Below are 56077 nucleotides of genomic sequence, written 5' to 3'. Positions count from 1 at the left end.
CATGGTGAAGAAGCAGCTGTTGGAGTGGCGAACGGAGCGCTCGCGGATGTTCTCGGTCACCACCTTGATGCCCACTTCCATGGAGGTATTGCCGGTGTAGTTGACCGAGGCGAGGAAGGTCACCAGTTCGCCGACGTGCACCGGCTCGCGGAAGATCACCTGGTCCACCGACAGGGTCACGACATAAGTACCGGCATAGCGGCTGGCGCAGGCATAGGCCACTTCGTCGAGGTATTTCAGCAGGGTGCCGCCATGTACGTTGCCCGAGAAGTTGGCCATGTCCGGCGTCATCAGGACGGTCATGCTCAGCTGGGCGTTTCCAGGTTCCATAGTGTGCTCACGGTGAGGTTGCGCTGAAACGGGGCGGGTATCTGCAGACACTTCTGTTCCCCTCTGTTGAGGTTTCCCATCCTGGAAACGGACGTCGCTCGACGGTCCGTCGTCACGCCGATCATGCCATTACCTCGCGCGCTTTTGCCGATCTGTTTCTACATATTGCACGGGCGTTTGACGAGCGGACGCGATGTTACCCTGAGTACGCCCATGCAACATGGGTGTTCCACCTTTCAACACAATTTGTACTAGCTGCTCGATCGGGGATGGCCTGGCAGAGGAGCGGTCTGCCCCCGTGCGTAGAGAAAAGGAGTGCCACGCCATGCATGCCATAAGCTTCATCCAGGATCTGGCCGTGATCATGCTGGTCGCAGGGGTGGTAACCATTCTTTTCCACAGGCTGCGCCAACCGGTGGTGCTGGGCTACATCGTCGCCGGTTTCATCATCGGCCCTCACACGCCGCCGTTCGGCCTCATCCACGACGAAGACACGATCAAGACCCTGGCCGAGCTCGGGGTGATCTTCCTGATGTTCTGCCTGGGCCTGGAGTTCAGCCTGCGCAAGCTGTTCAAGGTGGGGGCGACTGCCTTCATCGCTGCCTTCCTCGAAATCGTGCTGATGATCTGGATCGGCTTCGAGATCGGCCGCTGGTTCGGCTGGAGCACCATGGACTCGTTGTTCCTCGGCGCCATCCTGGCGATCTCCTCGACGACGATCATCGTCAAGGCGCTCAACGACCTGAAGATGAAGAACGAGCGGTTCGCGCAGTTGATCTTCGGCGTGCTGATCGTCGAGGACATCCTCGGCATCGGCATCATCGCCCTGCTCTCAGGCATTGCGGTCAGCGGTACGGTCAGTTCCGGCGAGGTGTTCTCCACCGTCGGCAAGCTGTCGCTGTTCATGATCGTGGCGTTGGTCATCGGCATCCTGCTGGTGCCACGGCTGCTGGCCTACGTGGCGAAGTTCGAGAGCAACGAGATGTTGCTGATTACCGTACTGGGGCTGTGCTTCGGCTTCTGCCTGCTGGTGGTCAAGCTGGAGTACAGCATGGTGCTGGGCGCCTTCCTGATCGGTGCGATCATGGCCGAATCACGCCAGTTGCTGAAGATCGAGCGCCTGATCGAGCCGGTACGCGACCTGTTCAGCGCCATCTTCTTCGTCGCCATTGGCCTGATGATCGATCCGCAGGTGTTGATCGACTACGCTTGGCCGATCGTGGTGATCACCCTGGCTGTGGTGTTGGGCAAGATGCTGTCTTGCGGCATGGGCGCCTTCATTGCGGGCAACGATGGACGTACCTCATTGCGTGTGGGGATGGGGCTTTCACAGATTGGCGAATTCTCCTTCATCATCGCTGCCCTGGGCATGACCTTGCAGGTCACCAGCGACTTCCTCTATCCAGTCGCAGTGGCCGTCTCGGCCATCACCACCTTGCTCACGCCTTACCTGATTCGTGCTGCGGATCCCCTGTCGATTCGCCTGGGCAAGGTGGTACCGCAGCGCTTGTCGCGGGTGCTGTCGCTGTATGGCGAGTGGTTGCGCAACATTCAGCCTCAAGGCGAGGGCGCCATGCTGGCGGCGATGATCCGGCGCATCCTGCTGCAAGTGGGGGTGAACCTGGCACTGGTGATCGCCATCTTCTTCAGCGGTGGTTACTTCGCGGTACGCATCGGCACCTGGTTGAGCGAATGGATCGGTGATGTCGGGCAGCAGAAGGCGGTGATCTGGGGTGCGGCATTGTTGTTGTCACTGCCATTCCTGATCGCCGCTTATCGCAAGCTCAAGGCGCTGTCGATGCTGTTGGCGGAGATGGGGGTCAAGCCGGAGATGGCCGGGCGACACACTCAGCGCGTGCGCCGCGTGATTGCCGAAGTGATTCCGCTGTTGTCGCTGCTGGTGATCTTCCTGCTGCTGTCGGCACTGTCGGCGAGCATCCTGCCGACCAACGAGCTTTTGCTGGTCATCGCCGTAGTCGCGGCCGTGGTGGTCGCGCTGCTGTGGCGTTGGTTCGTGCGCGTGCATACGCGCATGCAGATCGCCCTGCTGGAAACGTTGGAGAACAGCCGCGATCACTCGCATTGAGGGGTGATCGCTCCCTGCGCAAGACTTCATGGTAGTCCGAGGGGATCAGGCGGTAACGATGTCGCCAGGCGCAGAAAGCCTGGCGATTCTACGAGTAGTTAATGGCGGTATGCCATTATTTTGCGTGTTCGGGTTCAGCTTTCCAGCCAGACATCCCGCGCCCAGTGCCACACCGACTCCCAGCTTTCCTCGCCAACGATTTCTTCGTCGCCATCCCACAGCACCACCGTGCCGTCTTCCTCGACGCAGTAGTAACTGTCGCCGTCCTGGCAAAGGGGGATCAGGTCGCGTGGTACGCCGGCATCCCAGGCATTGGCGGCAACATCAGGCAAGTAGGTGTGCGACTGCGGGTCGGTGACAGTGACCGGCTCGAGGGAGCCGTAGACCACGTCGCTGACGGTCAGCAGGAATTCCTTGAAGACGAAGGGAATGTTGATGAACAGTTGTTCTTCGATTTCGACCAGTTGGTCTTCGTCGGGAAGCTCCAGGGGCACGGGTACTGGCTCATTGGCTTCACGGAGTTGTTCGATCACTTCTTCCACAGTTCACTTCCTCTTACCTTGATGACAACGCTGCGCGTTATACCCTAGTAGCCCAGTGTGGCAAAAGCAAAAACCCCGGGACAGGCCCGGGGTTTTTCTGTGAAGCGCGTCAGAATCAGCCGTTCTGGCGGATACCGGCGAGCATCCAGGGCTGGTTCTCGCCCTGTGCACGCTCCATGTGCCAGCTTTCGCTGAAGGCCTCGCCCTGATCGAAGCGCGAGTTCTTCGATACGCCACGGAAGGTCAGGGTAGCGATGGTCTTGTCGGCGCGGTCGTCGACGCCTTCCAGTTGCACATCGAGGTCGTCGATGTAGGTGGACTGGAAGCCATCACCTTGCTCGGCACGCTCACGCTTGAGGAACTCGAGCATTTGCGGGGTAACGAACTCGGCGATCTTGTCCATCTCGTTCGCATCCCAGTGCTGCTGAAGCGTCTGGAAGTGGTTGCGGGCAGCGGCCAGGAAGCTCTGCTCGTTGAACCAGGCCGGGGCGTTGATGACCGGCGCGGCGGCGACAGGGGCGGCCGAACCACCGAAGATCGATTGCGCAGGCTGTTGTTGCACTTCACGCTGGTAGGGAGCGTGGCCGGCGGCTGCGGCAGCTTGCGGCTGCTGCTGGCGACGGCGCGCAGCGATGAAGCGGAAGACCAGGAAGGCGATCAGGCCCATGATCAGGAAGTCGAGGATCTGCATGCCCTGGAAGCCGTCTCCCATGAACATGGAGGCGAGCAGGCCACCGGCGGCGAGGCCGGCCAGAGGGCCCAGCCAGCGCGAAGCACCGCTGGCAGCGGCCGGTGCACGGCCTGGAGCGGTCGGCGCGGCGGCAGGCGTGGTTGGGGAGGCCTGGCGGGTCTGGTGCATAGGCGCAGCGCCCGAGCTCTTGCCACCGCCGAAGCGCTTGGCGTTGGCGTCGAGGCTCAGCGTCAGGCCGACGCAGAGCGCCAGTGCGATGCTAAGAAAACGTTGCATAAGATGGGATTTCCCGTTTTGTGGATTGCACGCGCGTCATGGTGCACATGATCTAGGAGACATGGCTAGCGTAAGAATGTTTCGAGCTTTTGCCTGATCCTGTAATCCGCGTCTGAATCTGGCGTCTGAAAGAGCGTTGCAGGACGAGTCAGCGCGACTCGTCCTCAGATCGCTTCCAGCTTGGCATACCCAAGCATCAACCACTTGCTGCCTTCGTCGAAGTTCACTTGCACGCGAGCCTGTGCCCCGGACCCTTCAAAGTTGAGGATGACGCCTTCACCAAACACCGAGTGCTGCACGCGCTGGCCAAGGCTGAACGCCGTCTGCGGGATGTTGGCGTTGGCGAACAGGCTGCTGGCCTGGGTCTGCGCACCGCCGAAAGGACGGCTGACCGAATTGGACAAGCGTACTTCCTGAACCAGACCTGCCGGAATTTCCCGTACGAAACGCGACACCTTGTTGTACGTCTCGCTGCCATACAGGCGCCGGGTCTCGGCGTAGGTCATGATCAGCTGGCGCATCGCGCGGGTGATCCCGACGTAGGCCAGGCGGCGCTCCTCCTCAAGGCGGCCAGGTTCTTCCAGGCTCATCTTGTGCGGGAACAGGCCTTCTTCCAGGCCGACCAGGAACACGTAGGGGAACTCCAGGCCCTTGGCGCTGTGCAGGGTCATCAACTGCACACTGTCTTCGTGCTCGTCTGCCTGGGCGTCGCCGGCCTCCAACGAGGCGTGACCGAGGAATGCCGACAGCGGCGAAAGATCGGCATCTTCCTCAGTGGATTCGAAGTTGCGCGCAGCGCTGACCAGTTCCTCAAGGTTTTCTACCCGAGCCTGGCCCTTTTCACCCTTTTCTTCCTGGTGGTAGATGATCAGCCCGGACTGCTCGATGACGGTCTGGGTCATGGTGTGCAGTGGCATCTCCATGACCTTGTTCGCAAGGTTTTCCATCAACTCGATGAAGCCGCCCAGGGCACTGGCCGCACGGCCTTTGAGTGCTTTGGCAGCGAGCAGCTGGCACATGGCATCCCACATCGACAGCTGGCTGTGGCGGGCATGTTCGCGGATGGCTTCGACCGTCTTCTCGCCGATGCCGCGGGGCGGTACGTTGATCACCCGCTCGAGTGCTGCATCGTTGCCGCGGCCTTCGAGCAGACGAAGGTAGGCCATGGCGTTCTTGATCTCGGCGCGCTCGAAGAAGCGCTGGCCACCATAGATGCGGTAGGGGATGCGCTCACGCAGCAGGGCTTCTTCGAGCACCCGCGACTGGGCGTTGGAGCGATAGAGGATGGCGATGTCGCTGCGCGAATTGCCGTCCTTGATGATGCGCTCGATGCTTTCGACCACGTAGCGTGCTTCGTCGTGCTCGTTGTATGCCGCGTACAGGGTGAGGGGTTCGCCTTCGCCCAGATCGGTCCACAGCTCCTTGCCCAGGCGCCCGCTGTTATTGGCGATCAGGGCGTTGGCGGCCTTGAGGATGCCACTGGTGGAGCGGTAGTTCTGCTCCAGGCGGATCAGTTCGGCGTCGGGGAAGTCGGCGGTGTATTGATGGATGTTCTCGATCTTCGCACCGCGCCAGCCATAGATCGACTGGTCGTCGTCGCCCACAGCCATCAGGCTTTCGCCACCGCCGGCCAGCAGGCGCAGCCAAGCATACTGCACGGCGTTGGTGTCCTGGAATTCGTCCACCAGCAGGTGGCGGAAACGGCGCTGGTAGTGCTCGAGCAGGCCGGGGTTGTCGCGCCACAGGTCGAGGGCGCGCAGCAGCAGCTCGGAGAAGTCGATGACCCCGGCGCGCTCGCAGGCCTGCTCATAGGCTTCGTAGATGCCGCGCATGGTCGCCAGGAACAGGTCGCCGCTGGCCTGGATGTGCTGCGGGCGCAGGCCTTCGTCCTTCTGGCCGTTGATGAACCACTGGGCCTGGCGTGCCGGCCAGCGCTGCTCATCCAGGCCCATCTCGCGGATCACTCGCTTGATCAGCCGCTGCTGATCGTCGCCGTCGAGGATCTGGAAATTCTGCGCCAGGCGCGCTTCCTGCCAGTGGGCACGCAGCAGGCGGTGGGCCAGGCCGTGGAAGGTGCCGACCCACATGCCAGCCGGGTTGATGCCCAGCAACTGCTCGATACGGTGACGCATCTCCGCGGCGGCCTTGTTGGTGAAGGTCACCGACAGAATCGAATGCGGCGAGGCCTGTTCGACCTGGATCAGCCAGGCGATGCGATGCACCAGCACGCGGGTCTTGCCCGAGCCGGCGCCCGCGAGCACCAGTTGACGCCCACGCGGGGCTGCTACGGCCTGGCGTTGGGCATCGTTGAGGGAATTGAGCAGTAGGGAGAGGTCATCAGTGTGCATCCGGCCATTCTAGGTTGGCGCGGGGGCTGCGGGCAAATGGTCGGGCATTTGTGAAATCATGACACACAGCAGTTTGGCCCGGCCTCGCGCTTGTGTATGCTCCGTGCACGTTCGCGGCTGACCATTATAAGAACACTGCCATATGACCCAGAATTGCGTGGTGATCGACGCATCACCCGAATCGACAAGGAGCGTTCGCAGGCAATTCGCAACCCAGCTCTCCATCGAGCGGACCCGCCTGCTTTACCAGGGCTCCTTGCTGCCCACCCTGTTCATGTTGCTCAACGGCCTGCTTTGCGCCTGGCTGCTGTGGAGCCCTGCCCGCTATCTGCTGGTCGGCGTGTGGATGGTCTGGTTGCTGGCGCTGGTGGCCTTGCGGGTGATCCAGGTGGCGGCCTTCGATGCGGCCTCGCCGGAGCGTCAGGCCAAGCCGACCTGGTGGCGGATGTTTCTGGGTGGTTCGGCCTTCAGTGGCCTGACGCTTGGCTGTGCCGCCCTCGCGCTGGTACCGGTGGACAGTTTCGTCCAGCAGGCCTGGGTATTCGGCCTGCTGGGCGCAGCGGCGCTGTCGGCGAGCGTCGCCTACGCGGTCAGCCTGCCGGCCTTTCTCAGCTTCGTGTTACCCGGCCTGTTGCCGCCGATCGGATTTCTGTTCTTTTATCAGGACGGGTTGCAGCGCGGCTGGGGCTGGCTTGGCCTGATCCTGCTCGGCGCCCTGATGGTGGTGGCCTGGCAGGTCAATCGTCTGATCGAGCGCGGTCTGCTTCGGCGCTTCCAGAACCAGGCATTGATCGAGCATCTGCAGGGTGCGCAACGCCATGGCGAGCAATTGAACCAGGCCTTGAGTGCAGAGATCCGCCACCGTCGTCACGCCGAAGAGCAATTGCGCCAGGCGCAGGCCGGCCTCGAGCTGCGGGTGAGCGAGCGAGGCCGTGAGCTGGCGCTTGCCACCCAGGCCCTGGGTGCGAGCGAGCAGCGCCTGAGCCTGGCGCTGGAGGCTAGCGAACTGGGACTGTGGGACTGGGACCTGCAAACCGACGAAGTCCATCACACCCAGTTGCATGCCTTGTTCGGCCTGGAGCCTGGGCAGGTGCGCTCGGTGCGTGCCGACCTCAAGCCGCGCTTGCATCCCGACGATCTGCCGCTGCTGCGTCGCACGCTGGTCGAGCACCTCAAGGGCCGCAGCGACGACTATCGTGTCGAATACCGGGTGCGCCACACGCAAGGTCGCTGGTGCTGGATCGAGGACCGGGGACGGGCGGTCGAGCGTGATGCCGACGGCAAGGTCCTGCGCATGCTGGGTACCCGTCGTGACATCACCGCACAGAAGGAACAGGAAGAACAGCAGCGGCTGGCTGCCACCGTGTTCGAAGCGGCGAGTGAAGGCATCGCCATCCTCGATGCGCACTACCAGTTGCTGGCGGTCAACCAGCGATTCTGCGATCTCACCGGCTATGGGCGCGAAGACCTGATCCTGCGTGACCTGCTGGAGCTGCCCTGCAGCCGCGACGCCCGTCGGCACAGCCAATCGATTCACCAGGCCCTCGAGCAGCAAGGGCGCTGGGAGGGCGAGCTGGTCGAGGCGCGCAGCAATGGCGAGCTCTACCCGCAATGGTTGCAGCTCAATGGCGTGAGCGATGGACGGGGCAACATCAGCAATATCGTGGCGTTCTTCACGGACCTGTCGGCGCGCCGTGAGTCGGAGGAGCGCCTGCGCTATCTCGCCCACTACGATGACCTCACAGGCCTTGCCAACCGAGCGCTGTTCCGTCTGCGCCTGCATGAGGCGGTGCAGCGTGTGCGCTTGAACGGCCGCAGCCTGGCGCTGCTGCATGTCGATCTGGACCGCTTCAAGCTGCTCAATGAAAGCCTTGGGCACGAACTGGCCGACCAGTTGCTGAAGAAAATGGCCCAGCGCCTGGCCAATGCGGTGCCGGAGGCCGACACCGTGGCGCGTATTTCCGGCGACGAGTTCGCCGTGCTGTTCGATGGCTACAGCAATCTTTCCAGCCTGGTGCGGGTCACCACACGCCTGCTCGACAAGCTGCGGGTGCCGCAGCGAGTGGGCGGTCATGAGGTGGTGATCAGTGCATCGGTGGGCATCAGTGTGTTGTCGGAGGCCACTTTCGACCTCAACGCTTTGGTCAGTCAGGCCGACATGGCCAAGCAACACGCCAAGCACCTGGGGGGCGACAGCTTCCAGTTCTATACCGAAAGCCTGCGTGCCAGCACCCTGGAACGCCTGCAACTGGAAAACGATCTGCGCAAGGCTCTCGACGAAAACCAGCTGCGGGTCTACTTCCAGCCCAAGCTGTGCCTGCGTTCCGGCCGTCTGCATGCCGCCGAGGCGCTGGTGCGCTGGCAGCATCCGCAGTGGGGCATGGTGCCGCCGGGCGAGTTCATCGGGCTGGCCGAAGAAACCGGGTTGATTGCGCCGATGGGTGAGTTCGTCCTGCGTCAGGCGTGTTGGCAGGCATGTGAATGGTTGCGCCAGGGCTGTGAGATCCGTGTGTCGGTCAACCTGTCGGTCTACCAGTTGCGCCAGGGCAAGGTGGTCAGCCTGGTGCGTCAGGTACTGCAGGAGACCGGACTGGCGCCGCACCTGCTGGAGCTGGAGCTGACCGAAAGCCAGTTGCTCGACAATGTCGAGCACATCATCGCCACCTTCCAGCAACTGCACGCATTGGGCGTGAAGCTGGCGATCGACGATTTTGGTACCGGCTATTCATCGCTGAGTTACCTCAAGCGCTTTCCGGTGGACTACGTGAAGATCGACCAGGCGTTCATTCGGGGCCTGCAGGAGGGCAGCCAGGATGCCGCGATCATCCGGGCGATCATCGCCATGGCCAAGAGCCTGGGGCTGGAGGTGGTGGCCGAGGGGGTGGAAACCCAGGAGCAGCTGGCATTCCTGCGTGAGCAGGGGTGCGACGAGGCGCAGGGTTACCTGATCAGTCGACCGATCGATGCCGCAGCGTTCAAGGCATTGCTGGAGCGCTCGCGAAGATGACCTGCGCCCCGGCGGCAAGTGCCGGGGCGGGAAATGGTCAGAGGTGCCAGTGTCGGCCCTGATGCGCCAGGAGGCTATTGGCCTGCTCCGGCCCATTGCTGCCTGCCGGATAGGTCCGCGGTGCCTGGAAGTGGTCCTCCCAGCCTTTGAGGATCGGGTCGATCCAGGCCCAGGCTGCCTCCACTTCATCGCGGCGCATGAACAGCGTCGAGTCACCATCCAGTACATCCAGCAGCAGGCGCTCGTAAGCCTCCCAGCGGCGTGTCTGGGCGAAGGCCTGGGCCAGGTTCAGGTCCAGCTCGACCGGCGCCAGGCGCATGCCGCGGCCGGGGCTCTTGGTCATCATGCGCAGGCTGATGTGCTCGTCGGGTTGCAACTGGATCAGCAACTGGTTGACCTGGCCGCCGGCGAACAGCTCATGGGGCACCGGTTTGAACTGGATGACGATCTGCGACGAGCGCCGAGCCATGCGCTTGCCGGTGCGCAGGTAGAACGGCACCCCGGCCCAGCGCCAGTTCTCGATATGAGCCTGCACGGCGACGAAGGTTTCGGTATCGCTGTCGTTGTCGACATCTTTCTCGAAGTAATAGGCCGGGACCTCCTGGCCGCCGATCTTGCCGGCGCTGTACTGGCCGCGTACGGTCTTGTCCTGCACGTCCTGGCCGGTGATGGGGCGCAGCGCACGAAGGATCTTCACCTTCTCGTCGCGCACCGCCTCGGCCTCGAATTGTGCCGGTGGCTCCATCGCCACCAGGCAGAGCAGTTGCAGCAGATGGTTCTGCAGCATGTCGCGGGTAGCGCCGGCGCGATCATAGTAGGCGCCGCGGTTCTCGACCCCGAGGGTTTCGCAGACGCTGATCTGCACATGATCGACCTGGCTGTTGCGCCATACAGGCTCCAGCAGGGCATTGGCGAAGCGCAGGGCCATGAGGTTCTGCACCGTCTCCTTGCCCAGGTAGTGATCGATGCGAAACACCTGAGATTCGTCGAATACCGCGCCGATGGCTTCGTTGATCGCCGTGGCCGATTCCAGTGAATGGCCGATGGGCTTTTCCAGCACGATGCGCGCTTCGCTGTCGGCAAGCCCGGCCAGGCGCAGGTTGTTGGCGATGGGCACGAACAGGTTGGGGGCGGTGGCGAGATAGAAGATCCGGGTCAGGCCACCGGGCTCGCCGAGGTAACGGGCCAGGCGCCCGAAATCGGCGCCTTGGGAGGCGTCCATGGCGAAGTAGTCAAGGCGTGCCGAGAAGCGCTGCCAGACCTCCTCGTCGAAGTCGTTGCGGGCGATCTGTGCCCGGCAATGACGCTCGGTGAGCTTGAGGTAGTCGTTGCGCGGCAGGGGGCGGCGGGCCAGGGCGATGATCCGCACGGCGTTGTGCAGGCGACCCTCGCGGTAGAGCTGATAAAGCGCCGGCAGCAGCTTGTGCAGGGCCAGGTCGCCCGTGCCGCCGAAAACCAGAATGTCGCAAGGGATACTCAAGCCACCACTCTCCCACGTTCGTTTAGCTGGGCGGTCAGCCGGTCATGTAGTATAACTACAAGATAGCTACATCCCGGCCAGCCGATCATAACCGAGTCCAGCCTGTGAATCTGTTGCAACATATCGCTCAATCGCGCCACCTGCTGCGCAAATCGGAACTGAAAGTGGCCGACCACGTGCTGCTGGATCCGGCTGCCGTCATGCACAGCTCGATGGCCGATCTTGCCCACAGTGTTGGTATCAGCGAGCCGACCATCGTGCGTTTCTGCCGCGCCATCGGCTGTTCGGGCTTCCAGGACCTCAAGCTCAAGCTGGCGCAAAGCCTGGCGGCAGGCGCCAGCTTCGGCCAGTTCGCCATCCATGAAGACGATTCGGTCGCCGACTACAGCCTGAAGATTTTCGACACCACCTTGCACACGCTGATGGAAGTGCGCGAGCACCTCGACCCGCAGGCGCTGCAGCAGGCGGTAAGTGCCATGGCCCAGGCGCAGCGCGTGGAGTTCTATGGCTTCGGGGCTTCCGGTGCGGTCGCCGCCGATGCCCAGCACAAATTCTTCCGCCTGCTGCTCAGCGCCGCAGCCTATTCCGACCCGCACATGCAGGCGATGTCGGCGGTGACCCTCAAGCCGGGTGATGTCGCCGTGTGCATCTCGCAGTCGGGGCGTTCGAAGGACTTGCTGATCACCGCCAACCTGGTGCGTGAAAGCGGCGCCAATCTCATCACCCTGTGCCCGAGCCAGACGCCGCTGGCGGAGCTGTCGACCGTCAACCTGGCGATTGATGTGCACGAGGACACCGAGATCTACACCCCGCTGACTTCGCGCATTGCCCACCTGGTGGTGATCGATGTGCTGGCGATGGGCGTGGCCATGGCCCGCGGCCCGAGCCTGGTCAACCACCTCAAGAGCGTCAAGCGCAGCTTGCGCAGCCTGCGCTTGTCGCCCAAGTCGATCAAGGCTACCGACGACTGATCGCGCTGCCACCGCACCGGCCGCTGTGGGAGCGGGTTTACCCGCGAAAGGGCCGGTACGGGCAATTAAAATTCACGATTCTGTCACCATTTCTCAGCCAAACCGTAAACCCTCGGGGCCACCCTGAAACTCCCGCACCCGATCTGGGAGACAGGCAATGGCAAACGATCATTTCGGTTCGTACCAACCCAACGCCAAGGCTCGCAAGCAGGCTGAGAAGGATCAACGTCGCATGGAATATCGACGTGCGATCGAAAGCTACTGCGACCAGCGTCAACTGTTGCGTGATATCGCCGACTACCCTGAGCTGCAAGACATCACGGTATGGCAGGTGGCGTCGGTAGCTTCCCAGAAAATCGCTCCACAAGCCCACTGATTTTCGCGCGTTCGCTACGAATGAATGCAAGAAATGCCAAGGCCACCGGCGATTGCCGCTTGGCCTTGGACTGCACCACGCACCAGCTGCGGTACAGCGGCAGTTCCTCCACAGGCAACTCCCTGAGCATCCCGGTGGCCAGCTCCATGTTCACTGCATGGCGAGTCAGCAGGGCGATGCCCAAACCGGCGATCACGCATTCGCGCTGGGCGTCGGCCGAGGCCACTTCCAGGGTCTGGGTGAAGTGCACGCGCTTGTCCTTGAAGTACTCCTCGCAGGCTTTGCGCGTGCCCGAGCCTTGTTCGCGGATGAGCAGGGTATGAGGCTCCAGGTCCTGCAGGCGCAAGCGGTCGAGCTTGCACAACGGGTGTTCCGGTGGCGCCACCGCGATGATCGGGTTGTTGAGAAACGGCAGGAACTCCAGACCCATGTCCTGCGGCACCATCGACATGATGATCAGGTCGTCGCGGTTGTCGGACAGGCGTCGGATGGCCTGGGCGCGATTGACCACCGTGAGGGTGAGGTTGACCTCCGGGTGTCGTTGCTTGAAGGCGGCGAACAGGTGTGGCACGAAGTACTTCGCACTGGATTCGATCGCCAGTTTCAATTGCCCCTGCAGTGAGCCCTGCATGTCCGACAGCTGCATGTCGAGGTTTTCCAGGCGCCCGAAGATGTCGCGGCTGGCACGTTGCAGTGCCTCGGCGGCTTCGGTCAGGTAGAGCTTTTTGCCGACGTACTCGAACAGCGGCTGGCCGACCAGCTCTTCGAGCTGGCGGATCTGTAGACTTACGGCGGGTTGCGTAAGCGCCATCTCTTCTGCCGCGCGGCTGTACGAGCGCAAATCACACACTTCGTTAAAGATCTGCAGCTGACGCAAAGTCATACGCATCAAGGACTTACGCATTTATCCCCAGGCTCCGGCAAAACCTTGTTACCCCACTATAAGCTTTTGCTAATACAGCCCCTAACAAATATTGATTTTTGTTTATTCACCGGTGGCGCTAGTTTGAAGGTGCGACTGGCCAGCGACGTCTGGTCACGCGCCGACCGGTGTAACCGGATCGTCTGTTCCTACGGCTTTGGGAAGACTCCAGTGATAAAAAAAATCCTGATCGCCAACCGGGGTGAAATCGCAGTTCGGATCGTGCGTGCCTGCGCCGAGATGGGCATTCGCTCTGTCGCGATCTTTTCCGACGCCGACCGTCACGCGTTGCACGTCAAGCGCGCCGACGAGGCCTACAGCATCGGTGCCGAGCCTCTGGCCGGTTACCTGAACCCGCGCAAGCTGGTGAACCTTGCTGTGGAAACCGGCTGTGACGCCTTGCATCCGGGCTACGGTTTTCTATCGGAAAACGCCGAACTTGCGGAAATCTGCGCCGAGCGTGGCATCAAGTTCATCGGCCCTGCCGCCGAGGTCATCCGTCGCATGGGCGACAAGACCGAAGCGCGCCGCACGATGATCCAGGCCGGTGTCCCGGTGACCCCAGGTACCGAAGGCAACGTGGCCGACATCCACGAAGCCCTGAGCGAAGGCGAGCGCATCGGTTATCCGGTGATGCTCAAGGCCACCTCCGGTGGCGGCGGGCGTGGTATTCGCCGCTGCAACAGCCGCGAAGAGCTGGAACAGAACTTCCCGCGGGTGATTTCCGAAGCCACCAAGGCGTTCGGTTCCGCCGAGGTGTTTCTCGAGAAATGCATCGTCAATCCCAAACACATCGAGGCGCAGATTCTCGGTGACAGCTTCGGCAACGTGGTGCATCTGTTCGAGCGCGACTGCTCGATCCAGCGCCGCAATCAGAAGCTCATCGAAATCGCCCCGAGCCCGCAGCTGACGCCGGAACAGCGCGCCTACATCGGCGACCTGGCCGTACGCGCCGCCAAGGCGGTCAACTACGAGAACGCCGGTACCGTGGAGTTCCTGCTCGCCGATGGCGAGGTGTACTTCATGGAGATGAACACCCGAGTGCAGGTGGAACACACCATCACCGAGGAAATCACCGGCATCGATATCGTGCGTGAGCAGATCCGCATCGCCTCGGGCCTGCCGCTGTCGGTCAAACAGGAAGACATCCAGCATCGCGGCTACGCGTTGCAGTTCCGGATCAACGCCGAAGACCCGAAGAACAATTTCCTGCCCAGCTTCGGCAAGATCACCCGTTACTACGCCCCCGGCGGTCCGGGCGTACGTACCGACACGGCAATCTATACCGGCTACACCATTCCACCGTTCTACGACTCCATGTGCCTGAAACTGGTGGTCTGGGCGCTGACCTGGGAAGAAGCCATGGACCGTGGCCTGCGGGCCCTGGATGACATGCGCCTGCAGGGGGTCAAGACCACCGCCGCGTATTACCAGGAAATCCTGCGCAACCCGGAATTCCGTAGCGGCCAGTTCAATACCAGCTTCGTGGAAAGCCATCCGGAACTGACCAACTACTCGATCAAGCGCAAACCCGAAGAGCTGGCCCTGGCCATCGCCGCCGCCATCGCCGCCCACGCAGGCCTGTGAGGAATTCAACAATGTCCAAGAAAATCCATGTAACCGACACAATCCTGCGCGACGCCCACCAGTCCTTGCTGGCCACCCGCATGCGCACCGAAGACATGCTGCCGATCTGCGAAAAGCTCGACAAGGTTGGCTACTGGTCGCTCGAAGTCTGGGGCGGCGCGACCTTCGATGCCTGTGTGCGCTTCCTCAAGGAAGATCCGTGGGAGCGCCTGCGCCAACTGCGCGCCGCGCTGCCCAACACGCGCCTGCAAATGCTGCTGCGCGGTCAGAACCTGCTGGGCTACCGCCATTACAGCGATGATGTGGTCAAGGCGTTCGTGGCCAAGGCTGCAGTCAATGGTATCGACGTATTCCGTATCTTCGACGCCATGAACGATGTGCGTAACCTGCGCGTGGCCATCGAAGCGGTGAAGGCCGCCGGTAAGCACGCCCAGGGCACCATCGCCTACACCACCAGCCCCGTGCACACCATCGAGGCCTTCGTGAACCAGGCCAAGCAGATGGAATCCATGGGTTGCGACTCGGTCGCGATCAAGGACATGGCCGGCCTGTTGACGCCGTACGCCACCGGCGAGCTGGTCAAGGCGCTGAAAGCCGAGCAGTCGCTGCCGGTGTTCATCCACTCCCATGACACCGCCGGCCTGGCCGCCATGTGCCAGCTCAAGGCTGTGGAGAACGGCGCCGACCATATCGACACCGCCATCTCCAGCTTCGCCTGGGGCACCAGCCACCCGGGCACCGAGTCGATGGTCGCCGCGCTCAAGGGCAGCGAGTTCGACACCGGGCTGGACCTGGAGCTGCTGCAGGAAATCGGCCTGTACTTCTACGCCGTGCGCAAGAAGTACCACCAGTTCGAGAGCGAGTTCACCGCCGTGGATACCCGCGTGCAGGTCAACCAGGTACCCGGCGGGATGATTTCCAACCTGGCCAACCAGCTCAAGGAGCAGGGCGCCCTCAACCGTATGAACGAAGTGCTGGCGGAGATCCCGCGCGTGCGCGAAGACCTCGGCTTCCCGCCGCTGGTCACCCCGACCTCGCAGATCGTCGGCACCCAGGCGTTCTTCAACGTGCTGGCCGGTGAGCGCTACAAGACCATCACCAACGAAGTGAAGCTGTACCTGCAAGGTGGCTACGGCAAGGCGCCAGGTGTGGTTGACGAGAAGCTGCGCCGCCAGGCGATCGGCAGCGAAGACGTCATCGATGTGCGCCCGGCCGACCTGCTCAAGCCGGAAATGGCCAAGCTGCGCGCCGAAATCGGCAGCCTGGCGCACAGCGAGGAAGACGTGCTGACCTTCGCCATGTTCCCGGACATCGGGCGCAAGTTCCTCGAAGAGCGTGAAGCCGGAACCCTCAAGCCCGAAGCCCTGCTGCCGATCCCGGAAGCCGGTGCTGCAGCCTCCGTGGGCGGTGAGGGTGTACCGACCGAGTTCGTCATCGACGTGCACGGCGAGACCTACCGCGTCGACATCACCGGCGTGGGCGTCAAGGCCGAAGGCAAGCGTCACTTCTACCTGTCCATCGACGGCATGCCGGAAGAAGTGGTGTTCGAGCCGCTCAACGATTTCGTCGGCGGCGGCAGCAGCAAGCGCAAGCAGGCCAGCGCGCCGGGTCACGTCAGCACCACCATGCCGGGCAACATCGTCGATGTGCTGGTCAAGGAGGGCGATGTGGTCAAGGCCGGGCAGGCAGTGCTGATTACCGAAGCCATGAAGATGGAGACCGAGGTGCAGGCGGCCATCGCCGGCAAGGTCGTTGCCATCCACGTAGCCAAGGGCGACCGGGTGACCCCGGGCGAGATCCTGATCGAGATCGAAGGCTGATCGACAGCCTTCGAATACAAGCGGTTTACCTCATGGGGAGCGGTTGCTCCCCTTTTTTTATGTTGGGTTCAAGGCCCGATCGCGGGGCACCCCGCTGGTTCTGAAACTGGCGGGGTACCGGTGGGAGCGGGCTTGCCCCGCGATTGCGTCAGGCCAGGCGACACGCTTCCAGGGTTTTCACCTGACCTTCAGGCCGCTGGTTCTCCACGCTCAACCAGCGCTCGAACCCCGCCGCCACCGCTGGCCACTCCCCGTCGGTGATCGAATACCAGGCGGTGTCGCGGTTCTGGTCCTTCACCACCATGTGCTGGCGGAACACGCCTTCGAAGACAAAACCGAAGCGCAGCGCCGCGCGCTTGGAGCGGGCGTTGGCATCGTTGCATTTCCACTCCAGGCGTCGATTGCCCAGCTCGAAACCGAGCTTGCTCAACAGGTAGACCGCCTCGGTACCCTTGGGCGTGCGCTGCATGGCCGCGCCAAAGGCGATGTGGCCGATCTCGAAGCGCCCCTGCTCGGGGACGATCGACATGTAGCTGAGGATGCCCTGCACCTGCCCGTTGTGTTTGTCGATGACGCTATAGAACAGCGGATCGCGGCCCGCTGCGTTGCCTTGCAGCCAGCGGTCGAAGTCGGCGCGTTCGGCGAACGGGCCATAGGGCAGGTAGTTCCACAGCACCGGGTCCGATCCCGGGCCTTGCAGGACTTCCCACAGGTCGTCGCCATGGCGCGCCGGGTCGAGTTTCTCCAGGCGGATGAAGCGGCCATCGAGGGGGGAGGCGTCCGGTGTCGCAGAGGGTTTCCAGTTCAGGGTCATGGTCGGCCTACAGTGCTTTGCGAAATTGAATGAAGCCCGGGCGCTCGGCGACCCGCTCGTACAGACTGATGGCCGTGGCGTTGGTCTCGTGGGTCAGCCAGTGCACCTTGATGCAGCCAGCGGTCTTGGCGGTGGCGTAGACGTGTTCGATCAGCTGGCGGCCGATACCCAGGCCGCGCTGCTCGCCGTCGACGTAGAGGTCTTGCAGGTAGCAGGAGTTCTCGATGCTCCAGTTGGAACGATGATAGATGTAGTTGACCATCCCCACCGCCTTGCCATCGACCCAGGCAAGGGCCGAGTGGGTGGGTTCGCTGGGGTCGAGCAGGCGCTGCCAGGTATTGGCCGTGACCTCGTCGGCGAGGGTGGTCTGGTAGAAGCGCAAGTAGGCCTGCCACAGGGGCAGCCAGGCGGCGTGGTCTTCGAGAGTGACCGGGCGCAAGGTGACGTTGGACATGGTGGTTTCCTTCAGAGCGAACGCATCTGCGCCGCGAGTTGGTTGTCGAGTGGGTCGGGGCTGTTGGCCAGGCCTTCGCGCACGCCTTGGACATCTTCGGCGCTGCGGTTCTGGCTGAGCTTGCGGGCGCCCTGGATGCGGGTGATGGGCAGGCGGATGCCGACGATGGCGCGGAGCATGCCGTCGATGTAGTCGGCGGGGGCGTCGGCGACCTTCCAGGGGGTGGCGCGGCCTTGTTCATGCAGGTCGGTCAGGCGGCTGACGATCTCCAGCAGGGGCGCCGGGTCATGGATGACCTCGACCGGCCCGTGGGCATGCACCGCCACATAGTTCCACGTGGGCACCACCTTTGGATTCTCCAGCTTGCTCGGGTAGTAGCCGGGGCTCACGTAGGCATCGGCGCCCTGGAAAACCAGCAGGGCTTCACCGCCTCGCTCCAGGTCCTGCCACTGGCGGTTGGCGCGGGCCAGGTGGCCGTATACCGTACCGAACTCGCCTTCGCGGGTGTCCACCAGCACTGGCAGGTGGGTCGCCAGCAGGCCTTGCTCTGCGTGGCTGATCAGCGTGGCCAGGCGCGTCTGCAACATCTGCTGGTGCAGGCGTTGAAGATCGTGTTCCTGATGAGGCTTGGCGTTGTACATGGCGAAGTCCTTGTTTGATGACATCATCCTAGGCAGGCTATTGGTTCTGTGTAAGAGCCATTTACCGCTGATTTGACAGGTCCAATGTCATGAGTGAGCGTCCTCTCGTTTTGCCTTTCGACCCCTCCGGCATCGTGCTGGACCGCCGCCGCGGCCTCAGCCAGCAGCTTTACCAGGCACTGCGCGCGCGGGTTTTGGACGGCCGGCTGAGCAGTGGCACGCGGCTGCCGGCCACTCGTGACCTGGCTTCGGTGCTGAAGCTGTCGCGCAACAGCGTGGTGCGTGCCTATGACCAGTTGTACGCCGAAGGCTTCATCGAAAGCCGAGTCGGGGATGGCACCTACGTGAGTCGGCTGGCAAAACTGTCCACAGAGTTATCAACAAGGTTATCCCAGGGGTTATCAACAGAGTTATCCACATTTCTACCCGGTTACACTGAGGATTTATCCAGTTCAACGCGCTCCAGCGCACCCTTGGAGCGCTTGAAATCACACCATCTTTCACCGCCCAGAGCCGGGGCTCCGAGGGCTTTTCGGGTCGGTATTCCGGCGTTCGATCTGTTCCCGTTCGACGTCTGGGCCAAGCTGCAAGCGGGTTTCTGGCGTGATCCCGATCCTGCGCTGCTCGGTTACGGCGACCCGGCCGGGGAGCCTGTGCTGCGCGAACTGATTGCGGCCTACATGCGTCGCTCGCGAGGGCTTTCGTGCACCGCTGAACAAATTGTGATCACCAGTGGTGCACAGCAGGCCATCAGCCTTTGTGCACAGCTGCTGCTGCAACCGGGCGAGGAGGTGGCTGTGGAAAACCCGGGCTATCGCGCCGCGGGGCATGCCTTTGCCCTGGCCGGAGCGAAGGTGCGCGGTGTGGCGATAGACGAGGAAGGGCTGGTGTGCGAGCAGCTCGCCCAGTTGCGCGACTGTCGCCTGGCCTACGTGACGCCTGCGCACCAATACCCGACCGGCGTCACCATGAGCTTGGCGCGACGCTTGTCGTTGCTGGCCTGGGCCGAACGCCAGGATGGCTGGATCATCGAGGACGATTACGACGGCGAATACCGCTACAGCGGCGCACCGCTGGCGCCCCTTGCAGCGCTGGATCGCCAGCAGCGGGTGATCTACGTCGGCACCTTCGGCAAGATCGCCTTCCCCGCGTTGCGCCTGGGTTACCTGGTACTGCCGCCGCGACTGGTGCAGGCCTTCAGCCAGGCGCGTGCACTGGCGGTGCGGCATTCCGAAGTCGGGACGCAGTGCGTGATGGCGCAATTCATGGCTCAGGGGCACTTCCAGCGGCATATACGCCGCATGCGTCGGGCGGCGCTGGCGCGGCGCAATGTGCTCAAGGCAGGCTGGCCGCTGGATGTGCCGGGGCTGGGCGCAATGCCGGAAGTGGCGGCGGGGCTGCATGTGAAAGTGGATGTGGATAACTTTGCGCGGGAGCAAGCGCTGGTGGCCAAGGCAGAGGCGGTGGGAGTGGAAGTGCACCCGCTGAGTGCTTACTGGCTGGAAGACAGCGAGGTGCCTGTGGATAAGCGGGCAGGGCTGGTGCTGGGGTTTGCGGCGGTGCCCGAGGAGGAGATTGCCGAGGCGTTGATGCGATTGCGCAGGGCTTGGCGGTAAGGCGTTAGACCGCGCTGTCTGCTTCGCGGGCAAGCCCGCTCCTACAAAGAATCTGTAGGAGCGGGCTTGCCCGCGAAGCAGGCGGCTCAGGTGCCGGACTTGATCCGCGTCCAGGCCCGGGTCCTTGCCCGTTCGGCTTCTTTGCTCAGCGGCTTGAGGGTATACAGCGTGGTCATCGCCTCAGCCGTCGGGTACAGGTTCGGGTTGTTGCGAATCTGTGGGCTGACCTTTTCGGTCGCGTCCTTGTTCGGGTTGGGGTAGCCGACGAAGTCGCTGATCGGCGCGATCACCTCGGGGCGCAGCAGGTAGTTGATGAAGGTGTGGGCGTCGTCCGGGTTCGCTGCATTTTTCGGAATGGCCAGCATGTCGAACCAGATCGGCGCGCCTTCCTTGGGCAGGCGCATGTCCACCACTACACCATTCTTGGCTTCGCGCGCACGGTTGGCAGCCTGCGAGAAGCTACCCGAGTAGCCCACTGCCACGCAGATGTCGCCGTTGGCGATATCGGCCATGTATTTCGAGGAATGGAAGTAGGTGACGTGCGGGCGGATCTTCATCAGCAGCGCCTCGGCCTTCTTGTAGTCCTCGGGCTTGTCGCTGTTGGGTGACAGGCCCAGGTACTGCAGGGCCAGCGGCAGGATTTCCGACGGCGAATCAAGCAGCGCCACGCCGCACTGCTTGAGTTTGGCGATGTTCTCTTCCTTGAAGATCAGGTCCCAGCTGTCCACTGGGGCGTTGTCACCCAGCACGGCCTTCACCTTGGCTGGGTTGAAGCCGATCAGGATGGTGCCGTACATGTAGGGCACGGCGAACTTGTTGCCTGGGTCGTTGGCCTCGATCAGCTTCATCAGCGTTGGGTCCAGGTGCTGCCAGTTCGGCAGCTTGCTGCGGTCCAGGGGTTGGAAGACCCCAGCCTCGATCTGCTTGGCGAGGAACACGTTGGAGGGCACTACCACGTCATAGCCGGAGTTGCCGGTCAGCAGCTTGGCTTCCAGTGCTTCGTTGGTGTCGAAGATGTCGTAGATCAGTTTGACCTGGGCATCCTTCTGGAAGTCGACCAGGGTCTGCGGAGTGATGTAGTCGAACCAGTTGTACACCCGCAGGGTGCGTTGTTCGGCATGGACCTGAAGGCCACCAGCCAGCAGGCCGGCAGCAACGAGCGGGGCTAACAGACGCTTGAATGGACGCATGATCAGGCTCCTGGCTGGGCGCGCTGGAACCCTTCCAGCACATTGACCGCATTGATGCCGATTTCCTCGACGGCATAGCCACCTTCCATCACGAACAGGGTCGGCTTGCCGAGTTGGGCGATGCGCTTGCCCATCTCCAGATAGTCCGGACTGTCGAGCTTGAACTGGGAGATCGGATCGTCCTTGAAGGTGTCCACGCCGAGCGAGACCACCAGCACATCGGCGTCGAAGGCGGCAATGCGTTGGCAGGCATCTTCGAGGGCGGCACTCCAGGTGGCCCAGTCGCTACCTGCCGGCAGAGGATAGTTGACGTTGCAGCCCTCGCCCGCGCCTTCGCCGGTTTCGTCGGCATAGCCGAGGAAGAACGGGAACTCGTCGGTCGGGTCGCCGTGAATCGAGGCGAAGAACACGTCGTTACGGTCGTAGAAGATGTCCTGGGTGCCGTTGCCGTGGTGGTAGTCGACATCGAGGATCGCAACCTTGCGCCGGCCCTGGTCGAGGAAGGCCTGGGCAGCGATGGCGGCGTTGTTCAGGTAGCAGTAGCCGCCCATCACTTCGGCGGCAGCGTGGTGCCCTGGCGGACGGCACAGGGCAAAGGCGGCATGGGCGCCGTTCTGGATCGCGGCCTGCCCGGTCAGTGCGACTTGCGCTGCGCTGTAGGCGGCCTGCCAGGTGCCGGCGGTGATCGGCGCGCCGCCGTCGAAGCTGTAGTAGCCCAGTTCGCCGTGCAGGCCGGTGGGTTTGATCTGGCGCAGGGTGCGTGCTGGCCAGGTGAAGGGCAGCAGGTCGCCCTCCTGGTTCATGGCCGCCCAGCGCGCCCAGGCGCCTTCGAAGAAGTCCAGGTAGGCGGCGCTGTGGATGCGCAGCAGCGGCGCGCGGCCGAAGTCGGTCGGGCCCTGGATCGGGCCGATGTCGCGGTGCTGGACGCGGGCGAGCACATGGTCAGCGCGCGAGGGCATCTCGAAACACGGCATCAGCTTGCCGTCGATCAGCTCGCAGCGGCCGTGGTGCAGGCGATGGTCATCGGAATAGATCGTCAGCATTTGTTGTTCTCCGAAGGTGACTGGCGTGGGTCCATTGTGGTGGGCGGGCCAGGTGGAGAGAACGTTGCAAACGGCCAAAAGGGGATCGATATGGCCACTGGCGATGGCCGGATCGGGTGGTTTGGGGATATTTCCGGCCTATTGCCCCGCGGCTGGACGGGTGCCGACTACCCCCGAAAATGGCTAGGCGCCACGCCACTCCAGCGCTGGAACGCGTGTCGGAAGCTTGCCGTCTCGCTGAATCCCAGGGTTTCGGCGATCCGGTAGATCGGCATCTGGTCTTCGGCGAGCAACTGTTTGGCCCGTTCGAAGCGCAGCTCATCGAGCAGCTGTTGATAACTGCTGCCCAACGCCTGCAAGTGTCGCCGCAAGGTGCGCGACGAGCAGTTCATCTGCCGCGCCAGGCCCTCGAGCCCAGGTGCCGCATCGAGCTGCTGCATCAGCAACTGGCGAATGCGCCCCAGCCAGGCTTGGCGGCCAGTGAACTCCAGGTTCAGGCGCCTGCAGCGTTCGGCCATGGCTTTGTGGGTGATGGGGTCGGCCAGGGGCAGTGGCATATCGAGCCAGCGCCGTTCGAAGGCAAAGGCGTTATCTCGCGATTCGAAGCCTGTCGGGCAGGGGAATGCACCGGCGTAGAGCAGATGGTAGGCAGGGCGTGCGTGTTCGAAGCGTGCCGCCAGCAAGGGTAGCGGCCGGCCGAGCAGGTCATCGCAGATGACTTTCAGCGAGACCAGGCAGAATTCGGCATTGAACGCTGCCAGTGCTGGCCCCTCGCGATAATCGCTGGCGCTCAGCCAGACACGCTGGCCATCGTCGACCAGGCGCAACTGGAAGATTGTTCCCAGCAGTGCCGGATAACGCAGCGCCAGACGCAGGGCGTCACCCAAAGTGGCACTCGAGAGCAAGGCGTAACCGAGCATGCCGTAGCACGACACATGCATCCGCCGCCCCAGCTCCAGGCCGATCTCCTCGCGTCGGGCGACCGCATTGGCACACACCTGCAGCTCCTGCTGGGTAGTGATGCGCGCATCGGGGTGGCCCAGGTCGGCCGGGCCTATGCCGCTGCCGGCGAGCAGTTGCGAGGCGGTACAGCCCTCTTCCTGGAAGACGTTGAGAATCAACGAAACTGCGTTGAGGGTGGTGAGGTGGCTGTGCAGCATGCTCGGCATCCCGTGGGGGTGAGGGGCATTATCGAGCAAGGAGTGTGCCGGGAACCGTTTGCCGGTGCTGGGTATAAAAAAAGGGCCCGGAGCGTGCGCTCGGGCCCTTGAAAGGTTGAGAGGTGTCTAGTCCCTCGACCTGGTGAGACAGGTTGCAGCGTTCGGGTTACGCCTTCAGCGGAACCAGACGTGGAGCGATCATGTTTTCCGGACGCAGGATGTCGTTGAGCATCGCTTCGTCCAGCAGCTTCTCTTCGCGCACCAGTTCCAGCACGCCGCGGCCGGTTTCCAGGGCGACGCGGGCGATACGGGTGGCGTTTTCGTAGCCGATGTACGGGTTCAGGGCGGTGACCAGGCCGATCGAGTGCTCGACCAGTTCACGGCAGCGCTGTTCGTTGGCAGTGATACCGACGATGCAGTGTTCGCGCAGCATGTCCATGGCGCGTTGCAGCAGGCGGATCGAGTCGAAGATCTTGTAGGCGATCAGCGGTTCCATCACGTTCAGCTGCAGCTGGCCACCTTCGGCGGCGACGGTCAGGGCCAGGTCGTTGCCCATGATGGCGAAGGCGACTTGGTTGACCGCTTCCGGGATCACCGGGTTGACCTTGCCTGGCATGATCGAGCTGCCTGGCTGGCGCGCCTGGCAGGTTGATCTCGTTGATGCCGGTACGCGGGCCGCTGGACAGCAGGCGCAGGTCGTTGCAGATCTTCGACAGCTTGACCGCGGTGCGCTTGAGCATGCCGGAGAACAGCACGAAGGCGCCCATGTCGGAGGTGGCTTCGATCAGGTCGGCCGCCGGAACCAGCGGCTGGCCGCTGATGGCTGCCAGGCGTTGTACCGCCAGGGCCTGGTAGCCCGGGTCGGCGTTGATGCCGGTGCCGATGGCGGTGCCGCCCAGGTTGATTTCGGTGAGCAGTTCCGGCGCCAGCGAACGCAGACGGTTGAGGTCTTCGGTCATGGTGGTGGCGAAGGCACGGAATTCCTGGCCCAGGGTCATCGGCACGGCGTCCTGCAGCTGGGTACGGCCCATCTTCAGTACGTGGCTGAACTCTTCACCTTTGGCAGCGAAAGCCTGGATCAGACTATCGAGGCTGGCCAGCAGGGCGTCGTGGCCCAGCAGCAGGCCGAGGCGGATGGCGGTCGGGTAGGCGTCGTTGGTCGACTGCGCCATGTTCACATCGTTGTTCGGGTGCAGGTACTGGTACTCACCCTTCTGGTGACCCATGGCCTCCAGTGCGATGTTGGCGATGACCTCGTTGGCGTTCATGTTGGTAGAAGTACCAGCACCGCCCTGGATCATGTCCACCACGAACTGCTCGTGGAAGTCGCCACGGATCAGGCGGGCACAGGCCTCGCTGATGGCGGCGTGCTTGGCATCGCTCAGGTGCCCCAGCTCACGGTTGGCGTCAGCAGCGGCCTGCTTGACCATCGCCAGGCCGACTACCAGTTTCGGGTAGTGCGACAGCGGAACGCCGGAGAGGTGGAAGTTGTTGGCAGCGCGCAGAGTCTGGATGCCGTAGTAGGCATCGGCAGGGACTTCAAGGGTACCAAGCAGGTCTTTTTCGACGCGGAACGATGCAGCGGAGGACATGACGGATATCATCTCGATTTAAACCCGGCACCTGCCGGAATGCCGCCAATCCTAGGCCTCGGCAGATTTTGCGGCCAATGCTGTTAGACGCTAACCTATGCACAAACGGCATACGGTTTGATGTGACGCCGATTGACAATCGAGCGTGTTCCATTTTGGTGCACGCCTGCGGAGCTTCTCGATGAACCTTGAAAGCAAGTGGCTGGAAGACTTCAGTGCTCTGGCCTCCACACGCAGTTTTTCCCAGGCGGCGGAGCGCCGCTTCGTGACGCAGCCGGCCTTCAGTCGACGCATCCGCAGCCTGGAAGCGGCATTGGGGCTGACCTTGGTGAATCGTTCCCGCACGCCGATAGAGCTGACTGAGGCGGGTCAGCTGTTTCTCGTTACCGCGCGTACCGTTGTCGACCAGTTGAGCGAAGTTCTCCGCCATTTACATCATCTGGAAGGTGGTCAGGGCGAGGTGGTCCAGGTCGCGGCGGCGCACTCGCTGGCGTCCGGCTTCTTCCCGCGCTGGGTGGCCCAGTTGCGCAACGACGGCATGAACATCGCCACCCGCCTGGTGGCCACCAACGTGGGCGATGCAGTGCATGCCTTGAGGGAAGGTGGCTGTGACCTGATGCTGGCCTTTTACGACCCTGACGCCGCCTTGCAGATGGATGCCGAGATCTTCCCATCGTTGCACATGGGCACCACCGAAATGCTGCCAGTCTGTGCCGTCGGGGCCGATGGCAAGCCGCTGTTCGACCTGGAAGGCGAGGGCAGCGTGCCGCTCCTGGCCTACAGCGCCGGGGCATTCCTCGGGCGATCCGTCAGCCTGCTGCTGCGCCAGCGCAACCTGCGCTACACCACGGTGTACGAAACGGCGATGGCCGACAGTCTCAAGAGCATGGCGCTCGAAGGCATGGGTATCGCCTGGGTGCCGCGCCTGTCGATGCGCGGCGAGCTGGAGCGTGGCGAACTGGCGATCTGCGGCTCCAGCCAGTGGCACGTGCCGCTGGAGATTCGCCTCTACCGCTGCGCCCTGGTGCGCAAGGCGAACGTGCGCCTGCTGTGGCGCAAGCTCGAAGGTGGAGCGCTGGCGGGCGCAGTTGACTCGAAAGTCAGTCAAAGCCCCGAAAAATAAGGCCGACAGTTGGTCGCCAGGGGTGCCTCGAATGCCTAACGTTACGGTATACTGCGCGGCCCCTCGACTGGATCGATCCGGTCATGATCAGCAAACAAGCCACGCCGGTCGTCCCGCGTGGCTTGTTGTTTTTTGACGGCGCCCAAGGGCGCACAAGCGAAGAGGCTCGACGATGAGTGCACTGGTTGGCGTGATCATGGGCTCCAAGTCCGATTGGTCCACCCTTAGCCACACCGCCGATATGCTGGAAAAACTCGGCATTCCCTACGAGGTGAAGGTGGTGTCCGCCCACCGGACCCCGGACCTGCTGTTCCAGTACGCCGAAGAGGCCGAAGGCCGCGGCATCGAGGTGATCATCGCCGGCGCCGGTGGTGCAGCGCACCTGCCGGGCATGTGCGCCGCCAAGACGCACCTGCCGGTGCTGGGCGTACCTGTGCAGTCCTCGATGCTGTCGGGTGTCGATTCACTGCTGTCGATCGTGCAGATGCCAGCCGGCATCCCGGTTGCCACCCTGGCCATCGGCAAGGCTGGCGCGATCAACGCCGCGCTGCTGTCGGCAAGCATCCTGGGTGCCAAGCACCCGCAGTACCACGCGGCGCTCAAGCAGTTCCGCGCGGAGCAGACCGAAACCGTCCTGGACAACCCGGACCCCCGCCAGGCTTGAGGCTGACGACATGAAGATCGGTGTAATCGGTGGCGGCCAACTGGGTCGCATGCTGGCCCTGGCGGGCACTCCGCTGGGCATGAACTTCGCCTTCCTCGACCCGGCACCGGACGCCTGCGCCGCCCCCCTGGGCGAGCACCTGCGTGCCGACTACGGCGACCAGGACCACCTGCGCCAACTGGCCGACGAAGTCGACCTGGTGACCTTCGAGTTCGAGAGCGTCCCCGCGGAAACCGTGGCCTTCCTGTCGCAGTTCGTGCCGGTCTACCCAAGCGCCGAAGCCCTGCGCATCGCGCGCGATCGCCTGTTCGAGAAGAGCATGTTCCGCGACCTGGGCATTCCGACCCCGGCCTTCGCCGACATCCTTTCGCAGGATGACCTCGACGCGGCAGTGGCCAGCATCGGCCTGCCGGCCGTGCTCAAGACCCGCACCCTGGGTTATGACGGCAAGGGCCAGAAGGTCCTGCGCAAGCCAGAAGACGTGGTCGGCACCTTCGCGGAGCTGGGCAGCGTCCCTTGCCTGCTGGAAGGCTTCGTGCCGTTCACCGGCGAAGTCTCGCTGGTTGCCGTGCGAGCCCGCGATGGCGAGACGCGCTTCTATCCGCTGGTGCACAACACTCATGACAGCGGCATCCTGCGCCTGTCGGTGGCAAGCGATGCGCATCCACTGCAGGCGCTGGCTGAGGATTACGTCGGCCGTGTGCTGCACAAGCTCGACTATGTTGGCGTAATGGCGTTCGAGTTCTTCGAGGTCGACGGTGGCCTCAAGGCCAACGAGATCGCCCCGCGCGTGCACAACTCCGGGCACTGGACCATCGAAGGCGCCGAGTGCAGCCAGTTCGAGAACCACCTGCGGGCCGTCGCCGGCCTGCCGCTGGGCTCGACGGCCAAGGTCGGCGAGAGCGCCATGCTCAACTTCATCGGCGAAGTGCCTGCGGTCGACCAGGTCGTGGCCATCGACGACTGCCACCTGCATCACTATGGCAAGGCGTTCAAGGCGGGGCGCAAGGTCGGTCACGCCACCCTGCGCTGCAAGGACATGGTCACGCTCAAGGCCAAGATCGCCGAAGTAGAGGCGTTGATCGTCGGCTGATCGAACTTCTGCCTGCAGCAGGCCCTCTGAGATGGCAACACGCCAAAGCGCTGTCTAGGCTTTGGCGTGTTCCATCTTCACTGTAGAGGGATTGCCATGGGCATCATCGGAACCATCTTCATCGGCCTGATCGTCGGCTTGCTGGCGCGTTTCCTGAAACCCGGGGACGACAGCATGGGCTGGATCATGACCATTCTGCTCGGCATCGCCGGCTCCCTGGTGGCCACCTATGGCGGGCAGGCCCTGGGTATCTACCAGGCCGGACAGGCGGCGGGCTTCTTCGGTGCCCTGGTTGGCGCCATCGTGCTGCTGGTGATCTACGGATTCATCAAGAAGCGCTGAACACAGGCTAGAATGCGCGGCAATTCACTAGAGTTGCCGAGCATTGCCATGCGTGCGTTATTCCTTCTTCCCTTGTTGCTGGCCAGCACCCTGGCCCATGCCGAGCTGCCCGAAACCGACTGGCTGGAGTTGATGCCCAAGTCGGACCAGAAGGCTCTCGAACAGATGCCCGAGATCGATCACAACTCCCCCGAAGCCATGGGCACCTTCACCGCCAAGGGCGGCCTGAAGCAAAGCCAGGGCCTGCCGGCGGTGATGTATTCGACCAAGACCGTGGCGGCCATGAACGGCAAGCAGATCCGCCTGGGTGGCTATCCTGTGCCGCTGGAGAGCGATGCCAAGGGCAACAGCACCTTGTTCTTCCTCGTGCCTTATCCGGGGGCCTGCATCCACGTGCCGCCGCCTCCGCCGAACCAGCTGGTGCTGGTGCGCTACCCGAAAGGGCTGAAGATCGCCGATATCTACACGCCGCTGTGGGTGACCGGTACGCTGAAGATCGAGAAGGTCAGCAATGACCTGGCCGATGCGGCCTATGCGCTGGACGCGGGGAAGGTGAGGGTGGTCGAGGACGCCGATCTTTGAGCCCGACCCGCTCCTACGGACAGCGCGGTGTCCTGTCGAATCAGAGCGCTTCGCGGCCAATCACCACCCCCAGCACATGGCTGGCTCCAGGCTTGAGCTCCACCACGTCATCCCACACATTCGCCGTCTCCACGCACAGCATCCGCTGCCAGCCGTCGTCGGCCATGTCGGGCAGCTCGCGGGCGCGGTCGGTCCAGGGGTTCCAGATCACTGCACCGCGTGAGCCGGTGGCGTGCAAGGTGATGCGCCGCTTCCATTGTGGGTCGACGATCGCCAGGCGCTCGGGAGCGTTCAGGTAGATGCGGTCGGTCTCGCCGGCAAAGCACAGCTTGCCTTGCTGGGTGCGCTGCTCCCAGCCCTCCAGGGTCTCGATATAGGGCAGCCCCTCGACGCCTTCCACGTGCACCTGGCGTACATCGCTGACGGCAAAGTAGCTGTGCAGTGCCTGGCTGAGCGTGACGCTGGCATCGCCCAGGTTGCGGCTGCAAAGCGAAACGTGCAGTTGTTCGCCGAGCTCGATCAGCAGGCGCAGCTCGACTTTGTGTGGCCAGTCTGGCAGTTGGCCTTGAGCCTCGGGCAGGTCGAACTCGATACGCAGGTTTTCACCGACTTCCTCGACGCCAAGCAACTCCCAGTCGCGTCCGCGCGCCAGGCCGTGGGCCGGTGCCTCGCTGCCGTGGTACATGGCCTTGACCGAATCGGGATTGCGCTGGAAGTTGCTGAACCATGGCCAGCATACCGGCACACCGGCGCGTACCGACTTGCCCTGGCGGAAGATCGCCTGGTCACTGAGCCACAGCAGGGGCTCGTCACCGATGGGCTGGTAGCTGAGAATCTGCGCGCCCTGCTGGGCGATGAGGAGTTCGGCATGCCGGCTGGTGATGCGCCAGCAGTTGAGTTCGCCGTGTTGCTCGGTGTCGACCTTGAAGGTTGCCATGCGCTCGTCTCGTTGATTGCAGGTGAGGCCGTTGGACCTCGAAGCCTGCAACGAGTTTACCGCGCGCCGGGCTCAGCGACGAGGTACGGAGCGGGTGCGGCCACTGCCGTCGATGGCCACGAAAACGAACACCGCTTCGGTGACTTTGCGCCATTCGCTGGACAGCGGGTCGTCGCTCCAGACCTCGACCATCATCTGGATCGAGCTGCGGCCGATCTCCAGGGTCTGCGTATAGAAGGACAGTTGCGCGCCCACGGCCACCGGCACCAGGAATGCCATGCGATCGATCGCCACGGTGGCCACACGGCCGCCAGCCACGCGGCTGGCCATGGCAGTACCGGCCAGGTCCATCTGGGCGACCAGCCAGCCGCCGAAGATATCGCCGAAGCCATTGGTTTCGCGCGGTAGCGCGGTGATCTGAAGGGCCAGGTCGCCCTGCGGGATAGGATCTTCTTGTTCGAGCTCAATCATGCCGTGGGGCCTCTGACCCGTGACGCTTCGTTGGTTGGCGCGGTGACGGACGCCCTGAAAAACGATTCAGCCAGAAACATACTACGCTGATTTCGCTCCGGTTGGCGGCCAAAGGGAAACTCTGCGAAACCGCCTGAACATAATGACCGGCGTTTTCGCACAACATCCCACATCGTAAACAACCTTTTCCTACGAAGAGCGCAGTATATAGACGGTATCGGCCAGCGACGACCGCACATTGGTGAATATCTGTAGAGTTTTTGTACCTCTATGAGCCATGCGCGGCAATTTGTTATCTTGCCCACTCCCGCGCCACAAGCCGCAGCACAAGCGGCCTGCCTTATAAGAGAACATCCATGACCTCCGTGCCGAGCAGTATCGAGCAGCCCTCGCGGCCGCTGACCCGCAGTGACTACAAGACCCTCTCACTGTCCGCCTTGGGCGGGCTTCTGGAGTTCTACGACTTCATCATCTTCGTGTTCTTCGCCACCGTGGTGGGCAAGCTGTTCTTCCCCGCCGACATGCCCGAATGGCTGCGCCTGATGCAGACCTTCGGCATCTTTGCCGCAGGTTATCTGGCGCGCCCGCTGGGTGGCATCATCATGGCGCACTTCGGTGACCTGCTCGGGCGCAAGAAGATGTTCACCCTGAGCATCTTCATGATGGCCTTGCCCACCCTGATCATGGGCCTGCTGCCGACTTATGCACAGGTCGGCCTGTGGGCGCCGATCCTGCTGCTGTTGATGCGGGTGGTGCAGGGCGCCGCCATCGGTGGCGAGGTGCCGGGCGCCTGGGTGTTCGTCTCCGAGCACGTACCGGAGCGCAATACCGGCTATGCCTGCGGCACCCTGACTGCCGGCCTGACTGCCGGCATCCTGCTGGGGTCGCTGGTGGCAACCCTGATCAACACCGTCTACAGCCCTGAAGAGGTGGCCGACTACGCCTGGCGGATCCCCTTCCTGCTCGGCGGTGTGTTCGGCCTGTTCGCCGTGTATCTGCGTCGTTGGCTGCACGAGACCCCGGTGTTCGCCGAGATGCAGCAGCGCAAGGCGCTGGCCGAAGAGCTGCCGCTGCGTGCGGTACTGCGCGACCACCGTGGCGCGATCATCCTGTCGATGCTGCTGACCTGGTTGCTGTCGGCGGGCATCGTGGTGGTGATCCTGATGACCCCGGCGCTGCTGCAGAGCCTCTATCACGTCAGCCCCACCGATTCGCTCAAGGCCAACAGCCTGGCCATCGTCCTGCTCAGCCTGGGCTGCATCGGCGCCGGCAGCCTGGCCGACCGCTTCGGCGCAGGGCGGGTGTTCGTGATCGGCAGCCTGGCGCTGCTGGCTTCGTCGTGGGCGTTCTACCACAGCTTGCCGACCCGGCCTGATCTGCTGTTCCCGCTGTATGCCCTTACCGGACTGTTCGTCGGTCTGGTCGGCGCGGTGCCTTATGTGATGGTCAAGGCCTTCCCGGCGGTGGTGCGCTTCAGCGGGCTGTCGTTCTCCTACAACGTCGCCTACGCCATTTTCGGCGGCCTGACCCCGATGGTGGTGACCGCCCTGCTCAAGTTCAGCCCGATGGCACCGGCCTACTATGTGGCTGGCCTGTGCGCTGTAGGGCTGCTGGTCGGGGTGTACCTGCTGATCAACAAGCGCTGAGTCGGTTTCCTGCGGCACCCGAAAGGCCATCCTCGGCAGCGATGATGGCCTTTCATCCATTTGTCACAATTAGGTCATATCGTGTTCATGCGGCCTGCCGATACTGGGCCCCGTTCCATCCAACACACCCAATATTCCTGCTAGGAGCAAGGCATGAAACTGAAGCGTTTGATGGCGGCCCTGACCTTTGCCGCCGCTGGCGTCGCTGCCGCCAACGCGGTCGCCGCTGTCGACCCTGCTATCCCGACCTACACCAAGACCACTGGCGTATCGGGCAACCTCTCCAGCGTCGGTTCCGACACCCTCGCGAACCTGATGACTCTGTGGGCCGAGGCCTACAAGAAGGAATATCCGAACGTAAACATCCAGATCCAGGCTGCCGGCTCGTCCACCGCGCCACCCGCGCTGACCGAAGGCACCGCCAACCTGGGCCCGATGAGCCGCAAGATGAAGGACGTGGAGCTGCAGGCCTTCGAGCAGAAGTACGGCTACAAGCCGACCGCCATCCCGGTCGCTGTCGACGCCCTGGCCGTGTTCGTGCACAAGGACAACCCGATCAAGGGCCTGACCATGGCTCAGGTCGACGCGATCTTCTCCTCCACCCGCCTGTGCGGTGGCAAGGCCGAGATCAAGACCTGGGGTGACGTCGGTGTGACCGGCGACCTGGCCAACAAGCCAATCCAGCTGTTCGGCCGCAACTCGGTATCGGGCACCTACGGCTACTTCAAGGAAGAAGCCCTGTGCAAAGGCGACTTCAAGCCTAACGTCAACGAACAACCTGGCTCGGCTTCGGTCGTGCAGTCGATCAGCTCCTCGCTGAACGGCATCGGCTACTCGGGTATCGGTTACAAGACCGCCAGCGTCAAGACCGTAGCCCTGGCCAAGAAGGAAGGCGGCGAGTTCATCGAAGATAACGAAGCCAACGCCCTGAACGGTACCTACCCGCTGTCGCGCTTCCTGTACGTGTACGTCAACAAGGCACCGAACAAGCCTCTGGCACCGCTGGAAGCCGAGTTCGTGAAGCTGGTCCTGTCGCAGGCAGGCCAGCAGGTCGTGGTGAAGGATGGCTACATCCCGCTGCCAGCCAAAGTGGTCGAGAAGACCCTGGGTGACCTGGGTCTGTCCCACAAGTAAGACGTGTTGCCCGGAAGGGGTGGGCCAGTGGGTCGGCCCCTTCCATGACTTTCCCCAGTCCGAAGCCAGGTCTCCTGAGCGGCGGGCTTTTTTGCGTCACTACACTGTCATGTTTCTGTCATACGGGACCGCTAGGGTGTGCGCATGAATGATCTGGCCAATTCCACAATGACCCCAAATTCCCCTCCCGTGCGCATTGATTTCAATACGCCCGAGCTGCAACGCAAGCGCCGCATGCGCGCGTTGAAGGACCGCCTGACCCGCTGGTATGTCCTGGTGGGCGGGCTTGCCGTATTGGCAGCCATTACCTTGATCTTCTTCTATCTGGCCTACGTGGTGCTGCCGCTGTTCCAGGGCGCGGAGCTGACCAGCAAGAAAGCCCTTGAACCGACCTGGTTGCAGCAGGATGCCGGCAAGCCGCTGATGATCGCCCTCGAGGAGCAGAACCTCGTGGGCATGCGTGTTTCCGACAAGGGTCAGGCGCTGTTCTTCGATACCAAGACCGGTGCCGAGATCAAGCGCGTCGACCTGCCTCTGCCGGCGGGCACCACGGTCAGTTCGATCGGTACCGACCAGCCGGGCAGTCCGCTGGTGGTACTGGGGTTGTCCAATGGCCAGGCGCTGGTGTTCCACCACACCTACAAGATCACCTATCCGGACAACAAGAAGACCATCAATGCGGGTATCGACTACCCCTATGGTCAGGATCCTTTCGCCCTCGACGAACAGGGTCGTGCGCTGGAGCACGTGAGCGTCAACCTCAATGGCGATACCCTGCTGCTGGCCGGCTCCACCGGCGCGCAACTGCAGGTGATCGAGCTGTCGCGCACCGAAAACATGATGACCGGCGAGACCACCACCGAACAGAACCGCATCGCGCTGCCGCAGATGACCCAGACGGTGAAGAACATCTTCATCGACCCGCGCCAGCAGTGGTTGTACGTGGTCAACGGTCGCGCCACCGCCGATGTCTTCAGCCTGCGGGACAAGAGCCTCAACGGTCGCTACAAGCTGCTCGAAGATGGCAACGCCGAAATCACCGCCAGTGGCCAGTTGGTCGGTGGTATCTCGCTGATCTTCGGCGACTCCAAGGGTGGCCTGAGCCAGTGGTTCATGGCCCGCGACCCGGATGGCGAGTCGCGCTTCAAGCTGATCCGCAGCTTCCAGTTGGGCAAGGCACCGATCGCCCAGATCGACGCCGAGGAGCGTCGCAAGGGCTTCATCGCCCTGGACAACGACGGCAAGCTCGGTGTGTTCCACAGCACCGCGCACCGTACCCTGCTGGTCGAGCCGGTCGCCGATGGCGCCGGTGTGCTGGCGCTGTCGCCACGCGCCAACCGCATCATGATCGAAGAAGGCGGCAAGCTGCTGCCACTGAGTCTGCGCAACCCGCACCCTGAAGTGTCCTTCAGCGCGCTGTGGGGCAAGGTCTGGTACGAGAACTACGACGAGCCGAAGTACGTCTGGCAGTCGACCGCCTCCAACACCGATTTCGAACCCAAGCTGAGCCTGTCGCCGCTGACCTTCGGTACGCTCAAGGCCGCATTCTACGCGATGATCCTGGCGGCACCCCTGGCCATTGCCGCGGCCATCTACACCGCCTACTTCATGGCTCCGGGCATGCGCCGCAAGGTCAAGCCGGTGATCGAGCTGATGGAAGCGATGCCGACGGTGATCCTCGGCTTCTTCGCCGGCCTGTTCCTGGCGCCTTATCTCGAAGGCCACCTGCCGGGCGTGTTCAGCCTGTTGCTGATCTTGCCGATCGGCATCCTGGTGGCGGGCTTCTCCTGGAGCCGCTTGCCAGAGTCGATCCGTCAGCGCGTCCCGGATGGCTGGGAGGCGGCGATCCTGATCCCGGTGATCCTGGCGATCGGCTGGTTCGCGCTGTCCATGAGCCCGTTCCTGGAGAGCTGGTTCTTCGGCGGCGACATGCGCCTGTGGATCAGCCACGACATGGGCATTACCTACGACCAGCGCAACGCCCTGGTGGTCGGTATCGCCATGGGCTTCGCAGTGATTCCGAATATCTACTCGATCGCCGAAGACGCCGTGTTCAGTGTGCCGCGCAGCCTCACCCTCGGCTCGCTGGCGCTGGGCGCGACGCCTTGGCAGACCCTGACCCGCGTGGTCATCCTCACCGCAAGCCCGGGCATCTTCTCGGCGCTGATGATCGGCATGGGCCGGGCGGTGGGCGAGACCATGATCGTGCTCATGGCCACCGGCAACACCCCGGTGATGGAGCTGAACCTGTTCGAGGGCATGCGCACCCTGGCCGCCAACGTGGCCGTGGAAATGCCCGAGTCGGAAGTCGGCGGCAGCCACTATCGTGTGCTGTTCCTCGCCGCCCTCGTGCTGCTGATGTTCACCTTCATCATGAACACCTTGGCCGAGCTGATTCGCCAGCGTCTGCGCAAGAAATACTCGTCGCTTTGATAGAAAGGTAGAGATCCGTGAAAAAGGATTCCCTCAAAGGCTGGTTCAAGAGCGGTGCGCCGGGCGTGTGGATCAGCGGTGGCGCGGTCGCCATGGCGGTGATCATGACCGTCGGCCTGCTCGCCGTGATCGCTGTTCGCGGCCTGGGCCACTTCTGGCCGGCCGACCTGGTCCAGGCCACCTACAAGGTGCCCGGCCAGGCCGATCATGTGATCGTCGGCGAAGTGGTGCAGAAGGAAGAAGTCCCGCGCGAGCGCCTCAAGAGCGCTGGCCTGCCGGTACCTGACCAGGGGCCGGAGTTCATGACCCGCGAGCTGGTCAAGGTCGGAAACCGCGACCTCAACGGCAGCGACTTCACCTGGCTGGTCGGCGAATGGCTGGTGGACCAGAGCAAGCCTGCCGACCTGATTGCCTTGGAGCGCCGCGAGTGGGGCAACTTCTATGGTTACCTGGTCAGCGTCAAGGAAGAAGGCCGTGTGGTCGCCGAAGGCCCGAGCGCCTGGAACGAACTGCAGAGCCGCCTCAAGCGCGCCAGCGACCTGAACGACCAACTGGTGTCGCTCGAGAAGAAAGACATCGGCTCTATCAACCACGGCCTCGAACGCCTGCGCCTGCACAGCCGCAAGCTGGAACTGCAGGGCAAGCTGGATGCGGCCGCCCAGGCCGATATCGAGTCTGAACGCGCAGAGCTGAACAGCCGCTACAAGACCATCGAGGAGCGTCTGACCGGCCTGCACCAGGCCTTCGCCCGCGACAGCCTGGTGGCCCGCGACGCCAACGGCCGCCAGGTGGAGATCAACCTGAGCAAGGTGGTGCATGCCATCCAGCCGAACGGCATGTCGGCGATGACCAAGATGGGCGCCTACTTCAGCAAGGTCTGGGAGTTCCTCAGCGACGACCCGCGTGAAGCCAACACTGAAGGCGGGATCTTCCCGGCCATCTTCGGCACGGTGATGATGACCCTGATCATGGCCGTGATCGTCACCCCCTTTGGCGTGCTGGCGGCGGTCTACCTGCGCGAATACGCCAGGCAAGGCCCGGTTACGCGTCTGATCCGCATCGCGGTGAACAACCTGGCCGGCGTGCCGGCGATCGTCTACGGCGTATTCGGCCTGGGCTTCTTCGTGTACGTGCTGGGTGGCTCGATCGACCGGCTGTTCTTCCCCGAATCGCTACCGGCACCTACGCTGGGCACGCCAGGCTTGTTGTGGGCCTCGCTGACCCTGGCGCTGCTGGCGGTTCCTGTGGTGATCGTCGCCACTGAAGAAGGCCTGGCGCGGATTCCGCGTACCGTGCGCGAGGGCTCGTTGGCCCTGGGTGCGACCAAGGCCGAGACGCTGTGGAAAATCGTACTGCCGATGGCCAGCCCGGCGATGATGACCGGCATGATTCTCGCCGTGGCGCGCGCCGCAGGCGAGGTGGCGCCGCTGATGCTGGTGGGTGTAGTGAAACTGGCGCCATCGCTGCCGGTGGACGGCAACTACCCTTACCTGCACCTCGACCAGAAGATCATGCACCTGGGCTTCCACATCTACGACGTCGGCTTCCAGAGCCCCAACGTCGAGGCCGCGCGACCGCTGGTCTACGCCACGGCGCTGCTGCTGGTACTGGTGATCGCGACCCTCAACCTCTCGGCGGTGTGGATCCGTAACCACCTGCGCGAGAAGTACAAGGCGCTCGACAGCTGATCCTGATTGCAAGTGAGCCGCCCACGGTATGGGCGGCCCTTTGAAACGAATTGATAGCGTATGGAGTTGACCATGCAGCAAGAATCCCACTCCCACGGCATCGACATGTCGGCCCTGGGCCGCGACAAGCAGAGCCTGCGCCTGGCCGAAGAGACCGTGGCCATCGAAGTCCCGGGCCTGTCGCTGTTCTACGGCGACAAGCAGGCGCTGTTCGATGTACAGATGAACATCCCCAAACAGCGCGTGACCGCCTTCATTGGCCCGTCCGGCTGCGGCAAGTCCACGCTGCTGCGCACCTTCAACCGCATGAACGACCTGGTCGATGGTTGCCGCGTGGAAGGCGCCATCAACCTGTACGGCAACAACATCTACCGCAAGGGCGAAGATGTGGCCGAGTTGCGTCGCCGGGTGGGCATGGTGTTCCAGAAGCCCAACCCGTTCCCCAAGACCATCTACGAGAACGTGGTCTACGGCCTGCGTATCCAGGGTATCAACAAGAAGCGCGTGCTCGACGAAGCGGTCGAGTGGGCGCTCAAGGGCGCAGCGCTGTGGGATGAGGTCAAGGACCGCCTGCACGACTCGGCGCTGGGGCTGTCCGGTGGTCAGCAGCAGCGTCTGGTGATCGCCCGTACCATCGCCGTGGAGCCCGAGGTCCTGCTGCTCGACGAGCCTTGCTCGGCACTGGACCCGATTTCCACGCTGAAGGTCGAAGAGCTGATCTACGAGCTGAAGTCCAAGTACACCATCGTCATCGTGACCCACAACATGCAGCAGGCGGCGCGCGTCTCCGACTACACCGCCTTCATGTACATGGGCAAGCTGATCGAATTCGGTGATACCGACACGCTCTTCACCAATCCGGCGAAGAAGCAGACCGAAGACTACATTACCGGGCGTTACGGCTAGCAGCGCGGCGATTCGGCGCCCCGACAAGCCCGCTCCTACAGGATTCAGGGACTAGAGAACGATGATCAACAAAGAAAGCCTTACCCATCACATCTCCCAGCAGTTCAACGCCGAGCTCGAGGAAGTGCGCAGCCACCTGCTGGCGATGGGGGGCCTGGTCGAGAAGCAGGTTAACGACGCCGTGACTGCGCTGATCGAAGCCGATTCGGGCCTGGCCCAGCAGGTGCGTGAGGTCGATGAACAGATCAACCAGATGGAGCGCAACATCGACGAGGAATGCGTACGCATCCTCGCCCGTCGCCAGCCTGCGGCGTCCGACCTGCGTCTGATCATCAGCATCTCCAAGTCGGTGATCGACCTGGAGCGCATCGGTGACGAGTCGACCAAGATCGCCCGCCGCGCCATTCAACTGTGCGAGGAAGGCGAGTCGCCCCGTGGCTACGTCGAAGTGCGTCATATCGGCGACCAGGTGCGCAACATGGTTCGCGATGCACTGGACGCCTTCGCCCGTTTCGACGCCGAGCTGGCACTGTCGGTGGCCCAGTACGACAAGACCATCGACCGCGAATACAAGACCGCGCTGCGCGAGCTGGTCACCTACATGATGGAAGACCCCCGTTCGATCTCGCGGGTGTTGAGCGTCATCTGGGCCCTGCGCTCGCTGGAGCGTATCGGCGACCACGCCCGCAATATCTCGGAGCTGGTGATCTACCTGGTGCGTGGCACCGATGTACGCCACATGGGCCTCAAGCGCATGAAGGCCGAGGTCGAGGGCGACAGTTCCGGCGCTGCCGAAAAGGCTAATGTTCCGGGCGAATCGGACGATAAGTAATATTGCTCCCGAGCATCAACGCCCGGCCTCGTCCGGGCGTTTTCGTTTGTGGCAGATACAGCAGGCACCCGCGAACAGTCTTGAAACGTCCCGGCGTGACCAGTGGTTTGGCAAATTGCCATCAGTCGGCGGTATGCTAGTCGGGATTCAAGAGGAGTATCGATGAGTAAAGTCAATGTGCTGGTCGTGGACGATGCGCCGTTCATCCGCGACCTGGTGAGGAAGTGCCTGCGAAATGCCTTCCCGGGCATGGTCATCGAAGACGCGGTCAATGGCCGCAAGGCCATGGCCATGCTGAGCAAGGAACGTTTCGACCTGGTCCTGTGCGACTGGGAGATGCCGGAGATGTCCGGCCTCGAACTGCTGACCTGGTGTCGCCAGCAGGAGGAAATGAAAGCCCTGCAGTTCATCATGGTGACCAGCCGTGGTGACAAGGAAAACGTGATTCAGGCCATTCAGGCTGGCGTCTCCGACTTCGTTGGCAAGCCGTTCACCAACGAACAGTTGCTGACCAAGGTGAAGAAGTCCCTGGCCAAGATCGGCAAGCTCGAGGCCCTCGTGGCGGGAGCGCCGGCGCGAGTCAATTCGGCCTTTGCCAACGATTCGCTGAGTGCCCTGACCGGCGGCAAGCCCGAAGCCGTGAAGGTCGCGCCAACGCCTGCGCCGGCTGCCGCTAGCAAACCGCTGATCAGCGCACCGCCACCGCAGAGCGCTGCCGCCGCAGCCCAGTCCGGGCGAGGTCAGGGGCAGCTGCGCCTTTCCAGCGGTACTCAGCCCTGCGTGATCAAGGCCCTCAGCCTCAAGGAAGCGCTGTTGGTGGTGCGCCGCAGTGCTGCCCTGCCGCAGGTGCTCGAAGGTGCGGTGCTCGATCTGGAGCAGGGTGAGAACGCCGAGGTCGCACGGTTGAACGGTTACCTGCATGCCATCGCCGCGCTCGAGCCCAAGCCTGAGAGCGACTGGCTGCAACTGACGTTCAAGTTCGTCGATCAGGATGCACAGAAGCTCGATTACCTGTCGCGATTGATCGCCCGCGGTACTGCGCAGAAGCACTTCACGCCGGGCGGTTGATCCGCTGTTCCACCCTCCGGTAAGAGCGGCACAAGGCCGCTCTTACCGCGTCAGATTCGAAGCAGTCACCCGACCAACTGTCATACCCCCGGGATAACTCGCTGCTAGGCTCAAGACATAACAACTGTCAAAAAGCCACTATCATGCGCGCCTGCCTGTTGCTGTCCCTGCTCTTGGCTTCGGCACCGGGCATGGCCATGACCCTCTACAGCACCACCGACACCTTCGGCGTGGCGTCCTATTCCTACCAGCCCAGCCCCGGGGCACGGGCAATGGCCTTGCGCGAGCCGATGGTCGAGCGTCTCGACGATCAGGTCCGTCTGCAGCCCGAAACCTTTGCCGGGGGCGTGCGTTTCCTGGCGCGCAATGATCTGTTCGCCCCAGTGGAAGTCGAACTGCGTCTGGAAGGCCTTGGCAACGCCCGCGACGGTAACGCGCCGCGTATCGTGCGACGGGTGCTGGCGCCGCGCTCCACACAGGTGCTGAGCGTGTTGCTAGCGCGTTCCGGCGGCCAACTGAAATACCGCGCCAAGCTGCGTCACGCCCTCGGCGATCCCGCGCAGCGCCCGCAGGCCTACCGCTATCCCTTTCCGTGGCGCGGCGGTCCGTTCCGGCTGAGCCAAGGGCCCAACGGCCGCTTCAGCCATTTTGGCGCGAAGGGCCGCTATGCCATGGACATCGCCATGCCAGAGGGCACGCCGATCATTGCCGCTCGGGGCGGCGTGGTGGTCAAAGTGGAGAACCGCCAGAGCGGTCGTGGCAACAACCCTTCGGGCAACTTCGTGCGGATCCTGCACGCAGACGGCACCATGGGGGTGTACCTGCACTTGATGCGGGGTTCCGTGGTGGTGAGCGAGGGTCAGCGGGTGGGGCAGGGTGAGATGCTGGGCAAGTCTGGCAACACCGGCAACAGCAGCGGGCCACACCTGCATTTCGTGGTGCAGCGCAACGTGGGGCTGGCGCTGGAGTCGATTCCCTACCGTTTCGACCGTCCGATTGGCGGACTACCGGACTTCACGGCAGGGAATCCATGAACAGCGTCGTCAGTCGAGCTTCAGCACCTTGGCCAGGACAATCTTCGGCCCTTTCATCTTCTTGATGATGATGCGCAGGCCTTCGACTTCCAGCACTTCCTCTTCCTCGGGCACGCGCTTGAGCGACTCGTAGACCAGGCCTGCGAGGGTCTCGGCCTCGATGTGGTCAAGGTCGACGCCCAGCAGGCGTTCGACCTTGAACAGCGGCGTGTCGCCCCGCACCAGCAGCTTGCCCGGCTGGTAGGCAAGGATGCCGCGTTCGGCTTTGCGGTGTTCGTCCTGGATATCGCCGACCAGCACTTCCAGCACGTCTTCCATGGTCAGGTAACCGATCACCTTGCCATCGGCTTCCTCGACCAGCACGAAATGCGCACCGCCCTTGCGGAACTGCTCGAGCAGCTGCGACAGCGGCATGTGTCGCGATACGCGTTCCAACGGCCGCGCCAGGTCTTCCAGGTCGATGCTTTCAGGAAGGTGGTCCAGCTCGGCCAGCTCCAGCAGCAGGTCCTTGATGTGCAGCAGGCCGGTGAACTCTTCGCGCTCGGCGTCGTACACCGGGTAGCGGCTGAACTTGTGGCGACGGAACATCGCCAGGATGTTTTTCAGCGGCGCCTTGGCGTCGAGCACCACCATGTCTTCACGGGAGTTGGCCCAGTCGACCACCTCCAGCTCACCCATTTCCACCGCCGAGGCCAGCACGCGCATGCCCTGGTCGCTCGGGTCCTGGCCGCGGCTGGAGTGCAGGATCAGCTTGAGCTCTTCACGGCTGTAGTGGTGTTCATGGTGCGGCCCGGGCTCGCCCTGGCCGGCGATGCGCAGGATGGTGTTGGCGCTGGCGTTGAGCAGGTAGATCGCCGGGTACATCAGCCAGTAGAACAGGTACAGCGGCACTGCCGTCCACAGCGACAGCAGCTCGGGCTTGCGGATCGCCCAGGATTTGGGCGCCAGTTCGCCGACCACGATGTGCAGGTACGAGATCACGAAGAAGGCGACGAAGAACGACACGGCCTTGATCAGTTCCGGGCTGTCGACGCCTAGATAGGCCAGCAGCGGTTCGAGCAGGTGGGCGAAGGCCGGCTCTCCGACCCAGCCCAGGCCCAGCGAGGCCAGGGTGATGCCCAATTGGCAGGCCGACAGGTAGGCGTCGAGCTGGTTGTGTACCTTGCGCAGGATGCTGCCGCGCCAGCCGTGCAGCTCGGCGATGGATTCGACGCGGGTTGAGCGCAGCTTGACCATGGCGAACTCGGCGGCAACGAAGAAGCCATTGAGCACTACCAGGAACAGGGCAAAGAGAATCATGCCGAAATCGGCGAATAGAGAAGCGAGGCTGATACCAGGGGAAGGGTCCATGATGGAGTTTTTACGGGGTCCGTCTTTGAAAGAAAGAGAAAAAAAGTGCCAGCTCTCGCTGGCACAGGGGATCCAATGTAGCGGCTGAAGCTGCAAAAGCAAAGGGGATGGTTTTTGCTCGCCGATTCTCAGCTGCGATTTGCCGCCAATTGTGCCGGCGCAAAATGACAGGTGAACGTGCTGCCATGACCCGGCACGCTACTGATTTCCAGCTTGCCGCGATGGCGCATCAGCACATGCTTGACGATCGCCAGGCCCAGCCCGGTGCCGCCTGTGTTGGAGGCACGGCTGGAGTCGACGCGGTAGAAGCGTTCGGTCAGGCGCGGCAGGTGCTTGGCGTCGATGCCCACCCCCGAGTCCTGCACGCTCAGGTGTGCCCCCTGCTCGTCGGCCCACCAGCGGATGCGAATGGTGCCTTCCTCCTGGGTGTACTTGACCGCATTGAACACCAGGTTGGAGAAGGCGCTGCGCAGTTCCGATTCGCTGCCTTTCAGGCGCAGGCCCGGCGCGGCCTCCAGGGAGATGTTCTGGCGCTTGGGCCCGGACAGCGCCTGGGCGTCTCCCTTGATTGACTGCAGCAAGGTATCCACCGCCACCGGCTGGTTGTCCGAGGGATAGTCGGTCGCTTCCAGCTTGGCCAGCAACAACAGGTCGTTGAGCAGGGTCTGCATGCGCGAGCCTTGCTGGCTCATCTGCTGCAGCGCGCGAGCCCAGCGCGGGTTCACGTCCTCGACGTTGTCCAGCAGCGTCTCGAGGTAGCCGGCGATCACCGTCAGCGGCGTGCGCAGTTCGTGGGAGACGTTGGCGACGAAGTCCTTGCGCATCTGTTCGAGCTGGTGGATGCGGGTTACATCGCGCACCAGCATCAGGTGCTCGTTGTTGCCGTAGCGGGTGATGTGCAGTTGCACGCGCAGGCGGTCGTTGATCGGTGAGGGGATTTCCAGCGGTTCGACGTAGTTTTCCGCTTCGAAGTATTCCTTGAAGCGCGGATGACGGACCAGGTTGGTGACCGGTTGTCCGCCATCCTGGGGCGTCTTGAAGCCCAGCAGGGTCTCGGCGGCGCGGTTCCACCACTCCAGGTTGCCATCGCTGTCGAGCATGATCACCGCATCGCGCAGGGCCGCGGTGGACTCCTGGACTCGGTCGATCACCGCTTGCAGGCGCCCGCGGACACGCTGGTCGCGGCGCTGCAGGTGGTAGATGCTGTCGAATACTTCGCCCCACAGCCCGTAGCCGTCCGGCGGCGCCTCGTCGGGCTGGTGGTTGCGCAGCCATTCGTGCAGGCGCAGCAACTGCTTCAGGGTCCAGCCCAGGTAGAGCGCCAGGCCAACCGCCAGGCTCCAGCCGTATTGCCCGCTGATCAGCCCGCCGAGCAGGCAGACGCTGATCAGCAGGAGCAGGTGGCGAATCAGGGTCGCGTGCCAGTTCGGGTTCAATTCACAGTCCTTGTACAGCGGCTTGCAGTGAAGCGTGCGGGCGCGTCAGCTCTTGGTCGAGAAACGGTAGCCGGTGCCGCGGACGGTTTGTACCAGATTTTCGTAGGCTTCACCCAGTGCCTTGCGCAGGCGGCGGATGTGCACGTCGACGGTGCGCTCCTCGACATAGACGTTGCCGCCCCAGACCTGGTCGAGCAGCTGGCCACGGGTGTAGGCGCGCTCCTGGTGGGTCATGAAGAACTGCAGCAGGCGGTATTCGGTCGGGCCCATCTCGGCGGGTTTGCCGTCGATGGTGACGCGGTGGCTGATCGGGTCGAGCAGCAGGCCGCCGACTTCGATCGGTGCCTCGCTGTCGCTCGGGCCGGTGCGGCGCAGCACGGCCTTGAGGCGGGCCACCAGCTCGCGGGGCGAGAACGGCTTGGTGATGTAGTCGTCGGCACCGACTTCCAGGCCCTGGATCTTGTTGTCCTCTTCGCCCTTGGCGGTGAGCATGATGATCGGGATGTCCCCGGTCAGCTCGTCGCGCTTGAGACGGCGTGCCAGTTCGATGCCGGAGGTGCCGGGCAGCATCCAGTCCAGCAGGATCAGGTCCGGCTTGCGGTCGACGATGATGGCGTGGGCCTGCTGGGAGTTCTCTGCCTCGAGGCAGTCGTAGCCGGCCATTTCCAATGCAACGGCGATCATCTCGCGAATAGGCGCTTCGTCGTCGACGATCAGAATGTTCCTGCCAACCATGCTCAAAACTCTCCCATCTATGATGTCTTGGCCCGCATTAGATAACGGAATTATTGCAGCTGTGTGACAGGGCGTTGGCCGTTCTGGCGACATTGCATGACTGCGCTAGGCTTCACAGGGCCGCTGCGGCGGTGTTTCTCCTTCTTCCCCCGACACGATGGTGATTCCAATGACACGACATACGCTGAGCTGGATGGCCCTTTTCGCTGCGCTGGCATTGCCGGGGGTGGCGTCGGCGCACCACGCGATGGAGAAGGACGGCATGTGGGTCGACCATGCCGGCATGACCCTGTACACCTTCGACAAGGATGCCGGAGGCAAGTCGATGTGCAACGGTGATTGCGCAACCAACTGGCCGCCGCTGCTGGTCAAGGCCGAGGATGAAGCGGCCAAGGACAAGTGGACGGTGATCGAGCGCGATGATGGCAAGAAGCAGTGGGCCTATGATGGCAAGCCGCTGTACACCTTCATCAAGGACAAGAAAGCCGGGGACAAGACCGGTGATGGCGTGAAGGATGTCTGGCATATCGCCAAACCCTGACGCGTGTTCGGTCTTTGTGGGAGCGGGCTTGCCCCGCGATTGCGTCAGTGAATTCACCAGTGTAATCGCGCGGCAAGTCGCAGCGGCGAACCGCTGCGCTCCCTTCAGCGCAGCGCGTAGTCCAGCACCACGCCGATGAAGATCAGCAGGCCCGCCCAGTGGTTGTGCAGGAACGCTTTGAAGCAGGCATCGCGATCCAGCGTGCGGGTCGACCAGAACTCCCAGGCGAAGCATGCCAGGGCGCCCAACAGGCCCAGGTGGAACCAACCACCCAGTTCGAAGTGGTTGCCGGCCAGCAACAGGCAGCCAAGCGACAGCACCTGCAAGGTCAGGATGATCACCCGATCGGCCTCGCCGAAGAGGATCGCCGTGGATTTCACGCCGATCTTCAGGTCGTCGTCGCGATCGACCATCGCATAGTAGGTATCGAAGGCTACCGTCCACAGCAGGTTGGCGATGTACAGCAGCCAGGCCGCCGCTGGCAATTCACCCCCGGCAGCGGTGAAGGCCATCGGGATGCCCCACGAATAAGCGGCGCCCAGCACCACCTGCGGGTAGTAGGTGTAGCGCTTCATGAACGGGTAGCAGAATGCCAGGGCAACGCCGCCAAACGACAGCCACACAGTGCTGGCGTTGGTGCACAGCACCAGCAGGAAACTGATCCCTGTCAGCACCACGAACAGCATCACCGCTTCGCGCGGCTTTATCCGGCCGCTGGCCAGGGGGCGATCGGCGGTGCGCTTGACGTGGCCGTCGACCTTGCGGTCGGCGAAGTCATTGATCGCGCACCCCGCCGCGCGCATCAGCGCAACTCCGAGGCCGAAGATCAGCACGTTGGCCAGGGTTGGTGCACCCTTGGCGGCGATCCACACGGCCGCGAGCGTAGGCCACAGCAACAGGTAGATGCCGATGGGACGGTCCAGGCGGCTGAGCTGGACGAAGTCCCAGGCTCTGGGGTGCAGGCGGTTGAGCGACTTGAGCAGCTGCAGGTACATCAGGGCGATACCTCCTTGTCCGCCTGCCACATCGCTGGCAGGAATACCTCGGCGACCAGCAGGTCCAGGCCATCGCGTTCGAAGCGCGAACGGCGGCCCCAGAGGTTGGCGCTGGCAACCTCCGTCGGCATCCACGCCTGTGGGTACGTGCACACCTCGATGGGGTGGCGAATGAACGCCTGGTCGCAGAACAGCAATTCGCCGAGCGAGCGGCTGCCCAGGGTCTCCAGATCAAGACCGCCGCGCTCCAAGGCTTCGCGGCTGGCGACGCTGCGGGCGAATACCCAAGGCTGGTCATGGCCGCGCAGATAGACTTCACGCACCCAGCCCTGCGCGCCTGGCGCAAGATTCAGGGCGAGGCATTCGTCGTCACGCAGTGGTTGCCAGCCTTCGAACAGCGGCGTCACGCAGAAGTGGTCGTGGGAGAGGCGGGTCAGGCGACGGGTCAGGGAGCCTTCGTCGAACAGCCAGTCGAGGGTGCGCTGGTCGAGGTCGCTCGCCAGCTGTGAATACGCCAGCCACGCGACAGCGGCTGCTTGCGGGGATTCGTACGACACGTCGGTATGCTTGTTACATCCAGAGAGGCGGCGAGCTTAGCATGATTGCCGGGTTTGCTTGCATACTGCCGGCCGGGCCAGTACAAAGCCCGTCATGAATTGCGCGGTGAGTGCTTCGCGGGGCAGCCCGCTCCTAAGCAGGGGCGGGTTCAACCGTGAGAGGGCCATCAGCGGCAACACAACGCCTGACCGAGGAACCCTGATGAAGAAGTGGCAATGCATTGTCTGTGGCCTGATCTACGACGAGGCCGAGGGCTGGCCGGACGACGGGATCGCTCCAGGCACCCGCTGGGAAGACGTGCCGGAAGATTGGCTGTGCCCCGATTGTGGTGTAGGCAAGAGCGACTTCGAAATGATCGCCATCGGCTGATCGACGACCCCCTGCAAGAGGAAGCACGACATGACGTCCCCTGTGGTGATCATCGGCACTGGCCTTGCGGGCTATAACCTGGCCCGGGAATTTCGCAAGCTCGACGCTGACACGCCGCTGTTGCTGATCACCGCCGACGACGGTCGCTCCTATTCCAAGCCGATGCTCTCCACCGGCTTTGCCAAGCACAAGGACGCCGACGGCCTGTGCATGGCCGAGCCGGGCGCCATGGCCGAGCAGCTCAAGGCCGAGATTCGTACCCATACCCGTATCAGCGGCATCGACCCTGGTCACAAGCGCTTGTGGATCGGCGAGGAGGCGGTGCAATACCGCGACCTGGTGTTGGCCTTGGGTGCGCAGACGGTACAGGTGCCGATCGAGGGCGACGGCACCGAGCTGGTCTTTCCGATCAACGACCTGGAAGACTACGCGCGCTTTCGTGCCGCCGCCGCGGGCAAGCAGCGCGTGTTGCTGCTGGGTGCCGGGCTGATCGGCTGCGAGTTCGCCAACGATCTGACCTTCGGCGGCTACCAGTGCGACGTGGTGGCGCCCTGTGAGCAGGTGATGCCGACCTTGTTGCATCCTGCTGCCGCCAGTGCGGTGCAGGCTGGCCTGGAAGGGCTGGGCGTGCGCTTCCATCTGGGCCCGGTGCTGACCCGCCTGCAACGCACCGGCGGCGGACTCGAGGCTCACTTGTCCGACGGCAGCGTGATTGCCTGTGATCTGGTGGTCTCGGCCATCGGCCTGCGACCGCGTACAGACCTTGCCGCCGCTGCCGGGCTGCAGGTGAACCGGGGGGTGGTGGTGGATCGCCAACTGCGGACCTCCCACGCGAACATCTTCGCCCTGGGCGATTGCGCCGAAGTCGATGGCATCAACCTGCTCTACGTCATGCCGCTGATGGCTTGCGCCCGCGCGCTGGCGCAGACGCTCGCCGGCAACCCCACGGGTGTGAACTATGGCCCGATGCCTGTCACGGTAAAGACGCCCGCGTGCCCGCTGGTTGTTTCGCCAGCACCGATGGGCCGAGAGGGAACCTGGCAGGTTGAAGGGCAGGGCAGCGACCTGAAAGTGCTGTGCTATAGCGCCGATGGCCAGTTGCTGGGCTATGCCCTCACGGGGTCGGCGGTGTTGGAAAAGCTGGCGCTGAATCGGCAGCTTCCGCCTCTAATGGCCTGAATGCCGTTCGAACTGTCGTATTTGGCCTGTTCTTGGCGCGACAATGACCGCTCAGACACTGGCGCGGCCACGGTGAGCGTGCCATTCTCACTTCCGTCTGCCGCAGATTAGAGCCTGCGGCGCCTTGGGCGCTGCTTTCGCAGGTAGCACGGCATAACAACAAAAATCCCGTCAAAGAGGCTTCACTATGCGTAAACCAGAACTCGCCGCCGTCATCGCCGAAAAGGCCGATCTGACCAAGGAAAAGGCCAATCAGGTGCTGAACGCGATTCTCGACAGCATCACTGGCGCGCTCGACAAGGATACCGTCACCCTGGTCGGTTTCGGCACCTTCGAGAAGCGTCACCGCGGCGCGCGCACCGGCAAGAACCCACAGACTGGTCAACCGGTGAAGATCAAGGCCAGCAACACTGTTGCCTTCAAACCTGGCAAGAACCTGCGTGACAGCGTCAACGTTCCCGCCAAGCCAGCCAAGAAAGGCAAGTGATCGATTCCTGACACTCCAGTGTGATCCGAACGGGCGCCCCAGGGCGCCCGTTGTGCTTTCTGGCATGCAGAAACAATGCGGCGAGCTGGCGTAAAAAGTTTAAGAAAGGGATAAACTGCGCGCTTCAGTCATATTTCAATCGAGGCGCGCTGATGAAGTTTCGCTTTCTTCTCTGGGCCATGGGGCTGCTGATGGCCAGGGCCAGCCGTAACAACCCGGCGTTCCAGCAGCAACTGCGCGACAAGGACCTGGTGTTCCAGATGCAGACCTTGGATGGCAAAGTGGCCCGGCATTTCACGGTGAGTGGTGAGCGCATCAGCAGCAAGGGTGGCCTGCACCCTCAACCGGCCTTTGCCATCGCCTTCAAGGATGCCGCGTTCGGCTTTGCCACCTTGCAGGCTGGCAACAAGCAGTTGGCGTTCATGCAGGGGATTCAGGACAAGAACATCCAGATCAAGGGCAACCCGGCATTGGTGATCTGGTTTCAGGGGCTGATGAAATACCTCAAGCCTCGCAAGAAAAAGGCCTGAATCCGCCTGTGTACGAGCGGGCAAACCCGCTCGTGCCAGTCAGTGTGGGGCCTGGAACTGCGAGGCCAGTTCGCGCAGCAGCGCTTCGGCTTCCAGCACCTTGCTCACTACGTCCTCCGCCTTGTCGCGGGTCAGCCCAAGGCGTTCGAGCAGCGCCTCCGGAATCTCTTCCTGCGGTCCTGAGCCAATGCCCCGCGAACGCAACAGCGACGTGGCCAGGCACACGAGGTTCGGGTAGGCCGAATACTCGCCTTCATAGCTTGGGTCGTGCTGGAAGCGCAGCGCCGCGGACAGCTCATCCGGCATGTCCCACAGCTTCATCAGCCAGGCGCCGATCTGCTCGCGGCTGATGCCCAGCAGGTGCTGCTCGACATAGCTGTGGTACAGGTGCGGGTTGACCTCAAGATGACGACAGATCAACGAGAAATGCGGCGGGAACACGTGGGCCAGCAGCAGATAGCCGAAGTTGTGCAGCAGCCCCGCCAGGTAGGTGAGACCGGCTTCGGGGCGTTCGGCGCGCGGCATGGCGCGGGTCAGGCCTTCGATCACTGCGGCTGTGTAGATCGACTGCTGCCAGTAAGGCGTGGCCTGCTGCGGATGGTCTTTCGGCAGGCTCAGGGTCTTGCCCAGGGCCAGGCCCAGCGCAAGATTGATCACCAGGTCGAAGCCCAGCACGCGAACGATGGCATCTTCCACCGAGCGGATCTTGCCGGGTGACGCGTAGTAGGGCGATGCGGCCCAGCTCACCACCTGTGCGGCCAGTGCCGGGTCGGTTTCGACCACGCCGGTGATGTCGTCAACGCTGGCGTTGGGGTCGACGCGCAGTTTGATGATCTTCTGCGCGGTGTCGGCCAGTGGCGGGATCTCGATGGTCTGCTCCAGGCGCTGCTGGATGCGGCGGGCAGTGAAGGCCTGGACCGCGTTGGAGATTTCCTTGGTGTCGTCGTGGGGGCGGTCGAGGTTGCGCTGGATGCTTTCGACTTCAAGACCAAAGCTGCCGGCGCTGGCCTTGCTCAGCATGCGCTTGAAGTTGTCGCGGGCCACTTCCAATAGCAGCCCAGCCTCACCGGACTGGATCAACAGGCTATCGGCGTTGAGCAGCCGCTCGTCGTACAGGCACGGTGAGCTGGTCAGGGCCGGGATTGCCGGCAAGGCCTTGAGCTGATGCTTGTCGAGCATCTTCTTCAGACGCTCCAGCGGCACGGCCTTGAGTTTGCGACCGGTCAGCTCTTCCAGGCGCTGCAGGTCCAGCAGATGGCTTTGAGGAAACAGCACCATGAGCGCGCCGACTTCATCGTCCAGCAGAACGGCCTGGACGCGCGATTTCGCGGGCAGCCGCGGGTGTTCGGACACCTCGCGATAGGCTACGCCGAGCTTTTCCAGCAGCAGTCGGATGACCGACGGAGCGTGCGGGGTTGCGGTGTCCAAGGCCACTTCAGTCATGGGCTGTTTCCAAAGGTGTCTTTTTAAACGCGAAGTATAACCATCCTGAGCCCCGAGCTGGGGCACGAATGGGACCGGTGTCACACTTGGCCGTATTGTTGGCCGTGACGCAGCCACCGATCCAGTAGCGGGCTGACATGATCGGGCCAGCGTGCCAGCAATGCCTGTGCGGCGTCGCGTACTGCGGGCAGCAGGTCGGCGTCACGCATCAGGTCGGCGACCTTGAATTGCAGCAGGCCGGTCTGGCGGGTGCCGAGCATTTCGCCGGGGCCGCGCAGCTCAAGATCCTTCTCGGCGATGACGAAGCCATCGTTGGTCTCGCGCATGATCCCTAAGCGTTCGCGGCCGATCTGTGACAGTGGCGGGTGATAGAGCAGCACGCAATGGCTGACGGCGCTACCCCGACCGACCCGGCCACGCAGCTGGTGAAGCTGGGCCAGGCCCAGGCGTTCAGGGTTTTCGATGATCATCAGGCTGGCGTTGGGCACGTCCACCCCCACCTCGATCACCGTGGTGGCCACCAGCAATTGCAGATGGCCGGCCTTGAACTCGGCCATCACCGCGGCTTTTTCCGCAGGCTTCATGCGCCCGTGGATCAGGCCCACACGCAGCTCGCCGAGCGCGCTGCCCAGCTCTTCGAACGTACTTTCGGCGGCCTGGCAGGTCAGCTCCTCGGATTCCTCGATCAGGGTGCACACCCAGTAGGCCTGGCGCCCTTCGGCGCAGGCAGCGCGGACCCGCTCTACCACCTCGAAGCGGCGACTGTCGGCCACCAGCACGGTATTGACTGGCGTTCGGCCGGGCGGCAGCTCATCAAGAATGGAGGTGTCGAGGTCGGCGTAGGCGCTCATGGCGAGCGTACGCGGGATGGGGGTGGCGGTCATGATCAACTGGTGCGGACACAGCGTGCCGTTCACGCCCTTCTTGCGCAGGGCCAGCCGTTGCTGCACGCCGAAACGGTGCTGCTCGTCGATGATCGCCAGGGCGAGGTGGCGAAACTTCACTTCTTCCTGGAACAGCGCATGGGTGCCGACCACCATGGGGGCGCCGCCGGCGATTTGCTCCAGCGCACTGGCGCGGGCCTTGCCTTTGAGCTTGCCAGCCAGCCAGGCGACTTCTATCCCCAAGGGTTCGAGCCAGCGCTTGAAGGTGATGTAGTGCTGTTCGGCGAGGATCTCGGTGGGCGCCATCAGCGCGACCTGGTAACCGGCCTCCAGCGCCTGCAGCGCTGCCAGCGCAGCAACCACGGTCTTGCCGGCACCCACGTCACCTTGTACCAGGCGCATCATCGGCTCTGGCTGGCTGAGGTCATAGGCGATCTCGTTGCCTACCCGCTGCTGGGCACCGGTGGGAGTGAATCCGAGGTTGGCCAGGTACTGCCCGGGCAGGCGGCTGGCCTTGGGCAGCACCGGGGCTCGCAGGGCCCGCAGGCTCTCACGCAGACGCTGCTGGGAGAGCTGGTGCGTGAGCAGTTCCTCGAATGCGAGGCGGTGCTGGGCCCAGTGCTGGCCTTCGGCAAGCTCGTCGAGGTCGGCGTCGGCGGGTGGGTTGTGCAGGTAGCGGATAGCGTCGTCCAGTGGCGCCAGGTGATAGTCGCGGGCCAGCTCATCCGGCAGCCAGTCGGGCAGGCTGCGCGGGCCGAGCTTGCTCAGGCTGAGCTGGCAGAGCAGGCGCAGACGCTGCTGGGTGAGGCCTTCGGTGGTCGGGTAGATCGGGGTCAGGGTCTGCTCGACGGGGGGTGGCGGTTCGTCGCCGTTGAGCGCGCGGTATTCCGGATGATAGATCTCAAGGCCAGAGGCTCCGGGGCGTGCCTCACCGTAGCAGCGCAGGTGGGTGCCACGCTTGAGGCCTTCTTTCTGCGCATTGCTGAAGTGATAGAAGCGCAGGCTCAGTACGCCCGTGCCGTCACCCAGGCGTACCACCAGGCTGCGGCGTTTGCCCATGGTCACGTCAGCACCGCTGACCACGCCCTCGATCACGGCGTCCTGACCCGGACGCAGGGCGCCGATCGGTACGACGCGGGTGCGGTCCTGATAGCGCAGTGGCAGGTGGAACAGCAAGTCCTGCAGGCTTTCCAGGCCGACCTTGGCGAGTTTTTCCGCCATCGCCTCGCCGACGCCCTTGAGCTCGGTGACCGGGACTTTCGACAACTCCGTCATGGCATCAGGCCGGCTGTGGCGCAGGCGTCTTGGCGACCGAACAGAGGCGGATCGAATCGGCGAGGATCTCGATTGCCTTTGGCCGCGGGAAGCTGGCGCGCCAGGCGATGGCAACGGTTCGGAACGGCGCAGGCGCTGTCAGTGGGCGTACTTCGATGACGCCAGGGGCGTAGTGATGACTGTGCACCGCCGACAACGGCAGGATCGAAACACCCAGGCCCGAGGCGACCATATGACGGATGGTCTCCAGCGAGCTGGATTCGACCGTGGTGTGCTTCGAGGCATCGTTACCCTTGTTCAGGGTCGGGCAGGCTTCGAGCACCTGGTCGCGGAAGCAGTGACCTTCGCCGAGCAGCAGCAGGCTCTTGTCGTTGAGCAGGGCGGTGTCGATAGTCTTCTTGGCGGTCCAGGGGTGATCGGCCGGCATCAGCGCGCAGAATGGCTCATCGTACAGCGGTAGCGTCAGCACGTCGGCCTCGTTGAACGGCAGCGCGATGATCACCGCGTCCAGTTCGCCGTTGCGCAGTTTCTCGCGCAGCACGTGGGTGAAGTTCTCTTCGATGTACAGCGGCATCTGCGGGGCAACCCGGTGCAGCTGTGGAATCAGGTGCGGGAACAGGTAGGGGCCGACGGTATAGATGGCGCCGACTTTCAGTGGAGCAGTGAGCTGGTTCTTGCCAGGCCTGGGCCAGTTCGCGGATGCCTTGGGCCTGCTCGAGCACCTTCTGCGCCTGGGCGACGATGCTTTCGCCGACCGGTGTCAGGCGTACGGCGCTCTTGCTGCGTTCGAAGATCAGCACGCCCAGCTCGTCCTCAAGCTTCTTCACCCCGACCGACAGGGTCGGCTGGCTGACGTGGCAACGCTCGGCGGCATGGCCGAAGTGCTGCTCCTGAGCGAGTGTGACGATGTAGCGGAGTTCAGTGAGGGTCATAACGTGCGTCCATGAAGTTGCGGCCCCAGCATAGCGGGTGCAATCGATAGACGCACGTTATCAGACTTGCGGTTTTGTGACAGATGCAATGTATCAGCGCTTGTCCAACGAGTAGACGAAGGGCGCCACTACCTCGATCGTGCCATTGTTCAACAACTCCGCAGGCGGTTTGGGTACCGTGCCGGCGCGGCGGATCATGTCCATCGTCGCGCGGTCCAGTGCAGCACTGCCTGAGCCTCCTGCCAGTGAATACGACAGCACCTTGCCCTCGGCATCGACCACGAAGCGCAGCCGGTTGATCCCTTGCAGGCCACGGCGACGTGCGTCTTCCGGGTACTTCTTGTACTTCGCCAGGTGACGCAGCAGGTCGCTTTGCCATGTCGGCAGGGCGTTGCTGTTGGAGGCGATACTCGGCTGCGGCGCTGCCGACTTCTGCGGTGGAGCGTTGCTTGGCGCGGTATCGGCCACTTGTTCCTTGGCCGGTGGTTCGTCCTTCGGCGGCTCAGGCTTTTTCTCGGGCTTGGGCGGCTGGGGCTTGGCCTTCGGCTTGGGCGGCTTCGGGATCGCGATCTTCGGTTTCGGAGCCTCCACCAGCTTGGGCAGCGGTGGCTCTTCGACCGGCGCAGGCGGCTGTGGAGCAGCTTTCGGTGGCGGCGGTGGCGCAGGCTCGGGGACCGGTGCCAGCTCGACCATCATCGCTGCCGGCGGCAGCTCGATGGCCTGGGGCACCGACCAGTTGAGCGTCAGCACTACGGCGATCACGTGCACACCGAGCACGGCTGCCAGGCTGGCACCGTAGCGCACCAGGTTGGAGCGCTTGTTCGTCATTTCTTGGCTGCCGTCTCGAGTCCGACCAGACCGACCTTGAGGTAGCCGGCCGCGCGCATGGTGTTCATCACTTCCATCAGGTCGCCGTAGTCAACACCCTTGTCGGCCTGGAAGAAGATGGTGGTTTCCTTGTCGCCCTTGGTCTTGGCGTCGAGCATCGCGCCAAGCTGTTCGGGCAGGGCCACCGCGTCATCGCCGACGTACAGCTTCTTGTCGGCCTTGACGCTGACGAACACCGGTTTCTCGGGCCTCGGTGCAGGTTTTGCGGTCGAGGCTGGCAGGTCGACCTTGATGTCGACCGTCGCCAGTGGTGCGGCAACCATGAAGATGATCAGCAGTACCAGCATCACGTCGATGAACGGCGTGACGTTGATTTCGTGGTTTTCGGCGAGGTCGTCGCCACCTTCGTTGAGATGCAGGCCCATGGCTTACCCCACTTTCACCATGTGCGGGGCGGCGCGCTCGCCAGCCTGATGGTCCAGGTCACGGCTGACCAGCAGCAGGACCTGCGCCGAGGCGTCGGAGACCTGCGCCTTGTAGCCGGCGATGGAACGGGCGAAGACGTTATAGATGACGACGGCCGGGATCGCGGCGACCAGGCCCAGGGCGGTGGCCAGCAGGGCTTCGGCGATGCCTGGGGCAACGACGGCGAGGTTGGTGGTCTGGGTCTTGGCGATGCCGATGAAGCTGTTCATGATGCCCCACACGGTGCCGAACAGGCCGACGAATGGCGCGGTGGAGCCGATGGTGGCCAGCACGCCGGTGCCGCTGCTCATATTGCGACCGCTGGCGGCGACCAGGCGCTCCAGACGGAAACTGACGCGTTCCTTGATGCCTTCCTTCTCGCGGGTGTTGGCCGACAGGCGCATTTCCTCGAGGGCGTCGTGGATCAGGGTATGGGCCAGGGTGCCCTCCTTGTCGGCGACGCTGCTGGCTTCTTTCAGGCTGGCAGATTTCTTCAGCAGGGCGATTTCACCGCGCAGGCGGCGCTTGGCGCCCATCAGCTCGAAGCCCTTGGCGATCCAGATGGTCCAGGTGATGATGGAGGCGATGGCCAGGCCGATCATTACCGCCTTCACGACGATATCGGCGTTCTTGTACATGCCCCATGGGGACAGGTCGTGGGCCATGCCCAGCGAGGTGTCTTCGACCGGTGCTTCGACGTTCTCGTTTGCTGGCGCCTGGGCCTCGGCGGGCTCAGCGGCGTTCGCGGATGCCTGGCCATTGGCGGCCGGGTCAGCCGGTGCGACTGCAGCAGGAGGGGTGGCGCCGTTGGCGGCAGGCTCTTCAGCCATGGCGGCCGGGGCCAGCACCAGGCTGAACAGCAGCGCGGCGATGGCGCGCCAGGCGCGCGACGTGGTTGGCGAAGCGGAAGGTTGAGTACGAGTCATGCTGGCCGGACCTGATGAAGAAAAATGAGGTGGTGTTCTCCATGGCCTCGAGGCGGGCCGAGAACTGATCAGGGCGCCATTATTGCAAGTAATTCTTGTTAACAAAAGTAATAGAGTATCTTTTTTTACGCTTTGGATAGCCGCTGATCGTCTAATACGGCTAGCCTGGGCCTTTCGTTCTGGAGTGAAGTGATGTCGGATCTGTCCGCGATGATCGTAGGTTGTGGCGATGTAGGCAGCCGCCT

The 56077-nt window shown here is 63.2% G+C and carries 50 protein-coding genes and 2 pseudogenes (2 of these 52 cut by a window edge); 26 read left to right on the top strand and 26 right to left on the bottom strand.

The genetic code is table 11. The features are described 5' to 3' along the window. A protein-coding gene (locus tag ACMGGG_RS23635; protein ID WP_054892983.1) for an acyl-CoA thioesterase crosses the window boundary here: on the bottom strand, window positions 1–330 show its 5' portion. Its footprint begins 150 nt before the window's first position; the window shows 330 of its 480 coding nt (coding positions 1–330); it begins with the start codon at window positions 328–330; its stop codon lies off the left edge, out of view. Between the two features lie 325 nt (window positions 331–655). Here ACMGGG_RS23635 and ACMGGG_RS23630 point away from each other — a divergent pair, with 325 nt between their 5' ends. Further along, complete coding sequence (locus ACMGGG_RS23630; RefSeq protein WP_063541866.1) at window positions 656–2416, top strand: cation:proton antiporter; 1761 nt, start codon at window positions 656–658, stop codon at window positions 2414–2416. Window positions 2417–2550: 134 nt separating this feature from the next. Here ACMGGG_RS23630 and ACMGGG_RS23625 read toward each other — a convergent pair whose 3' ends face one another. The 3 genes from ACMGGG_RS23625 to uvrD form a co-directional block, all read right to left on the bottom strand. Beyond that, entirely contained in the window at window positions 2551–2958 is a 408-nt protein-coding gene (locus ACMGGG_RS23625) for an SMI1/KNR4 family protein (protein ID WP_063541864.1), read from the bottom strand. 115 nt (window positions 2959–3073) lie between these two features. Next, window positions 3074–3925, bottom strand: a complete 852-nt coding sequence (locus tag ACMGGG_RS23620; RefSeq protein WP_054892980.1) for a Tim44 domain-containing protein — start codon at window positions 3923–3925, stop codon at window positions 3074–3076. A 164-nt stretch (window positions 3926–4089) separates the two neighbouring features. After that, window positions 4090–6273, bottom strand: coding sequence for a DNA helicase II (gene uvrD / locus ACMGGG_RS23615; RefSeq protein WP_063541860.1), 2184 nt, complete (start codon window positions 6271–6273; stop codon window positions 4090–4092). Between the two features lie 142 nt (window positions 6274–6415). Here uvrD and ACMGGG_RS23610 point away from each other — a divergent pair, with 142 nt between their 5' ends. Further along, window positions 6416–9280 carry an EAL domain-containing protein gene (locus ACMGGG_RS23610; RefSeq protein WP_414154528.1) on the top strand — a complete coding sequence of 955 codons (2865 nt, stop codon included), beginning with the start codon at window positions 6416–6418 and terminating at the stop codon, window positions 9278–9280. Between the two features lie 37 nt (window positions 9281–9317). Here ACMGGG_RS23610 and zwf read toward each other — a convergent pair whose 3' ends face one another. After that, the gene (gene zwf / locus ACMGGG_RS23605) at window positions 9318–10760 is read right to left on the bottom strand and encodes a glucose-6-phosphate dehydrogenase (protein ID WP_323453444.1); all 1443 of its coding nucleotides are present in this window, start codon (window positions 10758–10760) and stop codon (window positions 9318–9320) included. Window positions 10761–10864: 104 nt separating this feature from the next. Here zwf and hexR point away from each other — a divergent pair, with 104 nt between their 5' ends. Together hexR and ACMGGG_RS23595 are read left to right on the top strand one after the other, a co-directional pair. Beyond that, window positions 10865–11731, top strand: a complete 867-nt coding sequence (gene hexR, locus ACMGGG_RS23600) for a transcriptional regulator HexR (protein WP_003253273.1) — start codon at window positions 10865–10867, stop codon at window positions 11729–11731. Between the two features lie 157 nt (window positions 11732–11888). Next, a complete protein-coding gene (locus tag ACMGGG_RS23595; RefSeq protein ID WP_414154527.1) occupies window positions 11889–12107 on the top strand; it encodes a PA3496 family putative envelope integrity protein in 219 nt (72 codons plus the stop codon). On the opposite strand, the gene ACMGGG_RS23590 is transcribed toward ACMGGG_RS23595, so the two are convergent. Next, window positions 12049–13011 carry a LysR family transcriptional regulator gene (locus ACMGGG_RS23590; protein ID WP_054892976.1) on the bottom strand — a complete coding sequence of 321 codons (963 nt, stop codon included), beginning with the start codon at window positions 13009–13011 and terminating at the stop codon, window positions 12049–12051. The two genes, ACMGGG_RS23595 and ACMGGG_RS23590, sit on opposite strands and share 59 nt — an antisense overlap. A gap of 189 nt (window positions 13012–13200) precedes the next feature. Here ACMGGG_RS23590 and ACMGGG_RS23585 point away from each other — a divergent pair, with 189 nt between their 5' ends. After that, on the top strand, window positions 13201–14616 hold the full coding sequence (locus tag ACMGGG_RS23585; RefSeq protein ID WP_054892975.1) for an acetyl-CoA carboxylase biotin carboxylase subunit: 1416 nt from the start codon (window positions 13201–13203) through the stop codon (window positions 14614–14616). An 11-nt stretch (window positions 14617–14627) separates the two neighbouring features. Continuing rightward, window positions 14628–16436 carry a sodium-extruding oxaloacetate decarboxylase subunit alpha gene (gene oadA / locus ACMGGG_RS23580; protein WP_323453445.1) on the top strand — a complete coding sequence of 603 codons (1809 nt, stop codon included), beginning with the start codon at window positions 14628–14630 and terminating at the stop codon, window positions 16434–16436. Window positions 16437–16584: 148 nt separating this feature from the next. Here oadA and ACMGGG_RS23575 read toward each other — a convergent pair whose 3' ends face one another. From ACMGGG_RS23575 to ACMGGG_RS23565, 3 genes are read right to left on the bottom strand one after another with little or no spacing between them, the layout of a single operon-like run. Further along, the gene (locus ACMGGG_RS23575) at window positions 16585–17250 is read right to left on the bottom strand and encodes a GNAT family N-acetyltransferase (RefSeq protein ID WP_414154526.1); all 666 of its coding nucleotides are present in this window, start codon (window positions 17248–17250) and stop codon (window positions 16585–16587) included. Between the two features lie 7 nt (window positions 17251–17257). Then, a complete protein-coding gene (locus ACMGGG_RS23570) occupies window positions 17258–17704 on the bottom strand; it encodes an N-acetyltransferase family protein (RefSeq protein ID WP_414154525.1) in 447 nt (148 codons plus the stop codon). An 11-nt stretch (window positions 17705–17715) separates the two neighbouring features. Next, window positions 17716–18345: an FMN-binding negative transcriptional regulator gene (locus ACMGGG_RS23565; protein ID WP_414154524.1), complete on the bottom strand. Its 630-nt coding sequence runs from the start codon at window positions 18343–18345 to the stop codon at window positions 17716–17718. 89 nt (window positions 18346–18434) lie between these two features. Here ACMGGG_RS23565 and ACMGGG_RS23560 point away from each other — a divergent pair, with 89 nt between their 5' ends. Beyond that, the gene (locus ACMGGG_RS23560) at window positions 18435–19961 is read left to right on the top strand and encodes a PLP-dependent aminotransferase family protein (protein WP_414154523.1); all 1527 of its coding nucleotides are present in this window, start codon (window positions 18435–18437) and stop codon (window positions 19959–19961) included. A gap of 86 nt (window positions 19962–20047) precedes the next feature. Here the strand turns inward: ACMGGG_RS23560 and ACMGGG_RS23555 are convergent, their stop codons facing one another. The 4 genes and pseudogenes from ACMGGG_RS23555 to aspA form a co-directional block, all read right to left on the bottom strand. Next, window positions 20048–21151: a polyamine ABC transporter substrate-binding protein gene (locus ACMGGG_RS23555; protein ID WP_197891706.1), complete on the bottom strand. Its 1104-nt coding sequence runs from the start codon at window positions 21149–21151 to the stop codon at window positions 20048–20050. 2 nt (window positions 21152–21153) lie between these two features. Then, window positions 21154–22194 (bottom strand): histone deacetylase family protein, encoded by a 1041-nt coding sequence (locus ACMGGG_RS23550; protein ID WP_414154522.1) that lies wholly within the window; start codon window positions 22192–22194, stop codon window positions 21154–21156. A 167-nt stretch (window positions 22195–22361) separates the two neighbouring features. Beyond that, window positions 22362–23354: an AraC family transcriptional regulator gene (locus ACMGGG_RS23545; protein ID WP_054892967.1), complete on the bottom strand. Its 993-nt coding sequence runs from the start codon at window positions 23352–23354 to the stop codon at window positions 22362–22364. Between the two features lie 166 nt (window positions 23355–23520). Further along, window positions 23521–24946: pseudogene (gene aspA / locus ACMGGG_RS23540) on the bottom strand (aspartate ammonia-lyase). A 181-nt stretch (window positions 24947–25127) separates the two neighbouring features. On the opposite strand from aspA, the gene ACMGGG_RS23535 reads away from it, so the two are divergent. The 5 genes from ACMGGG_RS23535 to ACMGGG_RS23515 all read left to right on the top strand — a co-directional run bounded on the left by ACMGGG_RS23535 (window position 25128) and on the right by ACMGGG_RS23515 (window position 28750). Further along, window positions 25128–26069 (top strand): LysR substrate-binding domain-containing protein, encoded by a 942-nt coding sequence (locus ACMGGG_RS23535; RefSeq protein WP_054892965.1) that lies wholly within the window; start codon window positions 25128–25130, stop codon window positions 26067–26069. A gap of 172 nt (window positions 26070–26241) precedes the next feature. Then, window positions 26242–26733, top strand: coding sequence for a 5-(carboxyamino)imidazole ribonucleotide mutase (purE, locus tag ACMGGG_RS23530; RefSeq protein WP_054892964.1), 492 nt, complete (start codon window positions 26242–26244; stop codon window positions 26731–26733). A gap of 10 nt (window positions 26734–26743) precedes the next feature. Next, window positions 26744–27826 (top strand): 5-(carboxyamino)imidazole ribonucleotide synthase, encoded by a 1083-nt coding sequence (locus ACMGGG_RS23525; protein WP_414154521.1) that lies wholly within the window; start codon window positions 26744–26746, stop codon window positions 27824–27826. A 96-nt stretch (window positions 27827–27922) separates the two neighbouring features. After that, complete coding sequence (locus ACMGGG_RS23520) at window positions 27923–28168, top strand: GlsB/YeaQ/YmgE family stress response membrane protein (protein ID WP_054892962.1); 246 nt, start codon at window positions 27923–27925, stop codon at window positions 28166–28168. A gap of 48 nt (window positions 28169–28216) precedes the next feature. Further along, window positions 28217–28750 carry a DUF3299 domain-containing protein gene (locus tag ACMGGG_RS23515; protein ID WP_162714440.1) on the top strand — a complete coding sequence of 178 codons (534 nt, stop codon included), beginning with the start codon at window positions 28217–28219 and terminating at the stop codon, window positions 28748–28750. A gap of 40 nt (window positions 28751–28790) precedes the next feature. On the opposite strand, the gene ACMGGG_RS23510 is transcribed toward ACMGGG_RS23515, so the two are convergent. Together ACMGGG_RS23510 and ACMGGG_RS23505 are read right to left on the bottom strand one after the other, a co-directional pair. Next, the gene (locus ACMGGG_RS23510; protein ID WP_414154520.1) at window positions 28791–29687 is read right to left on the bottom strand and encodes a D-hexose-6-phosphate mutarotase; all 897 of its coding nucleotides are present in this window, start codon (window positions 29685–29687) and stop codon (window positions 28791–28793) included. 72 nt (window positions 29688–29759) lie between these two features. After that, window positions 29760–30158: an acyl-CoA thioesterase gene (locus ACMGGG_RS23505; RefSeq protein ID WP_003253317.1), complete on the bottom strand. Its 399-nt coding sequence runs from the start codon at window positions 30156–30158 to the stop codon at window positions 29760–29762. A gap of 356 nt (window positions 30159–30514) precedes the next feature. Here ACMGGG_RS23505 and ACMGGG_RS23500 point away from each other — a divergent pair, with 356 nt between their 5' ends. From ACMGGG_RS23500 to ACMGGG_RS23465, 8 genes are all read left to right on the top strand, one after another. After that, complete coding sequence (locus ACMGGG_RS23500) at window positions 30515–31804, top strand: MFS transporter (RefSeq protein WP_414160007.1); 1290 nt, start codon at window positions 30515–30517, stop codon at window positions 31802–31804. A 153-nt stretch (window positions 31805–31957) separates the two neighbouring features. Continuing rightward, entirely contained in the window at window positions 31958–32938 is a 981-nt protein-coding gene (locus ACMGGG_RS23495; RefSeq protein WP_054892958.1) for a phosphate ABC transporter substrate-binding protein PstS, read from the top strand. Between the two features lie 144 nt (window positions 32939–33082). Then, window positions 33083–35371: an ABC transporter permease subunit gene (locus ACMGGG_RS23490; RefSeq protein WP_414154519.1), complete on the top strand. Its 2289-nt coding sequence runs from the start codon at window positions 33083–33085 to the stop codon at window positions 35369–35371. Window positions 35372–35388: 17 nt separating this feature from the next. Then, window positions 35389–37059: a phosphate ABC transporter permease PstA gene (gene pstA, locus ACMGGG_RS23485; RefSeq protein WP_054892956.1), complete on the top strand. Its 1671-nt coding sequence runs from the start codon at window positions 35389–35391 to the stop codon at window positions 37057–37059. Between the two features lie 72 nt (window positions 37060–37131). Next, the gene (gene pstB / locus ACMGGG_RS23480) at window positions 37132–37965 is read left to right on the top strand and encodes a phosphate ABC transporter ATP-binding protein PstB (protein ID WP_054892955.1); all 834 of its coding nucleotides are present in this window, start codon (window positions 37132–37134) and stop codon (window positions 37963–37965) included. A gap of 61 nt (window positions 37966–38026) precedes the next feature. Next, the gene (phoU, locus tag ACMGGG_RS23475; protein ID WP_151925841.1) at window positions 38027–38797 is read left to right on the top strand and encodes a phosphate signaling complex protein PhoU; all 771 of its coding nucleotides are present in this window, start codon (window positions 38027–38029) and stop codon (window positions 38795–38797) included. A gap of 162 nt (window positions 38798–38959) precedes the next feature. After that, complete coding sequence (locus tag ACMGGG_RS23470; protein WP_063541828.1) at window positions 38960–39865, top strand: response regulator; 906 nt, start codon at window positions 38960–38962, stop codon at window positions 39863–39865. A 143-nt stretch (window positions 39866–40008) separates the two neighbouring features. Then, window positions 40009–40899, top strand: coding sequence for a M23 family metallopeptidase (locus tag ACMGGG_RS23465; RefSeq protein WP_054894889.1), 891 nt, complete (start codon window positions 40009–40011; stop codon window positions 40897–40899). 9 nt (window positions 40900–40908) lie between these two features. On the opposite strand, the gene ACMGGG_RS23460 is transcribed toward ACMGGG_RS23465, so the two are convergent. From ACMGGG_RS23460 to phoB, 3 genes are all read right to left on the bottom strand, one after another. Continuing rightward, a complete protein-coding gene (locus ACMGGG_RS23460; protein ID WP_054894888.1) occupies window positions 40909–42249 on the bottom strand; it encodes a hemolysin family protein in 1341 nt (446 codons plus the stop codon). Between the two features lie 128 nt (window positions 42250–42377). Continuing rightward, a complete protein-coding gene (gene phoR, locus ACMGGG_RS23455) occupies window positions 42378–43685 on the bottom strand; it encodes a phosphate regulon sensor histidine kinase PhoR (RefSeq protein WP_054894887.1) in 1308 nt (435 codons plus the stop codon). A 45-nt stretch (window positions 43686–43730) separates the two neighbouring features. Continuing rightward, window positions 43731–44420 (bottom strand): phosphate regulon transcriptional regulator PhoB, encoded by a 690-nt coding sequence (gene phoB, locus ACMGGG_RS23450; RefSeq protein WP_003253341.1) that lies wholly within the window; start codon window positions 44418–44420, stop codon window positions 43731–43733. Window positions 44421–44589: 169 nt separating this feature from the next. On the opposite strand from phoB, the gene ACMGGG_RS23445 reads away from it, so the two are divergent. Next, the gene (locus ACMGGG_RS23445) at window positions 44590–44961 is read left to right on the top strand and encodes a hypothetical protein (RefSeq protein ID WP_063541824.1); all 372 of its coding nucleotides are present in this window, start codon (window positions 44590–44592) and stop codon (window positions 44959–44961) included. Between the two features lie 104 nt (window positions 44962–45065). Here the strand turns inward: ACMGGG_RS23445 and ubiA are convergent, their stop codons facing one another. After that, on the bottom strand, window positions 45066–45956 hold the full coding sequence (gene ubiA / locus ACMGGG_RS23440; RefSeq protein WP_054894885.1) for a 4-hydroxybenzoate octaprenyltransferase: 891 nt from the start codon (window positions 45954–45956) through the stop codon (window positions 45066–45068). After that, entirely contained in the window at window positions 45956–46513 is a 558-nt protein-coding gene (locus ACMGGG_RS23435; RefSeq protein WP_063541822.1) for a chorismate--pyruvate lyase family protein, read from the bottom strand. Before ACMGGG_RS23435 ends, ubiA begins: the two co-directional genes overlap by 1 nt. Window positions 46514–46715: 202 nt before the next feature. On the opposite strand from ACMGGG_RS23435, the gene ACMGGG_RS23430 reads away from it, so the two are divergent. The 4 genes from ACMGGG_RS23430 (at window position 46716) to ACMGGG_RS23415 (ending at window position 49079) form a co-directional block, all read left to right on the top strand. Continuing rightward, window positions 46716–46883 carry a rubredoxin gene (locus tag ACMGGG_RS23430; RefSeq protein WP_011536423.1) on the top strand — a complete coding sequence of 56 codons (168 nt, stop codon included), beginning with the start codon at window positions 46716–46718 and terminating at the stop codon, window positions 46881–46883. 30 nt (window positions 46884–46913) lie between these two features. Then, window positions 46914–48062, top strand: a complete 1149-nt coding sequence (locus ACMGGG_RS23425) for an NAD(P)/FAD-dependent oxidoreductase (protein WP_414154518.1) — start codon at window positions 46914–46916, stop codon at window positions 48060–48062. Between the two features lie 187 nt (window positions 48063–48249). Continuing rightward, a complete protein-coding gene (locus ACMGGG_RS23420) occupies window positions 48250–48549 on the top strand; it encodes an HU family DNA-binding protein (protein WP_054894882.1) in 300 nt (99 codons plus the stop codon). A 152-nt stretch (window positions 48550–48701) separates the two neighbouring features. Beyond that, window positions 48702–49079, top strand: a complete 378-nt coding sequence (locus ACMGGG_RS23415) for a hypothetical protein (RefSeq protein ID WP_054894881.1) — start codon at window positions 48702–48704, stop codon at window positions 49077–49079. A 39-nt stretch (window positions 49080–49118) separates the two neighbouring features. Here the strand turns inward: ACMGGG_RS23415 and ACMGGG_RS23410 are convergent, their stop codons facing one another. From ACMGGG_RS23410 to exbB, 6 genes and pseudogenes are all read right to left on the bottom strand, one after another. Further along, the gene (locus ACMGGG_RS23410) at window positions 49119–50522 is read right to left on the bottom strand and encodes an aminoacyl-tRNA deacylase and HDOD domain-containing protein (RefSeq protein WP_054894880.1); all 1404 of its coding nucleotides are present in this window, start codon (window positions 50520–50522) and stop codon (window positions 49119–49121) included. Window positions 50523–50602: 80 nt separating this feature from the next. Then, entirely contained in the window at window positions 50603–52681 is a 2079-nt protein-coding gene (gene recG, locus ACMGGG_RS23405; RefSeq protein WP_063541818.1) for an ATP-dependent DNA helicase RecG, read from the bottom strand. Window positions 52682–52685: 4 nt separating this feature from the next. Next, window positions 52686–53613 (bottom strand): annotated as a pseudogene (locus tag ACMGGG_RS23400) (LysR substrate-binding domain-containing protein). Window positions 53614–53706: 93 nt separating this feature from the next. Further along, on the bottom strand, window positions 53707–54441 hold the full coding sequence (locus tag ACMGGG_RS23395) for an energy transducer TonB (RefSeq protein ID WP_063541816.1): 735 nt from the start codon (window positions 54439–54441) through the stop codon (window positions 53707–53709). Then, the gene (exbD, locus tag ACMGGG_RS23390) at window positions 54438–54866 is read right to left on the bottom strand and encodes a TonB system transport protein ExbD (protein WP_054894876.1); all 429 of its coding nucleotides are present in this window, start codon (window positions 54864–54866) and stop codon (window positions 54438–54440) included. Before exbD ends, ACMGGG_RS23395 begins: the two co-directional genes overlap by 4 nt. A 3-nt stretch (window positions 54867–54869) precedes the next feature. Next, window positions 54870–55832, bottom strand: coding sequence for a tonB-system energizer ExbB (gene exbB, locus ACMGGG_RS23385; RefSeq protein ID WP_414154517.1), 963 nt, complete (start codon window positions 55830–55832; stop codon window positions 54870–54872). A gap of 192 nt (window positions 55833–56024) precedes the next feature. Between exbB and ACMGGG_RS23380 the strand changes: the two genes are divergently transcribed. Then, window positions 56025–56077 carry the start of an SDR family oxidoreductase gene (locus tag ACMGGG_RS23380; RefSeq protein ID WP_414154516.1) on the top strand. Its footprint extends 799 nt past the window's final position, so 53 of the gene's 852 nt are visible here — the first part of the coding sequence; its start codon is at window positions 56025–56027; the stop codon falls past the right edge of the window.

This window comes from Pseudomonas sp. BNK-44-b, from assembly GCF_047456245.1.
GTDB classification, from domain to species: domain Bacteria; phylum Pseudomonadota; class Gammaproteobacteria; order Pseudomonadales; family Pseudomonadaceae; genus Aquipseudomonas; species Aquipseudomonas machongensis.
The sequence above is the reverse complement of the archived record's forward strand: the minus strand, read 5'-3'. Positions and strand labels throughout refer to the sequence as shown.

Coding starts and splice junctions, on each gene's coding strand:
- ACMGGG_RS23550 (WP_414154522.1), bottom strand. CDS start 22,194: ATGCTGACGATCTATTCCGATGACCATCGCCTGCACCACGGCCGCTGC.
- ACMGGG_RS23430 (WP_011536423.1), top strand. CDS start 46,716: ATGAAGAAGTGGCAATGCATTGTCTGTGGCCTGATCTACGACGAGGCC.
- ACMGGG_RS23495 (WP_054892958.1), top strand. CDS start 31,958: ATGAAACTGAAGCGTTTGATGGCGGCCCTGACCTTTGCCGCCGCTGGC.
- phoU (WP_151925841.1), top strand. CDS start 38,027: ATGATCAACAAAGAAAGCCTTACCCATCACATCTCCCAGCAGTTCAAC.
- ACMGGG_RS23415 (WP_054894881.1), top strand. CDS start 48,702: ATGAAGTTTCGCTTTCTTCTCTGGGCCATGGGGCTGCTGATGGCCAGG.
- ACMGGG_RS23560 (WP_414154523.1), top strand. CDS start 18,435: ATGAGTGAGCGTCCTCTCGTTTTGCCTTTCGACCCCTCCGGCATCGTG.
- ACMGGG_RS23420 (WP_054894882.1), top strand. CDS start 48,250: ATGCGTAAACCAGAACTCGCCGCCGTCATCGCCGAAAAGGCCGATCTG.
- ACMGGG_RS23590 (WP_054892976.1), bottom strand. CDS start 13,011: ATGCGTAAGTCCTTGATGCGTATGACTTTGCGTCAGCTGCAGATCTTT.
- ACMGGG_RS23535 (WP_054892965.1), top strand. CDS start 25,128: ATGAACCTTGAAAGCAAGTGGCTGGAAGACTTCAGTGCTCTGGCCTCC.
- ACMGGG_RS23395 (WP_063541816.1), bottom strand. CDS start 54,441: ATGACGAACAAGCGCTCCAACCTGGTGCGCTACGGTGCCAGCCTGGCA.
- phoB (WP_003253341.1), bottom strand. CDS start 44,420: ATGGTTGGCAGGAACATTCTGATCGTCGACGACGAAGCGCCTATTCGC.
- purE (WP_054892964.1), top strand. CDS start 26,242: ATGAGTGCACTGGTTGGCGTGATCATGGGCTCCAAGTCCGATTGGTCC.
- ACMGGG_RS23505 (WP_003253317.1), bottom strand. CDS start 30,158: ATGATTGAGCTCGAACAAGAAGATCCTATCCCGCAGGGCGACCTGGCC.
- ACMGGG_RS23445 (WP_063541824.1), top strand. CDS start 44,590: ATGACACGACATACGCTGAGCTGGATGGCCCTTTTCGCTGCGCTGGCA.
- ACMGGG_RS23575 (WP_414154526.1), bottom strand. CDS start 17,250: ATGACCCTGAACTGGAAACCCTCTGCGACACCGGACGCCTCCCCCCTC.
- pstB (WP_054892955.1), top strand. CDS start 37,132: ATGCAGCAAGAATCCCACTCCCACGGCATCGACATGTCGGCCCTGGGC.
- ACMGGG_RS23500 (WP_414160007.1), top strand. CDS start 30,515: ATGACCTCCGTGCCGAGCAGTATCGAGCAGCCCTCGCGGCCGCTGACC.
- ACMGGG_RS23620 (WP_054892980.1), bottom strand. CDS start 3,925: ATGCAACGTTTTCTTAGCATCGCACTGGCGCTCTGCGTCGGCCTGACG.
- exbD (WP_054894876.1), bottom strand. CDS start 54,866: ATGGGCCTGCATCTCAACGAAGGTGGCGACGACCTCGCCGAAAACCAC.
- ACMGGG_RS23595 (WP_414154527.1), top strand. CDS start 11,889: ATGGCAAACGATCATTTCGGTTCGTACCAACCCAACGCCAAGGCTCGC.
- ACMGGG_RS23490 (WP_414154519.1), top strand. CDS start 33,083: ATGAATGATCTGGCCAATTCCACAATGACCCCAAATTCCCCTCCCGTG.
- ACMGGG_RS23570 (WP_414154525.1), bottom strand. CDS start 17,704: ATGTCCAACGTCACCTTGCGCCCGGTCACTCTCGAAGACCACGCCGCC.
- ACMGGG_RS23545 (WP_054892967.1), bottom strand. CDS start 23,354: ATGCTGCACAGCCACCTCACCACCCTCAACGCAGTTTCGTTGATTCTC.
- ACMGGG_RS23510 (WP_414154520.1), bottom strand. CDS start 29,687: ATGGCAACCTTCAAGGTCGACACCGAGCAACACGGCGAACTCAACTGC.
- uvrD (WP_063541860.1), bottom strand. CDS start 6,273: ATGCACACTGATGACCTCTCCCTACTGCTCAATTCCCTCAACGATGCC.
- recG (WP_063541818.1), bottom strand. CDS start 52,681: ATGACGGAGTTGTCGAAAGTCCCGGTCACCGAGCTCAAGGGCGTCGGC.
- ACMGGG_RS23525 (WP_414154521.1), top strand. CDS start 26,744: ATGAAGATCGGTGTAATCGGTGGCGGCCAACTGGGTCGCATGCTGGCC.
- ACMGGG_RS23555 (WP_197891706.1), bottom strand. CDS start 21,151: ATGCGTCCATTCAAGCGTCTGTTAGCCCCGCTCGTTGCTGCCGGCCTG.
- ACMGGG_RS23520 (WP_054892962.1), top strand. CDS start 27,923: ATGGGCATCATCGGAACCATCTTCATCGGCCTGATCGTCGGCTTGCTG.
- ACMGGG_RS23410 (WP_054894880.1), bottom strand. CDS start 50,522: ATGACTGAAGTGGCCTTGGACACCGCAACCCCGCACGCTCCGTCGGTC.
- oadA (WP_323453445.1), top strand. CDS start 14,628: ATGTCCAAGAAAATCCATGTAACCGACACAATCCTGCGCGACGCCCAC.
- ACMGGG_RS23470 (WP_063541828.1), top strand. CDS start 38,960: ATGAGTAAAGTCAATGTGCTGGTCGTGGACGATGCGCCGTTCATCCGC.
- ACMGGG_RS23515 (WP_162714440.1), top strand. CDS start 28,217: ATGCGTGCGTTATTCCTTCTTCCCTTGTTGCTGGCCAGCACCCTGGCC.
- ACMGGG_RS23565 (WP_414154524.1), bottom strand. CDS start 18,345: ATGTACAACGCCAAGCCTCATCAGGAACACGATCTTCAACGCCTGCAC.
- ACMGGG_RS23425 (WP_414154518.1), top strand. CDS start 46,914: ATGACGTCCCCTGTGGTGATCATCGGCACTGGCCTTGCGGGCTATAAC.
- exbB (WP_414154517.1), bottom strand. CDS start 55,832: ATGACTCGTACTCAACCTTCCGCTTCGCCAACCACGTCGCGCGCCTGG.
- ACMGGG_RS23460 (WP_054894888.1), bottom strand. CDS start 42,249: ATGGACCCTTCCCCTGGTATCAGCCTCGCTTCTCTATTCGCCGATTTC.
- ACMGGG_RS23465 (WP_054894889.1), top strand. CDS start 40,009: ATGCGCGCCTGCCTGTTGCTGTCCCTGCTCTTGGCTTCGGCACCGGGC.
- ubiA (WP_054894885.1), bottom strand. CDS start 45,956: ATGTACCTGCAGCTGCTCAAGTCGCTCAACCGCCTGCACCCCAGAGCC.
- ACMGGG_RS23630 (WP_063541866.1), top strand. CDS start 656: ATGCATGCCATAAGCTTCATCCAGGATCTGGCCGTGATCATGCTGGTC.
- ACMGGG_RS23610 (WP_414154528.1), top strand. CDS start 6,416: ATGACCCAGAATTGCGTGGTGATCGACGCATCACCCGAATCGACAAGG.